Raw genomic sequence first — 56,449 nt, 5'->3', positions numbered from 1 at the left:
CAGATAGCCCTTGAACATGGAGGCGTTGAGGCCGAGCACGCCGCGCGGCATGGTGTCTTCGGCGTACTGATATTCGAGGTCCACGGCCTTGAGGAACAACTCCTTGATCTCGGCCTTGAACTGCGGTGTCCACAGCATCGGGTTCTCGAGCTTGATCGCGTTGATCAGGTCGATGCCGAAGTTGCAGTGCATGGACTCGTCGCGCAGGATGTACTGGTACTGCTCGGCGGCGCCGGTCATCTTGTTCTGGCGGCCCAGCGCGAGGATCTGCGTGAAGCCGACATAGAAGAACAGGCCTTCCATCAGGCACGCAAACACGATCAGCGACTTGAGCAGGGTCTGGTCGTTCTCGGGCGTACCGGTCTTGAAGTTGGGGTCCATGATCGCGTCGATGAACGGGATCAGGAACTCGTCCTTGTTGCGGATCGACGAAACCTCGTGGTACGCGTTGAAGATCTCGCCTTCGTCCAGGCCCAGGCTCTCCACGATGTACTGGTAGGCGTGCGTGTGGATGGCTTCTTCAAACGCCTGGCGCAACAGGAACTGGCGGCACTCGGGCGCCGTGATGTGGCGGTAGGTGCCCAGTGTGATGTTGTTGGCGGCGAGCGAGTCGGCGGTGACAAAGAAGCCGAGGTTGCGCTTGACGATGCGGCGCTCGTCTTCTGTCAGGCCGTTCGGATCTTTCCAGAGCGCGATGTCGCGGCTCATGTTCACTTCCTGCGGCATCCAGTGGTTGGCGCAGGTGGCGAGGTACTTTTCCCAGGCCCACTTGTACTTGAACGGCACCAGCTGGTTGACGTCGGTCTGGCCGTTGATGATGCGCTTGTCGGCGACGTTCACGCGGCGCTGCTCGCTGCTGTGTGCGGCTGAGGAAGAAGCGGGGGAGGACACTGCAGCTTGCGCACCCGATGAGGTGGGTGGCAATGTTTGAAGAGCGGGCTTCGAGGAGGGAGTGACTTGTTCGTCCCAGGTCAGCATGGTGGTGTCCAATTCAGCGGATTATCGAAGTGTCGGCATGAAATGCAAAGGACTCATGCGCGCGATGAATGTTTTGTGTTGCGGTGTCGCATCGAAAAAGTGCACGGTGCGACACCTTCATCACGCGCATGAGCGCAGGCATCACTGGCAGGCTTCGCAGCCCGGGTCGTCGATCGCGCAGAACTTGATGTCGGTTGCGGGTTCGGCGGCCATCGTGGCCGCAGGTGCGGCGCTCATCGCAGGCTCGACACCATGGGCCGACACCGCGTTGAGCTGGCCGGTGCGCCCGGTGGATTTTTCAGCGTGCGTGGCCGAGGTGGTGCGCAGGTAGTAGGTGGTCTTGAGACCGCGCAGCCAGGCGAGCTTGTAGGTCTCGTCGAGCTTCTTGCCCGAGGCGCCGGCCATGTAGATGTTCAGGCTCTGCGCCTGGTCGATCCACTTCTGGCGGCGCGCAGCGGCTTCCACCAGCCACATCGGCTCCACTTCGAACGCGGTGGCGTAGAGCGCCTTCACGTCCTGCGGCACGCGGTCGATGGGGCGCAGCGAACCGTCGAAGTGCTTGAGGTCCATCACCATCACGTCGTCCCACAGACCGAGGCGCTTGAGGTCCTTGACCAGGTAGCCGTTGATGACGGTGAACTCACCCGACAGGTTGGACTTGACCGAGAGGTTGCCGAAGCAGGGTTCGATCGAGGCGTCGACGCCGATGATGTTGGAGATGGTGGCGGTGGGCGCGATGGCCACGCAGTTGGAGTTGCGCATGCCGTCCTGCGCGATCTTGTTGCGCAGCGCGTCCCAGTCCAGGTTGGCCGAGCGGTCCACGTCCACATAGCCGCCGCGCTCGCGCGCCAGCAGGTCCAGCGTGTCGGGTGGCAGGATGCCCTGGTCCCACAGCGAGCCGCGGTAGCTGCTGTAGCGGCCGCGCTCGCGCGCCAGTTCGGTCGAGGCCCAGTAGGCGTAGTAGCAGATCGCTTCCATCGAGCGGTCGGCAAACTCCACCGCCTCGTTGGAGGCGTAGGGGATGCGCAGTTCGTACAGCGCGTCCTGGAAGCCCATCAGGCCCAGGCCGACCGGGCGGTGGCGCAGGTTGGAGTCGCGCGCCTTCTTGACCGCGTAGTAGTTGATGTCGATCACGTTGTCGAGCATGCGCATCGCCGTGTTGATCGTCTTTTGCAGCTTGGCGTGGTCGAGCTGGCCGTTGCTGAGGTGGCGGTGCAGGTTGACCGAGCCCAGGTTGCAGACCGCGGTTTCGGTGTCGCTGGTGTTGAGCGTGATCTCGGTGCAGAGGTTGGAGCTGTGCACCACGCCGGCGTGCTGCTGCGGGCTGCGCACGTTGCAGGCGTCCTTGTAGGTGATCCAGGGGTGGCCGGTCTCGAACAGCATCGAGAGCATCTTGCGCCACAGGTCGGTGGCCGAGACCTTCTTGTACGGCTTGATCTCGCCGCGGGCCGCCTTCTCCTCGTAGGCCAGGTAGGCCTTCTCGAAGTCGGTGCCGAACAGGTCGTGAAGGTCGGGCACGTTGTTGGGCGAGAACAGGCTCCACTCGCCTTTTTCGATCACGCGTTTCATGAACAGGTCGGGAATCCAGTTCGCCGTGTTCATGTCGTGGGTGCGGCGGCGGTCGTCGCCGGTGTTCTTGCGCAGCTCCAGGAATTCTTCAATGTCCAGGTGCCAGGTTTCCAGGTAGGTGCAGACCGCGCCCTTGCGCTTGCCACCCTGGTTCACCGCGACGGCGGTGTCGTTGACGACTTTCAGGAAGGGCACCACGCCCTGCGACTCGCCGTTCGTGCCCTTGATGTGGGCGCCCAGGGCGCGCACGCGGGTCCAGTCGTTGCCCAGTCCACCGGCGAACTTGGACAGCAGCGCGTTTTCCTTGATCGACTCGTAGATGCCGTCGAGGTCGTCGGGCACGGTGGTCAGGTAGCAGCTGGAGAGCTGCGAGCGCAGCGTGCCGGCGTTGAACAGGGTGGGCGTGGACGACATGAAGTCGAACGAGGACAGCACCTCGTAGAACTCGATGGCACGGGCCTCGCGGTCGATCTCGTTGAGCGCCAGACCCATGGCCACGCGCATGAAGAAAGTCTGCGGCAGCTCGATGCGGCTCTTGCGCACGTGCAGGAAGTAGCGGTCGTACAGGGTCTGCAGGCCCAGGTAGTCGAACTGCAGGTCGCGTTCGGGCTTGAGCGCGGCGCCTAGGCGGGTCAAGTCGAACTGCAGCAGCTTCTCGTCCAGCAGCTCGTTCTGAACGCCCTTCTTGATGGCCTGCGGGAAGTAGTCGGCGTAGCGTTCGCCCATCTGTGCGGCCGGCACCTCTTCGCCCAGCACTTCCTTGACCACGGTGTGCAGCAGCAGGCGCGCGGTGGCGTAGGTGTAGTCCGGGTCTTTTTCGATCAGGGTGCGCGCGGCCAGGATGGCGGCCTTGAAAACCTCCTCGATCGGCACGCCGTCGTACAGGTTGCGTTTGGTCTCGGCGACGATGGGATCGGCCTTGACGTCCTGGCCCAGGTTGGCGCAGGCGGCCTCGATCAGGCCCTGCAGGCGCGCAATGTCCAGCGGCACCCGCTGGCCGCCGTCCATCACATGCAGCGTGGCTTCGGCAGGCTTGGCCGCCTCGGCCTGGTGGGCGCGTTCCTGCGACCGGCGTTCGCTGTACAGCACATAGGCACGGGCCACCTCGTGGTGGCCACCGCGCATCAGGCCCAGTTCGACATGGTCCTGCACGTCCTCGATGTGGAAGGTGCCGCCGCCGGGGCGCGAGCGCATCAGTGCACGCACCACCGTCTGGGTCAGCGCGTCCACGGTCTCGCGCACGCTGGCCGATGCCGCGCCCTGGGTGCCATGCACCGCCAGGAAGGCCTTCATCATGGCCACCGCGATCTTGCTCGGCTCGAACGGCACGACCGCACCGTTGCGACGGATGATCTGGTACTGGGTCAGCACGGAGGCGCCCGCGGGCTCGGCGGAAGAGCCGGTGCTGCCCGTGGGCATGTGGGGGATGTTCGGGGAGGCTGTGGGCGTGGCGGTCAGCGTGGTTCCTCTTTCGTTTGTGTTGTGGCGCCGATGGTTCGGCTGGTGCGGCGCACACTATATCTGGTGTCTGGTGGTGGTTCAAGCCACTACCGGTAGTGTTTCTATAAAAAATGCGTGCGGGTTTTCGCCTGGCAAAAAAGCCACCGGACGGGTGACGTGTTCAGGCCTGGGGTGATGCGGCGCCGGTGCGTGGCCCGGGCATGGGAACCCAACACCGACGCGCATTTCGCGCGGATTCCGTGCGGAAATCCGCGCGATTGCTGGCGATGCGCGAAGCGACGTGGACGCCGGTCAGGCGGCGGAGGCGTCCTGATCGAATGTGGCGATCACGCACTCGGGGAAGCGGTGATGACCCCAGGCCAGACAACGCTGCAGCCGTGCCCAGTCGAAGCCGGGCCCGGGGTCGAGCTTGCGACCGGGGGCGATGTGCTCGTGGCCGGCGATGTGGGCGATCGGGTAGCGGTCGGCCAGTTGCCTGCACAGGTTCGCCAGCGCCAGGTACTGCGCGTCCTCGAAGGTTTGGCCTTCGAGTCCCTCCATCTCGATGCCGATGGAGTCGTCGTTGCAGCGCTCGCGTCCGCGCCAGCACGACACGCCCGCGTGCCAGGCGCGCCGGTTCGCGTCCACGAACTGCACGACCTGCCCGTCGCGGCGCACGAAAAAGTGGGCCGAGACCTCCAGCCCCTGGATCTGCTCGAAGTAGGGGTGGGCGGACCAGTCAAGCTGGTTGGTGAACAGGTGCTCGACCTCCGGACCACCGTACTGCCCGGGCGGTAGGCTGATCGAGTGCAGGACGATGAGGTCGACGACAGCGCCCGCGGGGCGGTCGTTGGCGTTTGGCGAGACCACCTGCTGCGCGGTGCGCAGCCAGCCCCCCGACCAGTCGCCGGTGTCAGGTGGTGTTGTCGTCATCGTCGGACGGCATGGTGATGCCCAGGCGCTGGATGCGGTAGCGGATCTGTCGCAGGTTGAGCCCCAGGCGGTTGGCCGCGGCCGTGCGGTTGTAGTCGCATTCCTTGAGCGCCTTGAGCAGGACCTGTCGTTCCTGCTCGTCCAGGTAGCTCTGCAGATCGTCGGGGATGGTGTCGGGCTGGGTGGTGGGCACCTCGGCGGCCTCCACCGGTTCGCCGGATGGCCGGGTGTCCGTGAAGCTGGCGTCCACATCGTCCGGGTCCGCAAAGTCCTGCGCCTGCAACTGGGGGCCGGAGCTCAGCGCGAGCGCGCGCTGCAGCAGGTTCTCCAGCTCGCGGACGTTGCCCGGCAGTTCGCGGGCCTGCAGCCAGGCGAGGGCACCATCGGTGAGCGTTGGGATCGGCTGGCCGGTCTCGCTGCAGATGCGCTGCAGCAAGGCATCGACCAGCCCAGGCAGGTCTTCCCGCCGCTCCCGCAGCGGTGGCGTGCGCAGGCCGATCACGTTGAGCCGGTAGAACAGGTCCTGCCGGAACTCGCCGTCCCGGACCAGGGCCGCGAGGTCCTTGTGGGTGGCGCTGACCAGCCGCACGTCGACCGCTTCTTCCTGCACGCCGCCCAGCGGGCGCACGCGCCGCTCCTGGATCACGCGCAGCAGCTTGGCCTGCATGCCCAGCGGCAGGTCGCCGATTTCGTCGAGGAACAGGGTGCCGCCTCGGGCCGCCTGGAAGTAGCCTTCCCGGTCGTGGCTGGCACCGGTGTAGGCCCCCTTGCGGGCGCCGAAGAACTCGGCCTCGATCAGGTTGTCAGGGATCGCCCCGCAGTTGACGGCCACGAACGGGCCGTCTGAGCGGTGGCTGCACTCGTGCACGGCCCGCGCCACCAGTTCCTTGCCGGTGCCCGATTCGCCCAGGATCAGCACCGGCGCCATACTGGTGGCCACCTTCTCGATGCGCTGACGGATCTGCTGCATGGTCGCCGATGCGCCGACGATGCGCCGCAGCGCCTGCACGCCGGCCGGCGGCGGGGGGGCGGTGCGTGGGGTGTCGTTCACCGCGCCGCGGCGCGGCGCACCGGCCGCTGGATGGCGCTGGCTGTGCAGGGCCGCCTGCACCGCGGCGCGCAGCTGCTTGAGGTCCACCGGCTTGGTCAGGTAGTCGAAGGCGCCGCTCTTGAGCGCCTCGACCGCGTTTTCGGCCGACCCGTAGGCGGTGATCACGATGGTCTTTTCGGTGCGCTGCTGCTCGCCCAGTTCGCGCAGCAGCTCCAGACCCAGGCCATCGGGCAGGCGCATGTCGGAGATCAGCACATCAAAGCGCCGCTGGCCCAGCCATTCGCGGGCCTGGGCGAGGTCCGACGCCGACACGACCTCGTGGCCTTCGCGCAGCAGGGTGAGTTCGTACAGGGTGCGCAGGTCCGGTTCGTCGTCGACGACCAGCACACAGGCGGTGGAGGAGGCGGGCATGGTCGCTCAGAGCGTGGACAGGGACGGTGGTCCGTTGGTGGACGGACGCGAAGGTGGCGGCATCGAGTCCCCCGGGGGATAGGTCAGGCTCTGCTGGACCGGAGCGCGCGCGCCGCCTTGCAGGGTGGGGGCCAGGATGTAGAACTCGTTGCCTTCCTTCTGGTCGAGCCGGCTGCGCTGGTAGGCGATCTGCGCGCCGTAGCGCTCACACAGCTCCCGGCAGATGTACAGGCCGAGTCCGCTGGACCGGCTCTCGGACGAGAAAAAAGGTTCGAACAGGTGCTTGAGCGCGCCCGGCTCCAGCGGCGCGCTGTCGCTCCACACCGAGATGCGCACCCGGTCCGGGCCACTGGGCTGCGTGATCACCCGCACCGATGAGGGGCGCCGGCTGGCGTGGCGCAGTGCGTTGTCCAGCAGGTTGATCAACAGGCGCCGCAGGTGCTCGGGGTCGAACGCGATGTGCACGCCTGGCGCGTGGGGGTGCACACCCAGAACGCCCTGGGCCTGCGCCCCGCGGTTCCATTCATGGGTGATGTAGCGCACCGTCTGGTCCAGGGGCAGGGCGGGCGCCGTCTCGCCCTGGCTGGGCTGCGCCCGGGCCACATTGAGGATGTCGTCCACGATCTTGGCCAGGCGCTGCGCGTTCTGGTCGATCATGCGCGTCAGGCGCTTCTGCCCGGCTTCGGTCACCTCTTCGTCCAGCAGCGCATTGGCCTGCGTGATCGCCGACAACGGGTTGCGGATCTCGTGCGCCACCGCGGCCGACATGCGGCCCATGGAGGCGAGCTTTTCGGTGCGCACGCGCGCCTCGACCTCGCGCAGGTCTTCGAGAAACAGCACGCACAGCTCGGTGGGGCGCGCGCTGTGGGCGCTGGTCAGTCGCGTGCGTGCGAACAGGCGGTGGGTGGTGAGTTCGTCCAGGTCCACGCGGACCTCGGATTCGAGCTCCTGGCCCCGCAGGAAGGTCTGGTCCACCAGCCGCGCCAGCTCTTCCCAGCCGGAGCGCGCCGACAGCAGCAGCTTGGCGGCATGGGGGTAGGCCTCGCCCATGAGCATGCCCTGCGCCGCAGGATTGGCGTTGCGCACCACGCCATGGCGGTCGACCACCAGCACCCCCTCGCTCAGGCTCTCGATGATCAGTTCGTTGACCTGGGCCTGAGTGCGGGCCGCGGCCTGGCTGCTGCGGGCGCGTGCCTCCTCGCGCGCCAGCCGCTGCGCCAGCTGGCTGGCCAGGAAGGCGACCAGGAAAAAGCCGGTGCCTGTCAGCCCCGACTGCAGGAAGCGCGAGGTCGACACCTCGCTGAGCAGTGGGGCGCTGATCGCCGCTTCACCCAGCAGGAACAGCGTGACCACGGCGGCGGTGGCCAGTGCCAGCGTCATGGAGCCGAGGATGGAGGCCATCAGCACCGGCAGGGCGAACAGCGGGGTGTAGTTGATGCCGGCCTGCTCGAAGTACTGCAGCACGCTGAAGACGGTCAGGTCGACCCCGATGGTCAGCAGCCATTGAACGCCCAGGGCCTGCCCCGGGGCCGGAGGGCGGGTCGTGAACAGCACGGCCAGCGCCGCACTCAGGTGCAGCGCGCACACCGCCACCAGCCACGATGGTCCGGCGCCCGGGCTGCGCAGCAGAAACACCTGCAGCGCCAGCAGCACGAAGGCGATGAGTACCCGGGCCCGCATGAACGCGCGCCACAGGCGCACATAGGCCCGCACCTGGTGGTGACGGTCCTGCGTGCTGCTGCCGGCCTCCAGCGTGGAAAACCAGGACGGGGCGAAATGGGAAGGCGGTTCCTTGGGCATGTCAGAGCGGGGCCGCGTGCCGCGCATTACCGCACCGAGGCTTCGTGCTGGCGGCGGTGTTCTGCGCAGCAGTACCGGCCCCGGTTGCCTTGCACCACTTCCGCTTCGGGCACATGGGTACCGCACTGGGCGCAGGCAATCATGGCCACCGGACCGCGCGGCGCCTTGGGCTTGGGCGCGTCGTCGCGTTCCTCGGTCTGGCGGTTGTTGCGCCAGATCCAGAATGCGAACAACAGCACCAGCAGGACAAGCAGGTATTTCATCGGGTCACCCCGCGCGCTGCAGCACCACTTCGAGCACGAAGCGCGAACCGGCATAACCCAGCAGCAGGAAGCCGGCCCCCAGGTACAGCATGCGGATGGCCACCCGGCCGCGCCAGCCCAGGCGCCAGCGTCCCAGCAGCAAGACACCCATGGTCAGCCAGGCCAGCACCGAGAAGGCGGTCTTGTGGTTCCACACCCAGCGCTGATTGATCAGCTCGGAGAACCACCCGCCCACCACCAGTGTGGCGGTGAGCAGCACGAAGCCTGCGGCCACGAAACGGAAGGTCAGCCGCTCCAGCGTCAGCAGCGGCATGGTGGTCTCGCTGGTGGTGCCCATGCGCATGGCCTTGTCGGCGCGCTGCATGAGCCAGGCGTGCACCACGGCGGCAGCGATCAGGCCATAGGACGCGATGCCCAGCGCCCAGTGCAGCGGCATCCAGCTCGACGGCAGGGCGTGGTACTGCGCGCCGGGAAAGAACAGCGCCAGCAGCACGGCCAGGGTGCCCAGCACCGCCAGGGTCCAGCGGGCCTTGAGCTGGGGGTACATGCGGCTCTCGATCAGGTAGACCGTGAGCACCAGCCAGGCCGTCACCGAAAGTGCAGGGGCGAACCCGAACCGCGCCGGCGTTTCCATCAGCGCCGTGCCGAGCACGAAAAGGTGCAGCACCCACGCGGTGGCGAGCACGTTGCGGGTCTGCCGTTCGCTCAGCCGGGGATGCGCCCAGGCCAGAAAGGCGTATGCCAGTGCCGCCACCGCCGACAGCAGCGCCGCAGGCGGGTTGGAGGAGAGGGCTGGCAGGAAGGTCATGTCGGGGGAATGGAGGCCGGTGGCCAGTGGGCGGGCGGCTAAAATCGCCACTGGAGTTTAAAGCGTCTTGGCCGTGCGAACCGCCGGTTCCGCCACGCGACCGGGCCCTGGCGTCCCTCCGCCACCACCCCCACTTCCTCACCGCACCATGGCCTCAGCCCTTTCCGACCGCCTGTCACGCATCGTCAAGGAGATGCGGGGGCAGGCCCGCATCACCGAGAGCAACGTCACCGACATGCTGCGCGAGGTGCGCATGGCCCTGCTGGAGGCCGACGTGGCGCTGCCGGTGGTGCGCGACTTCATCGCCCGGGTGAAAGAGAAGGCGCTGGGCCAGGACGTGGTGGGTTCGCTCACCCCAGGGCAGGTGCTGGTCAGTGTGGTCAACCGCGAGCTGGCGGCCACCATGGGCAACGGCGTGTCGGACATCAACCTGGCCGCCCAGCCGCCCGCGGTGATCCTCATGGCCGGCCTGCAGGGCGCGGGCAAGACGACGACCACGGCGAAGCTGGCCAAGCACCTGATCGAAAAGCGCAAGAAGAAGGTGCTGACGGTGTCGGGCGACGTCTACCGCCCGGCCGCAATCGAGCAGCTCAAGACGGTGACGGCGCAGGCCGGGGCCGAGTGGTTTCCCAGCTCTCCTGACCAGAAGCCCCTGGACATCGCCCGCGCCGCGCTGGACTACGCGAAGAAGCACTACGTCGATGTGCTGTTGGTCGACACCGCCGGCCGCCTGGCCATCGACGAAGCGCTGATGCGCGAGATCCAGGAACTGCACGGTGCGCTCAACCCCGTCGAAACCCTGTTCGTGGTGGACGCCATGCAGGGCCAGGACGCGGTCAACACCGCCAAGGCCTTCAAGGAAGCGCTGCCGCTGACCGGCATCATCCTGACCAAGATGGACGGCGACTCGCGCGGCGGTGCCGCGCTGTCGGTGCGCCAGGTCACGGGCGCGCCGATCAAGTTCGCCGGCGTGAGCGAGAAGATCGACGGTCTGGAGGTGTTTGACGCCGAGCGCCACGCCGGCCGCATCCTGGGCATGGGCGACATCGTGGCCCTGGTCGAGCAGGTCACCGCCGGCGTGGACATGGCGGCGGCGCAGAAGCTGGCGGCCAAGGTCAAGAGCGGCGGCGATTTCGACCTCAACGACTTCCTCGACCAGCTGCGCCAGATGAAGCAGATGGGCGGCCTGTCCAGCCTGATGGACAAGCTGCCCGGCAACCTGGCCGCGAAGGCCAGCGAGGCCGACCTGAGCCGCGCCGAGAAAGACATCAAGCGCAAGGAGGGCATCATCTGCAGCATGACGCCCAAGGAGCGCAGCAAGCCAGACCTCATCAAGGCCACGCGCAAGCGCCGCATCGCTGCCGGTGCCGGTGTGCACGTCCAGGAAGTCAACCGCCTGCTCAAGGAGTTCGAGCAGATGCAGGGGATGATGAAAAAGATGAAGGGCGGCGGTCTGATGAAGATGATGAAGCGCATGGGCGGCATGAAGGGCATGCCCAAGCTGCCCGGCATGGGTTGACCGAAGTCAAGCGGATCACGCGCTCCCCCGCCCATACTCGCGTCCCATGTGGACGGCCCTGAACCTGTCGATGGCGGTGCTTTGTATGGCGGTGGCCCTGTGGCTGCGGCCCTGGCGCATGCTGCGCGGCCCCTTGTTCACGCCCGCGCTGGCGTCCCTGGCCCTTCTCCCCTGGTTGTGGCTGCTGCCGCAGAAGATGCCTCAGGGCCTGCAGGTGCAGCTCTCGGGCGCCTGCCTGCTGGTGCTGATGCTCGGCTGGCCGCTGGCGGTGCTGGTGCTGGCGGGTATCGCGGCGGTGGTCTGGGGCGTGGGCCAGGCCGCGCCAGAGGCTGCGCTGCAGCAGTGGGTGTGGATCGGGCTGGTGCCGGCCACGCTGGCACTGGGCATCGGCGCAGTCATACGGCGCTGGCTGCCCCCTAATCTGTTTGTGTACACCCTGGGCCGTGCGTTCCTGGGCACGGCCGCGGCGGTGTTCCTTTCCGGTCTGCTGCTGGAGGGCCTCCAGTGGCTGGCCGGCGAGCCCGCCCGTGACCTGTCCCTGGTCGCGCGCTGGCTGATGGCCTGGGGAGATGCCTTTCTGACGGGCATGTTCGGTGCCATCTTCGTGGCCTTCGTGCCGCAGTGGCTGGCGACCTGGTCGGACCAGCGCTACCTCCAGCCGCCCAAGCCATGAAAAAAGCCGCCCGGGTGGGGCGGCTTGGTGGTGCTCGCAGGCGTGTGGTTTACGCGGCCTTCAGCGCCAGGCGGCTGGCGTGGCGCCAGGCGCGGCGCAGCACGGCGGGCGACCACGACTCTTCGGGGATCAGCAGCGCGCCGCGGTTGCGCACCCAGGTGCCCAGACCCACGTGTCCGGTCAGCACCGTCACGGGCACCGACAGCAGCAGCGGCAGGGCCACCGGCAGCAGCCAGGGCAGGGCGTCGGGGTTGATCAGGCTGGCCAGCGCCAGCAGGGAGGCCACGACCAGCGACACCGGTGCCAGGCGCGCCAGCGCATCGCCCCAGGCCACGCCCACGGCTTCCCGCGGCGGCGACTTCCATTCCAGCTTGATGCCGGTGATGGCGACCACCACGAAGATGGAGTGGCCCACCATGCGGATGGGGGCCAGCAGCACCGCCATCACGCTTTCCAGCACGGCGCTGCCAAGCAGCAGGCCGGTGCCGCCGTAGCTGCGCTGCTCGCCCTTGAGCAGCACCGCCAGCACGCCCAGCACGCGGGGCAGGAACAGCAGGCACAGGGTCCAGGCCCAGAGGCCGCCGGCCTTGCCGGGCATTGCCTGCCAGGCGTCGGGCAGGCTGGGGCCGGAGACCAGCATGGCCATGCCCAGCAGCAGGAAGGCCAGCCACATCGGGGCCGAGAGGTAGGACATGGTGCCGATGGCGAACATGGCGCGGTGCACGCGGTGCAGGCCGGGTTCGGCGATCAGGCGCGCGTTCTGCAGGTTGCCCTGGCACCAGCGGCGGTCGCGCTGCAGCTCGGACAGCAGGTCCGGCGGCTGCTGCTCGTAGCTGCCGGTGAGGTCGGAGACCAGCCAGACGTGGTAGCCGGCGCGGCGCATCAGGGCGGCCTCGACGAAGTCGTGGCTCATGATGCCGCCGGACATGCCACCCGTGCCCTTGATGGGCGCCAGCGCGCAGTGCTGCATGAAGGGCTCGACGCGGATGATGGCGTTGTGGCCCCAGTAGTGCGACTCGCCGAGCTGCCAGAACTGCATGCCGAGGGTGAACAGGCGGCCGGTCACGCGGCTGGCGAATTGCTGGGCGCGGGCGTGCAGCGTCTGGTGGCCGATGGCCTGGGTGGCGGTCTGGATGATGCCGGCGTCGGGATGGGCTTCCATCAGCTTGACCAGCGAGGTCAGGCAGCTGCCGCTCATCACGCTGTCGGCGTCCAGCACCACCATGTAGCGGTAGTCCTTGCCCCAGCGGCGGCAGAAGTCGGCCACGTTGCCGGCCTTGCGGTGGGTGCGGCGCTTGCGCAGGCGGTAGTAGACCTCCACGGCCGGCTGGCCGGGCTGCGACACCAGGGCGGCGCGCAGCTGTTCCCAGGCTTCGCGTTCGGCGGCGATGGTCGAGGCGTCGTTGCTGTCGGACAGCACGAAGACGTCGAACTGGCGCGCGTGGCCGGTGGACGCCAGCGACTCGCAGGTGGCGCGCAGGCCGGCGAACACCGTGGCCACGTCCTCGTTGCAGATCGGCATGATGATGCCGGTGCGTGCCTCGGGGTTCATGGCGTGGTCGCGCACCGAGGCGGCCGAGATCGAATGCCGGTCGCCGAACAGCATCACCCAGGCGCCCATCAGCGCGGTGACGAAACCGGTCACCACCCAGACTGAGAGCACCACGAACAGCACGCTGTACAGGCCCTGCAGCCAGGGCGTGCTGCCCGGGGGGTGGGCGGCGCTGAACAGCACCGCGGCCAGCACCGTGCTCACCACGGTGAGCAGCAGGAAGGCCAGGCGGCGGCGTTCGGCGGCGCGCTGCCACTCGGCCATGGGCACGACGGTGCGGGGCTCGCGGGGCGGCAGCAGGCGGCTGGCCGTGGCCAGCACGCCGGAACCGAGGCTGTTCCAGAAGCCGCGCCAGGGGCGCGGCGCCATGGACCCGCGGTTGAGCGGTGGCGCAGTCACCGCATTGGGGTGGCGCTCCTCGCGCAGCAGGCTGCGGACGTGCAGGGGCGTGCTCACTCGGGCAAGACGGCGTGTGTCCATGTTTCGCTCAGGGTGTTGTTCTGGTGTTGGAGGAAGACGCGCAGCTCGACCGGACGGGCCGGATCGAGCCGCTCGACGCGCAGGGTGACGCGCCAGCCGCGCTGGGTGGGGTTGGGGTAGGCCAGGGCTTCGACGATGCGGCCGTTGGCGTCGGTGCTGGCAACGGCACGCACGGCGGCGTCGGCCGGCAGGGCCTCCAGCACCGGGCCGGCGAAGTCGAGCACGAACTGGGGCTGGCGCTGCTGCTCGCTGGCGCTCAGCTTGGTGTAGCCGTAGCCGCGGCGCGACTGCACCACCCAGGCGCCGGGCGGGGTCTGCTGGGCCTCGCCCTGCCAGGACAGCTCGTAGGCGAAGTCCAGCGGCTGGCCGGGCGCCGGCAGCGTGGCCGGCACCCAGTAGGCGACGATGTTGTCGTGGGTCTCGTCGGGCGTGCGCAGCTGCACCAGCTCGACCCGGCCGGCGCCCCAGTCGCCCAGCGGGCGCACCCAGGCGCTGGGCCGGCGCTCGTAGCGGGCCTCGATGTCCTCGTAGCTGGTGAAGCGCCGGTCGCGCTGCATCAGGCCGAAACCGCGCGGCTGGCGCATGGTGAAGCTGCTGACCGAGATCTGGCCCGGGTTCTGCAGCGGGCGCCACAGCCACTCGCCGTCGCCGGTGTTCATCATCAGGCCGTCGGAGTCGTGCACCTCGGGGCGGAAGTCGTTCGCGTTGGGCTGGTTCTCGCCGTGCAGGAACATGCTGGTCAGCGGCGCCAGGCCCAGGGTGTTCACCGGACCTGCGCCCACGCGCAGGAACAGCCGGGACGTGACGGTCATGGTGGTGCTGGCGCCAGGACGGATCACGAAACGGTAGGCACCGCTGGCGCGCGGGGAATCGAGCAAGGCCAGCACGGTGACCTCGGTCGCGCCGGGCGCCGGGCGCTGCAGCCAGAAGTCGGTGAAGCGCGGGAACTCCTCGCCCTGGCCGCCCACTGTGTCGATGGCCAGGCCGCGCGCCGACAGGCCGTACTGCTGGCCGGCGCCGAGCGCGCGGAAGTAGCTGGCGCCCAGGAACACCACCAGCTCGTCCTTGTAGGCGGGGTTGTTCAGCGGGTAGTGCAGGCGGAAGCCCGCGTGCCCGAGGTCGCCCCAGGCCGTCGGGTCGACCGTGTTGCGGCCCATGTTGTAGTCCGCGCTGCGGTAGGGCAGGTCGGCCACGCCCTCGGGCGCGAGTTCGTGCAGGCGCACGGCCTGCTTCTGGTAGAGGCCCAGGTGGAAGAACTGGGCTTCGAACGGCAGGGACTGGTCGCGCCAGAGCGAGCGCTCGGTGCGGAAGCGGATGTCCCGCATCTGGTCGTAGTCTAGCGCGGCCAGGTCCGCGGGCAGCTTGTCGCCAACCGGTTGAAACGGTGCCTGCGCACGCTGGCGGGCGAGTTCGCCCAGGGCGTTCCAGTCCATCGCCTGAACCGCGCTGCAGCCCGCGGCCAGCCATGCAAACAGCAGCGCGCCCAGGCCCCGCCGGAGCGCGCGCGAAGAAGAAATACGGGAAGAGATTGACCAAGGCATGCCCTTTAAGGGCAAACCCTATGCCAGGTCGAAAATTTCCAATCGAATCAACGACTTGTGATGAAAGGCAGGAAAAACCACCGATTTCGGCCAGGAAAAGGGGCGCGCACAGGCCCTTTTTGTCGCTGTTCGGCGACAGTGCCAGCCGCGGGCAAAAAAAAACCGTTGTGAATCAACGGTTTTGGCTTGTCACAAAGCAGCGACAGGGTCTGTGCCGTCGCCGCTGTCGGCGTCGCTCTTGAACAGCCCGGGGGTCAGGGCGTGCTTCTGCAGCAGGCGGTAGAACTCGGTGCGGTTGCGCTGCGCCAGCATGGCTGCGTCGGCCACGTTGCCGTCGGTCATCTTCAGCAGGCCCACCAGGTACTCGCGCTCGAAGCGCTGGCGCGCTTCGGCGAAGCTCAGCACCTCCACCGAGGGCGTGCGCAGCGCGCGCTGCACCAGGGCCAGCGAGACCAGCGGCGTGGTGGAGAGCGCGCAGACCTGTTCGACCACGTTGTAGAGCTGGCGCACATTGCCCGGCCAGCTGGCCATGGTCAGCGCCTTGAGCGCCTCGGGCGCGAAGCCCGAGCTGCGCTTGCCGTACTTCGCCGCCAGCTGCGCCAGGAAGTGGTTGGCCAGCAGGGGAATGTCCTCGCGCCGCTCGGCAAGGGTGGGCAGGTGCAGCGTGACCACGTTGAGGCGGTAGTACAGGTCTTCGCGGAACTGGCCCTGGGCCATGGCGGTTTCGAGGTCGCGGTGGGTGGCCGAGATGATGCGCACGTCCACCGGGATCGACTGGCTGGAGCCGAGCGGACGCACCGCCTTCTCCTGCAGCACGCGCAGCAGCTTGACCTGCAGCGCCGGGGGCATGTCGCCGATCTCGTCGAGCAGCAGGGTGCCGCCGTCGGCGGCCTGGAACAGGCCCTTGTGGTTGGCGTGGGCGTCGGTGAAGGCGCCCTTCATGTGGCCGAACAGTTCCGATTCCAGCAAGGCCTCGGGAATCGCCCCGCAGTTCACCGCCACGAAGGGGCGCTTGCCGCGGCGGCTGGCGCGGTGGATGGCGCGCGCCATCAGCTCCTTGCCGGTGCCGCTGTCGCCGCGCAGCAGCACGCTGGCGTCGCCCTGCGCCACCAGGCGGGCTTCGGCCAGCAGGTCGGCCATGCGGCTGGAGCGACTGACGATCTCGGCGCGCCAGGTCTCGTCGGCCGGGCTGGCCGGCAGGGTGGGCGCGCTCAGGGCCAGGGCCTGGGCGATGCGCTCCAGCAGCTCCTTGGCCTCGTAGGGCTTGGTCAGGTAGGTGAACACGCCGCGCCGCGTGGCCTCCACTGCGTCGGGGATGGTGCCGTGGGCGGTCAGAAGGATCACCGGCAGCGAGGGGTGGCGGTTGCGGATCTCGTCGAACAGCGCCAGCCCGTCCTTGCCCGGTAGGCGCACATCGGAGAGCACGAGCTGGGGGCGGTCGATGTCGAGCTGGCTGAGCGCCGCTTCGGCGGACCCGACCGCGGTGACCTGGTAGCCGGCCGCGCCCAGCCGCATGGACAGCAGCCGCAGCATGTCGGCGTCGTCGTCGACGACCAGCAGGCGGGCGCGGACCGGGCTGGTGGTCATGGCAGCAGACGGTTGCCGCCGGGCGCGGGCGCGCGCGGGGTGAGGCTGCGCTCGATGGCGCGCATAGCTTCGAGCCGGTCGTTGAGCACGTCGATGCGGCGCTGCGATTCGCGCAACTGCTGCGCCAGCCGGTCGGCCTGGTCTTCCAGCCGCCGCGCCTCGTGCAGCCGCCCGGCCAGCAGCCGCGCCAGAGGGCGCAGCTCGATGGCTTCGGGCGCATTGCTGGCCGCCACGCGCTGCAGCAGGCCGAGCGCGCGTGCGGTGTCGACGGGCACGTGGGTCTGCGACAGCACCAGGGCCAGCTGCATCTGCCGTTCGGCCGAGGAGCCGGGCTCCCCGATCAGGGCCTGTTCAGCCGCCAGTTCGCCGGGGCCCAAGGTGCGCAGGCGGTCGGCGTAGAGCAGCGCCGCCGCGAGCGGCGAGGTGGTGGCCGGCGGCGTGGCAGGCGCAGTGCCGCGGGAAGCGGCCGCTGGCTCGGGGGGCGGCGGTGGCGGGATGAGCGGCTGCGTGCCCTGGTCGGGCGCCGCGCCGCTGGGCAGTGGCGGCGGCGGGGGCAGATCGGCCGGAGCGCCGGGCGGGGTGTTGCAGGCGGCGAGCACCAGGGCCAGGCCAAGCACCGGCAGGGCCCGGAGGGATGTGGCGGTGCGGCGCAGGCGCGGGGGCCGGAGGTCAGGATGCATGGGGAAGTTCGATGCGGAAGTGGGCGCCGGGGCCGTCCGGCAGGAGCTCGATGCGGCCCCCGTGGGCCAGAATGTACTCGTGCACGATGGACAGGCCGATGCCCGTGCCCTTGACCGCGTCGGTGGGCTGTCGCTCGCCCCGGTAGAAGGGTTCGAAGATGCGGCCGCGGTCGTCGGGCGCCACCCCCGGGCCCTGGTCCTGCACGTCGATCTGCACCCGGCCGGCCGTTGTGGCCAGCGCCACGCGGATCTGCCCGCCAAAGGGCGAGAAGCGGATCGCGTTGGACAACAGGTTGCCGATGGCCGAGGCCATCTTGTCGCGGTCGACCGGCAGAAGAACGTCGGGTCCTTCGACCTGCACATCGAGCTGGTGCGACTGCCAGCGCAGGCGCTGGGCCTCGACCTGGCTTTCCACCAGCGCGCGCATGTCGGTGGGCTCGCGGCGCAACTGGCGCGCCTCGAAGGCAGCGGCGTTGAAGCGCAGCAGCGCCTCGATCTGCTGCTGCAGCGCCTGGGTGTTGCCCTGCAGGATGCGCACCACCTCGGCCTGGTCGGGGTTGAGCGAGCCGGCCACGCCGTCGCCCAGCACGGCAACGCCTTCGTGCAGCGAGGCCAGCGGCGTCTTGAGTTCGTGAGAGATGTGGCGCAGGAAGCGCGCCTTGTCGGCGTCCAGCTCGGTCAGCCGCAGCCGCAGCCATTCCAGCTGCTGGCCCACGCTGCGGATGTCGGGCGGGCCGGGCACCTCGATCGGCACGTCCAGCCGGTTCTCGCCCAGGCCGACGATGGCTTTCTCCAGCCGCCGCAGCGGGCGCGCCAGCCAGATGCCGAAACCGAAGGCCATCGCCACCGCCAGCGCGATCGAGCCACCCACCTGCAGCGCCAGCTGCTGGCGGTTGCGCTCGAAGCGCGTCTGCAGCGCGGCGTTGCGGCCACCGATGATGGCCTGAACCTGCTGGGCGATGGCGGCGCTGTGGCCATCCAGCTCGCGGAAGGCGCGGGCCACCTCCCGCTCGCGGTCCAGCGCGGTTTCGGGTGTCCCGTCCAGCAGGGCCGTGATGTCATCGAGCTGCTGGCGCCAGCTGCGCACCAGGTCGGGCGAGACCTCGTTGTCCTGCAGCCGCACCAGGATATCGCGCGCTTGGGCCGAGGCCTCATCGAAGCGCTGGCGCAGCTGCGCGTCGCGCAGCACCAGCGACTGGCGCGCCGAACGCTCCATGGCCACGCTGCGTTCCGACAGCGACTGCGCCGCAGTGGAGAGTTCGATGGCCTGCGTCGCACCGTCGCGGCCCTGCGCCATCAGGCTTTCCAGCGTGAACAGCGCACGCAAGGCGCTGGTCCCCAGCAGGGCGCCGATGAGCAGGAACGCCAGCAGCAGCAGCTGCGGGAACGAGAAGCGCAGCCACTTCATGGGCTCAGGCAGGCTCGCGCAGCAAGACTTCGCCGCGCAGGGAGTGCGGCAGCGCCTGCGTGATCTTCACGTCGATCATCTGGCCGATCAGACGGGCGCTGTTCGGACCGCCGTCGAAATTGACGATGCGGTTGCACTCGGTGCGGCCCATCAGCTCGGCGGCGTTCTTGCGCGACGGGCCTTCGACCAGGATGCGCTGCACCGTGCCTTCGCGGCTGGCGCTGATGCGGCGCACGTTCTCCTCTATGGTGGCCTGCAGGTGCTGCAGGCGCTGGAGCTTGACCTCGTGCGGCGTGTCGTCGGGCAGGTTGGCCGCCGGCGTGCCGGGACGCGGGCTGAAGATGAACGAGAAGCTGCTGTCGTAGCCGACGTCGGTGATCAGCTTCATCATTTTCTGGAAGTCTTCCTCGGTCTCGCCCGGGAAGCCGACGATGAAGTCGCTGCTCATGGACAGGTCGGGCCGGATGGCGCGCAGCTTGCGGATCGTGCTCTTGTATTCCATGGCGGTGTAGCCGCGCTTCATGGCCATCAGGATGCGGTCCGAGCCGTGCTGCACTGGCAGGTGCAGGTGGCTCACCAGCTTGGGCACCTTGGCGTAGGTGTCGATCAGGCGCTGGGTGAACTCGTTGGGGTGGCTGGTGGTGTAGCGGATGCGCTCGATGCCGGGGATCTCGGCCACGTATTCGATCAGCATCGCAAAGTCGGCGATCTCGTCGGTGTCGCCCATCTTTCCGCGGTAGGCGTTGACGTTCTGGCCCAGCAGTGTCACTTCCTTGACGCCCTGGTCGGCCAGGCCGGCGACCTCGACCAGCACGTCCTCGAACGGGCGGCTGACCTCTTCACCGCGGGTGTAGGGCACCACGCAGTAGCTGCAGTACTTGCTGCAGCCTTCCATGATCGACACGAAGGCCGAGGCGCCTTCGACGCGCGCGGGCGGCAGGTGGTCGAACTTCTCGATTTCGGGGAAGCTGATGTCCACCTGCGGCTGGTTCAGCCGGTCGCGCGCCTTGAGCATCTCGGGCAGGCGGTGCAGGGTCTGCGGGCCGAACACCACGTCCACGAAAGGCGCGCGCTTGATGATCTCGGCGCCTTCCTGGCTGGCCACGCAGCCGCCCACGCCGATCAGCACGCCCTTCTTCTTGAGGTGCTTGACGCGGCCGAGGTCGCTGAAGACCTTCTCTTGCGCCTTCTCGCGCACCGAGCAGGTGTTGAACAGGATCAGGTCCGCCTCTTCGGGGTCCTGGGTTTTCTCGAAGCCCTCGGCGGCGCCGAGCACGTCGGCCATCTTGTCCGAGTCGTACTCGTTCATCTGGCAGCCGAAGGTTTTGATAAAGACTTTTTTAGACATTGGATTCACCCCCTGCGCCGCTGACGCGGCTTCCCCCTGGAAGGGGGACCACGCCTGTGGCCCGGCGGAGCCGGTTCCACGGCGTGTGCTGGACGGGGGCCTGCAGTGGTGGGGTTGGAGGGGTTACTGGCCGGCGCGCTTGCGCTTCTCGGCCGCTTCGGCTTCGGTCAGGATCCAGACGTCGTGGACCATGCCGTGGGGCTCGACGGTGTAGTTCACCAGCAGCTCCTTGCCGACGATGGCCCCGGAGAGCACGAGCAGGTTGTCGGGGCCCTTGATGCGGGCGCCCGGCGAGAGCTGGGCAGCCTTGCCGTCCATGGTGATGACCGGCGGCTGGGTCACGACCAGGGTGCCGCGCAGGGCGCTGGCGGGGAAGTTGCGCGGGGCGTTCTGCGCCTGCGCCAGGGAGGTCAGCGCACACAGCCCGGCGCCGGCCAGGGCCAGGGCGGTGCGTCGTGTGGCGAGGGAAAGGCAGCGGTTCATGGTGTAGATCCAGAGGCTGAAAGGAGCGTTGCGGCGGTCGCCGTCGCGGGGCACCGATTGTCTCACGCGACCGCGCCGACAACCCGGCACCACCGCGGGTCTTGGCCGGCCACGGATACTGCGGCCTCCTGTCACACCGACCGCCATGAGCTACCGCATCGTCTGGTTCAAGCGCGACCTGCGCCTGCACGACCACGCCCCGCTGGCCGAGGCGGCGCGCGCCGGGCCGGTGCTGTGCCTGTACGTGGTCGAGCCCGGTCTGTGGGCGCAGCCCGATGCCTCGGCCCGGCAGTGGGGCTTTGTGCGCGAGAGCCTGCGCGAGCTGCGCCGCGCGCTGGCCGAGCGGGGCGCACGCCTCCATGTCGTGGTGGGGGATGTGGTGGCGGTGCTCGACCGGCTGCACGCGCTGCAACCCTTCGAAGCGCTGCACGCCCACGAAGAGACGGGCAACGGCTGGACCTATGAGCGCGACCGCGCCGTGGCCCGCTGGTGCCGCGCGCACGGGGTGGCCTGGCGGGAATGGCCGCAGAACGGCGTGGTGCGCGGCCTGCGCGAGCGCGACGGCTGGCAGGCGCGTCGCGACGCCTTCATGGCAGCGCCGCCCGTCGAACCACCGGCGAGCTGGGTCAACGTCGATCTGCTCTGGAGCGAGCCGCCGCCGCGCGACGCGCTCGCAGCTGTGCTGACCGATGCCGATGCGCCGCAGCGCCAGAGCGGTGGCCGCACCGAGGGCCTGTTGGCGCTGCAGCGCTTTCTGGCCGAGGGTGGGGCCGACTACCGGCGCGGCATGTCCTCACCCCTGACCGCGCCCCAGGCCTGCTCGCGCCTCTCGCCCCGCCTGGCCTGGGGCTGCCTGAGCGTGCGCGAGGTGGACCAGGCCACGCAGGCGGTGCTAGCCGCAGCGCCGCTGGACCGCACGCAGCGCCAGGGCCTGCAGGCCTTCCGCAGCCGCCTGGCCTGGCACTGCCACTTCATGCAGAAGCTCGAATCCGAACCCGAGCTGGAGTGGCGCAACCTGCACCGCGGCTACGACGGTCTGCGCGAAGCCGAGTGGTCCGACGAGCGCTTTGCCGCGCTGGTGCAGGGCCGCACCGGTTGGCCGCTGGTGGACGCCTGCGTGGCCATGCTGCGCGAGACCGGCTGGCTGAACTTCCGCATGCGCGCCATGCTGGTCTCGGTCGCGGCCTACCCGCTGTGGCTGCACTGGCGCACCGTGGGCCACTGGCTGGCGCGCCAGTTCGTCGACTACGAACCTGGCATCCACTGGAGCCAGCTGCAGATGCAGAGCGGCACCACCGGCATCAACACCACCCGCGTCTACAACCCGCTCAAGCAGGCGCGCGACCAGGACCCGCAGGGCGTGTTCGTGCGCCGCTGGCTGCCGGCCATGCGGGCGGTGCCCGACGCCTGGCTGTTCGAGCCCTGGCGCATGCCGCCCGAGGCGCAGGCGCGCTGCGGCGTGGTCGTGGGACGTGACATTTCCGTGCCGTTGGTGGATCTGGACACCGCCCTGCGCGACGCGAAGACCCGGGTGCACGCCCTGCGCGCCCGGCCCGAGGTGCAGGCCGGCGAGGCCGAGGTGGTCGAGCGCCACGCCTCGCGCGCCGGTCGGCGGGAGGCGCCTTCGCGCCGGCGCAGCGCGGCCGAGTTGTTGCAGCAGGAGCTGTTCTGATGCGGGGTGTGCTGATCCTCTGGTTGCGCAACGACCTGCGCCTGCACGACCATCCAGCTCTTCAGCATGCCGTCGAACGCTGCCGGCGCGACGGGCTGGCGCTGCTGCCGGTGGCCTGGCACGGGCCGTCGGCGCCGGTGGAGACGCGCTGGGGCTTCGAGCGCGCCGGCCCGCACCGCCAGGCGTTCCGGCAACAGGCGCTGGCCGGCCTGGCCCGCGGCCTGCAGGCGCTGAGCAGTGGGCTGGTCGTGCTCGTCGGCGCGAGCCCGCAACCGCTGGCCGATCTGGCGCGGCGCGTGGGGGCGGTGGCGCTGGTGGGCGAGGCCCTCCACGCCCCCGAAGAGCAGGCCGAGGCGGCCGCCCTGCGGGCGCGGGGCCTGGCGGTGGACCTGGTGGAGCAGGGTGGCCAGTTCGATGCGGCCCAGCTGCCGTGGGCACCCGAGGCCGTGCCCCATGTGTTCACCGCGTTCCGTCAGGGCGTGGATCGTCTGGGCCTGCAGCCTGCGGCGCCGCTGCCCGTGCCGGCGGCGCTGCCGCCCTGGCCCGAGACAATGCCGCCGCCACCGCTGCCCGCGTTGGTGGAGGCGCTGCCGCTCGGTGCCACCGACGAGCGCTCGTCCTTTCCCTACGGCCTGCCGACCTGGCGGGGCGACGAGGCGGCGGCGCTGACCCACCTGCAGCGCTACCTGCGCGGTGGTCTTCCCCACACCTACAAGACCACGCGCAACGCGCTCACCGGCCGCGACTTCGCCAGCCACTGGTCGCCCTGGCTGGCCTGTGGCGCGCTGTCGGTGCGGCGGGTGGTGGCCGAGCTCAAGGCCTTCGAGGCCGAACGCGGTGCGAGCGACGGCAGCTACTGGCTGTGGTTCGAACTGCTCTGGCGCGAACACTTCCGCTGGATGCTGCGCCGCCACGGTGCGGCGCTGTTCCGGCCGCAAGGGCTGCTGCCTTCAGCATCGCGCGTGGCGCACGACGCCGAGGCCTTTGCCTGCTGGTGCGAGGGCCGCACCGGTCTCGACCTGGTGGATGCGGGGATGCGCGAGTTGCGCCACACCGGTTATCTGTCCAACCGCCTGCGGCAGATCGTGGCCAGCGCGCTGATCCACGAATGCCGGGGCGACTGGCGCGCGGGCGCAGCCTGGTTCGAACACTGCCTGCTCGACTTCGACGTGCACAGCAACCAGGGCAACTGGGCCTACATCGCCGGCGTCGGCACCGACCCGCGCGGCGGCCGCCATTTCAACCTGGACAAGCAGGTCCGCGAATACGACGCCGACGGAAGCTACCGCCGCCGGTGGCTCGGCGACGGTGTCTGACTCACTTCCAGCGCACGGGCTCGATGTGCACGCTGCCCAGGTTGCTGGAGAGCGTGAGCGCGCCGTCCTGCACCGTGGCCTGCAGCTGCATGCTGCGCTCGGCCATGGCCGCCAGCGCGGGTGCCACCTCGGTGGGCAGGCGCCAGACCTGCAGCTTGTCCATGCGCGTGAGCTTGTTTTCGATGCCCTTCCACCACACGTCGGCGGCCGAGCTGAAGGCGTAGACGAATACCGCGTCGGCCTGGCTGCAGGCCTTGGACAGGGGCTTGTCCTCGGGCTGGCCGACCTCGATCCAGACCCGCTTGCGGCCGGTGAAGTCGGTCAGCGAGGCGTCCGGATCGTCCGGGTCCGACAGGCCGGCGCCGAAGGCCAGGATACCGTCCCCGCCGCAGGTGTCCTGCAGCTCGTGCGCCTGCAGCGCCATGGCCACCAGGCGGACCATCATGCGCTCGTCGGTCTCGCTGGGATGGCGGGCCAGGGTGAGGGCATGGTCGGCGTAGTAGCCGTGGTCGATGTCGGCGATCTGCAGATTCGCCTTGAAGATGGTGGACTTGATGGCCATGGGCGCTCCGGTGTCGCAAGAGAAGCCGGGCAAGAAAAAACCCCTGAAAACAGCGTCTTCAGGGGTTTCTTGTCTGGTGGCGATAGGTGGACTTGAACCACCGACATCAGCATTATGAATGCTGCGCTCTAACCAACTGAGCTATATCGCCGAAGCCCAGCATTATAAGCCCATTTTTTCGAAGCGCTCAAGCCCCCTTGCGCGACAACGGGGCCAGTTCTTCGCGGATCAGCCGGCCGATCAGCTTGTCCAGGGTGGCCACCGAGTAGTTTTTCACGTCGTGCACCGTTTCGCGGCCCGGCCCGCTGGCGGGGTCGTCGGCCCGGTCGTAGGTCAGGAACACGAAGCGGCCGCCGGTGTACTGGGCGATCTGGCGCTGGATGAACTCGCCCTGCGGGTCCAGGCCGCTGGCGCCGACGCTGAACAGCTTGATGCCTTTGCCCAGCGCCACCTGCATCGCCGCGTCGTAGCGCGGCCGGTCGGGCCCGAGCTTGGGCGGCGCGTCGGCCAGCAGCACCACCATGCGGGTGGCGCCGTCGCCGCGCCAGCTCAGGCGGTGCACCGTCTCGTGCAGCGCCTCGCTCATGGCCTCGGGGGTGTCGCCGCCGCCGTCGGCCTGCAGCTGGTTGAGCACTTTCTGGAAGGCGCCGAGGTCGTCGGTGAAGTCGTGGCTGCGAAGCACGAAGGGGTCGGTGGTGTCGCGGTAGGCCACCAGGCCAAAACACAGGTCGGGGCGGCTGGGCAGGCGAGCAGCGTCGGCGGCGATGCTGTGCAGGCTGCTCTTGAGCTTATGGATCTCGTCGGCCATCGAGCCGGTGGCGTCGATCAGGAACACCAGGTCCAGGCGCGCGCGCTGGGGCGCGACGGAACCATCCAGTTGCAGCTCCAGAGCGTCCTTCTGGCCGCGGCGCAGCAGGCCCTGGGCGGTCTGCCCGCCGTGGGTGGCGGTCACCTCGTACAGCGTCGATGCACCGGCGTCGAAAGACCGGGGGTGCAGCCAGACGCGGCCCGCGCTGTCTGTGCGCGCCCGCAGCAGCGCGCCCTGTGGCGAACGCACCTGCACCTGCGCGTCGGGCACGCCGCGGCCGGCGCGGTCCCGCACCGTGAGCAGGTGGCGCTCGCTGATGTCGCGCGCCTGGTGGGGCACATTCGTGCGGGCGCGGAAGGCGAGGTACTCGGCGAAGTCGGCGTTGTCGTCGACCATGCCGGCGGTCACGACAGCAGCACGGTCGGGGCGCGCGCCGCCGGGCGAGGGGGCCGGCGCGACCGCCATCGCTTCGGGCGCGGCTTCCATCGCCATGGCGGCGGGTGACGCGGCCTTGGCCACCGCATCGCGAGTGGTGACCTCCGCGCGGGAGCGGGGCAGGGTTTTGCTGTAGCGCACCGCAGGTTCGGCGATCTCGGGCCGGCCGGCCACCTCATGGGTGCGCATCGGGCGCTTGCAGTGGGTGGCGCCGGGCGGCGCGAACTCGGGCTGGGCGGACACCGCAGCGGCCGGGGCCACCGCCGCTGTGGGCTGAGCGGTGACGGGCATGCCGGAGAGCAGCAACTGGCCGCCGAGCAGGGCGGTCAGCAGGCGGGACAGCCGGGGATTCGAAAGAGGCATCGTGAACTCCGTGGGGGTTGGTGATGCCACTGAAACGAACCGGCGGACCGGACGGGGTTAAACCCCGCGAAAAAAATCAGAGCGGCAGGCGGTACTCGCCGGTGTCGCCGAGGACGGTGCTCTTCTCGCGCAGAACGATGGTCAGTTCGCGGGCCTGTGCGTCGTAGGCAAACGGTTGGCGAGTGAACACGTCGCGCATCTCGGGCGGAGCATTCGCCACAAACGCTGCAAGTCCCTGACTGGTAAGCCCTCGGCGTCGGGCCTCCAGTGTCAGCCGTGTGGCAGCAGCCAGGTTGCGGACATCGGCAATGCGGACGCCGTAGCGTTCGTAGGCACTGGCTTCGACATCCATGTTGTCCAGGAAGTAGCGGCCGAAGGGATTGGGTAGAGCTCCGTAGCACACGATGGCTGCCGTACCCAGCGACGCGCAGGGGCTCGCATCAGGCATTTGCGTTGTTGCCGACTGAGCCATTGAAGCCCCTTGGGAGGCCGTGAGCATTCGTTGGCGTGCGACTCCAAACTGGATCGCCAAGCGGTTGAGGGTGTCCTCCCGATGCGTCAATCGAAGGGGGGCGGTTGTGAACCAGCCGAGAACACCAGGACGATCCCACTGCTTGCGCAATTCCTCGAAATCGAACGAAGAGGCATACGTTGCCCACTCCGCGTCCATGGCTTTGGCGCCCCTGGAGGGCATGCCGTCCATCGCGTCCAGCACTTGCTGCAGCCGCTGGGCGCTGGCTTCGTCCGGTGCCGGGGATTGCGCCAAGACGAGTTGCAGAGCGAGTAGGTTCTTGCTCAGCCCGTTTACGGAGAGCATGGCTTCGATCAAGGTGTCGTCGGCCGACTGCAGGTTGTCCCCGATGGCGTCCTCAAACGCCGACACCGCGTCATCGATCCGCCCTTGTCGCCACAGGGCCAGGGCGTGCGCGCTCTGCCACAGGTTCAACATCAGCAATGGGCGTAGCGGAGGCGATAGGTCCAGAGGGCGGTACCCAAAGATGCGCGGGCCAGCGGCCGCAATCTCCTTCGTCCTTGAGAGAAGTGTCTGGTCGGGAACGGCTTGCGCGAGTGTCAGCCACTCCCGCTCCGTCCAGCCAGGCGACACCTTGGCCTGATCCAGTGCAGGGGGCAGGGAAAGCAGGGTTTTCCCCTGGTTGCAGCGTTCCACACCCTTTTGTTTCTCAGCCTCTTGATCTTTCCGGAGCTGGAGAAAAGGATGGATGCATCGGCCGTACTGCACGGGGCCCAGCGCCGCAGGTGCGAACAAGCCTTCCACCCGGTACGCGTTGTCGGTCGACGTCGGCAGCGCCTTGGCGAGTGCCTCGTAGTCCTGCGCCTGCGGCGACAGTGGAGGCGACACCAACCAGTACACGGTATGCAGCAGCGCGAACACGCCTGCGAGTGACAACGCCAGCAGCGCCGTCGCCCATACCACCATCAGTCCCGCCAACCACATACCGGTCGTCTCAGAGGCTTGTTCGATCTGCGTTGATCAGCCGTGCTTGAACACCGCCTTGCGCTTGTTCACGAACGCGTCCATGCCTTCCTTCTGGTCTTCGGTGGCGAACAGGGCGTGGAACATGCGGCGTTCGAACATCACGCCATCGGCCAGGCCGCCTTCGAAGGCGCGGTTGACGCATTCCTTGGCCGCCATCACGCTGGGCAGCGAGAACTCGCAGATCTGCAGCGCGGCGCCCAGGGCTTCGTCCATCAACTTGTCCAGCGGCACCACGCGGCTGACCAGGCCGGCGCGCTCGGCCTCGGTGGCGTCCATCATGCGGCCCGTGAGGGCCATGTCCATGGCCTTGGCCTTGCCCACCGCGCGCGGCAGGCGCTGCGTGCCGCCGGCGCCGGGGATGATGCCCAGCTTGATCTCGGGCTGGCCGAACTTGGCGTTATCGGCGGCGATGATGAAGTCGCACATCATGGCCAGCTCGCAGCCGCCGCCCAGGGCGAAGCCGCTGACGGCCGCGATGACCGGCTTGCGCACGCTGCGGATGGTTTCCCAGTTGCGGGTGATGTAGTCGCCCTTGTAGACGTCGGCGAAGCTGTACTTGGCCATCGCGCCGATGTCGGCACCGGCGGCAAACGCCTTCTCGCTGCCGGTCACGATCATGCAGCCGATGCCGTCGTCGGCGTCGAAGGCCTTGAGTGCGGCGCCCAGTTCGTTCATCAGCTGGTCGTTCAGGGCGTTGAGCTGCTTGGGCCGGTTGAGCGTCACGATGCCGACACGGCCCTCGGTGCGCACGGTGATCAGTTCGGGGGTGGCGTTTTCGCTCATGGTGTGTCCTCGGGTGATGGGGGATGATTGACGTGAACGTCAACTATAGCCGCCCCGTTTCCGGGGGCGACACCCAAGGGAAAACATTAACCAACCGATTGGTCGGTTAATGACAGAATGGCCCGTTCAAGAACGACAGGAGACAGCTTTTCATGAGTTCCGCCCCAGAAGACAGCCGCGTTCTCTATATAGAACATGGCGCCGTGGCGCAGGTCACGCTCAACCGGCCCGACGCCCTCAACAGCTTCACGCGCCAGATGCACCGCGACCTGTGGGCCGCGCTGGACCGGGCCGAAGCCAACCCGGCGGTGCGGGCGCTGGTGATCACCGGCGCCGGCCGCGGCTTCTGTGCCGGTGCCGACCTGTCGGAGTTCGACTTCGAGCCCGGGCCGGATCTGGTGCAGCGCGCCGACCCTGGCCCGGTGATCGACCAGGCCTTCAACCCGACGGCGCGGCGCATCCAGTCGCTGCGCATGCCGGTGATCGCGGCGGTCAACGGCGTGGCGGCCGGCGCGGGCGCCTCACTGGCCATGACCTGCGACATCGCCATCGCGGCGCCCGGAGCGAGCTTCATCCAGGCTTTCAGCAAGATCGGCCTGATCCCCGACGCCGGCGGCAGCTGGTTCCTGGTGGAGCGACTGGGCCTGGCGCGCGCCATGGCGCTGGCGATGACGGGCGACAAGCTGCCCGCCGCGCAGGCCAAGGAATGGGGAATGATCTGGGACGTGCAGGACGACCCGCTGGCTGCCGCGCTGGCGCTGGCCAGGCGTCTGGCGGCCATGCCTACCAAGGCCCTGGTCGCCACCCGCGCGCTGCTGCGCGACGCGTCCACCCGCACGCTCGATGAGCAGCTGGACGCCGAGCGCGACACGCAGTCGGCCTTGGGCAAGACGCACGATTACATCGAAGGCGTGATGGCGTTCCGTCAGAAGCGCGCGCCGCAGTTCAAGGGGGAATGAGGATGACGCCGCAAGAACGCGCGACCAAGGTGGGCGAAACCATGTTTGCGGTGGATGTCGCGAGCAAGGACACCATGGGCATGGAGCTGCTGACGGTGGAGCCGGGCCGGGCCGTGATCCGCATGGCCGTCCAGCCGCTGCATCTGAACGGCCACCAGATCTGCCACGGTGGCTTCATCTTCACCCTGGCCGATTCCACCTTTGCCTTCGCCTGCAACAGCCACAACAAGAACGCGGTGGCGGCCGGCTGCAGCATCGAGTTCCTCAAACCAGCGCACGCCGGCGATGTGCTGACCTGCGAGGGTGTGGAGCAGACCCTGCAGGGCCGGCACGGCATCTACGACATGAAGGTCACCAACCAGAAGGGCGAGGTGGTGGCCATGTTCCGCGGCAAGAGTGCGGTCATCCCCGGCCAGGTGTTTCCTGAGGAGGCAGGTGCATGAACCACTTTCCGCTCGAACCGATCGAGAAGGCCAGTGTCGACGAGCTGCGCGCGCTGCAGCTCAAGCGTCTGCAAGCCACGCTGCGCCACGCGTACCAGAACTCGCCGGTGTACCGCCGCAAGTTCGACGAGGCCGGCGTGCACCCGGACGATTGCAAAAGCCTGAGCGACCTCGCCAAGTTTCCGTTCACCACGAAGAAGGACCTGCGCGACAGCTACCCCTTCGGCATGTTCGCGGTGCCGCGGGAGAAGTGCGCTCGCATCCACGCCAGCAGCGGCACCACCGGCAAGCCGACCGTGGTCGGCTACACGCTCAAGGACATCGACACCTGGGCCACGGTGGTGGCGCGCAGCATCCGCGCCAGCGGCGCGCGGCCCGGCGACATGGTGCACGTGAGCTACGGCTACGGACTGTTCACCGGCGGCCTGGGCGCGCACTACGGCGCCGAAAAACTCGGCCTGACCGTGGTGCCCTTCGGCGGCGGCCAGACCGAGCGCCAGGTGCAGCTGATCCAGGACTTCCGGCCCGACATCATCATGGTCACGCCCAGCTACATGCTGGCGATTGCCGACGAGTTCCAGCGGCAAGGGCTGGACCCGCGCGAGAGCAGCCTGCGCATCGGCATCTTCGGCGCCGAGCCTTGGACCAACGACATGCGCGTGGCCATAGAAGCGCGCATGAACATCGACGCGGTGGACATCTATGGCCTGTCCGAGGTGATGGGGCCGGGCGTGGCCAACGAGTGCGTCGAGACCAAGGACGGCCCGACCATCTGGGAAGACCACTTCTACCCCGAGATCATCCACCCCGAAACAGGCGAGCCGGTGGCCGACGGCGAGATGGGCGAGCTGGTCTTCACCAGCCTCACCAAGGAAGCGCTGCCCATCATCCGCTACCGCACGCGCGACCTCACGCGGCTGCTGCCCGGGACGGCACGCACCATGCGCCGCATGGAAAAGATCGCCGGCCGCAGCGACGACATGATGATCGTGCGCGGCGTCAACGTGTTCCCGACCCAGATCGAGGAGCTGATCCTCAAGCGCCCCGAACTGACCGCGCACTACCAGTGCGTGCTCACGCGCGAGAACCACATGGACTGCCTGACGGTGGCGGTGGAGACCCGGCCGGGCCTGTCACCGGACAGCATCGAGGCGCGTGCCGCGGCCGAGATGCTGCGCCACGAGATCAAGGTCTACATCGGCTCCAGCGTCGAGGTGTCGCTGCAGCCCGAAGGTGGCGTGGAGCGCAGCCAGGGCAAGGCCAAGCGGGTGGTCGACCGGCGACCCAGGTGATGTTTGCGGCGTACCTGTGAGATTTGTCAGCTTTCCGTAAGTAATTCTTTGGGCTACAGGTTAAACCCCGCTATCCGATTGGGAGCACGGTGGCTACAGTGTTTGCCATCTGTTGGGGTTTCATGGACAAGAACACTCTGCTCGTCAAGACCGATAAAGGCCGGGATGCGATGGCTCGCCGGGCGCCGGAGCTCGTGCCTCGCCTGCGGTCCATGCTGATCCTCGTGGACGGCAAGCGCAACGCCGCCGAACTCGACAAGCTCGGGGCGGGTCTGGGTGGCGGTGCCGCCTTGCTGGAGCAGCTGCTGGCCCAGGGCTGGATCGCGCCCCACGATCCCAACGGTCCCCCGTTTCAGAACACGGCGCCGCTGGCCGACGGACAGGTGCCCGTGGCACCGGCGCCGGCCTCTGCCGAGGCCGGCTTTCCTCCGGCCCCGCCGTCAGCACCTGTCGCTGCCCCGCCGTCTGCGGCGCCGGTGCTGCCCTTTGCCGACGCCCGCCGTCTGGTGGTCCGCTTCATCAACGACGCCGCCGGCCCCATGGGCGAGCTGACGGCGATCAAGGTCGAGTCCTGCAAGACGGCGACCGAGCTGCAGACCCTGCTGCCCCGCGTGCGCGAAGCGCTGCAGAACTACCGGGGTGCGGCCACGGTGCAGCGTTTCGACCAGGAGGTCGTGCCGCAACTGCCCCGCCACTGAGGCGGCCGCCGGGCGCTGCTCAGCCGGTGGTGCTGCGGGTCAGCCAGTCACCCAGGCGGACGGCGTCCTCGACCGTCAGCCGCACCGCGGTGTCGTCGGCGGGCCAGGTCAGCGGGCAGCGCAGCAGCCGCCCGTCGCGCGAGACCAGGGCTGTGAGAGCGCTGCGCGTGCCGCGCAGGGCCGCCACCTCGTCGAGCTTGCGCACGCGCCAGGCCTCGGCCGGCTGGCCGCGCCGCGCGGGGGCGAACTCCACGCCCAGCCACTCGTCGCCCGCCGCCAGACCGGCTGCCTCGCCGGCACCGCCGCGCAGCACGTTCTTGACCGTCAGGCCGCCACTGTCGGCCGCGACGCGCAGCCCCAGCGACTGCGCCAGCGGCGCCTTGTCGCGGTGCACCTTGGCGCCAGCCGCCGCCAGCAGGTCCAGCACCGGCAGGTCGGCCGTGCCGTGCACCCACTGGACCAGTTCGGCGGCGAAGCTGCGCTTGCCCTGCTGGCGCAACACCGTGGACAGGTCGGACTCGCGCATCGGCCCGCCCTGCGTGCGATGCCAGAGCGCACGCATCACCTCGTCCAGCGAACCGCGGCCCTCGGCGCGCAGCGTCAGGTCCAGACACATCGCCACCAGGGCGCCCTTGGTGTAGTAGCTGATGGTGGCGTTGGGCGTGTTCTCGCCCACTCGGTAGTAGCGCGTCCAGGCGTCGAAGCTGGCCTGGGCCACGCTCTGCACGCGCTGGCCCGGGCTCTGCTGCACCTGGTTGATGGTCTTGGTCACCAGCTGCAGGTAGGTGGCGTCGTCGATCAGACCGGCGCGGCGCAGGAACAGGTCGTCGTAGTAGCTGGTGAAGCCTTCGAAGAACCACAGCAGCTCGGTGTGGTTCTCGCGCGTGTAGTCGTAGCGCTTGAACTCGGCCGGCCGCAGGCGCTTGACGTTCCAGGTGTGGAAGTACTCGTGGCTGATCAGGCCCAGCAGCGTGGTGTAGCCGTCGGTGGCCTTGAGGGCGGCGGGCTTGTCGTCTTTGGCTCGGATCTTGGGCAGGTCGGTGCGCTGGGCGATGAGCGCGGTCGAATTGCGGTGCTCCAGCCCGCCATAGCCTTCGCCGCTGGCGTGCAGCATGAAGACGTAGCGCTCGTAGGGCGGCTGGCCGTCACCGTGCCAGAAGCGGATCTGCGCCTCGCAGATGCGGCGTGTGTCGTCCAGCAGGCGCTGGCCGTCGAACCAGCCGCCCGCGCCGCTGACCACGAAGCGGTGCGGCACGCCGCAGGCGCTGAACTCGCCGCTCCAGAAGGTGCTCATTTCCACCGGGCAGTCGGCAAGTTCGTCGTAGTTCTGGGCCAGGTAGTGGCCGAAGCCTTGTCCGTCGACCTTCAGCGGCGTCAGGCCGATGGCCACCTGCCAGCCGGCGGGCGCATCACCTGGCTGGATCTCGATGGCGTGCGGCTCGTCCTCGCGGCCGGCCACCATCAGGCACAGGCTGGTGGCGTTGAAGAAGCCGCGCGTGGCGTCCAGGAAGGCGGTGCGCACCGAGGCGTCGTAGGCGTAGACCTCCCAGCGCAGGCTGAGCGGGCGCTGGCCGTCGTTGTCCACCTGCCAGCGGTGCTTGTCGAGCTGTTTCACCGCCAGCGCCTCGCTGCCCTGGCGGGCACTCAGGTGCTGCAGGTGCTGCGAGAACTCGCGCACCAGGTAGCTGCCCGGAATCCAGACCGGCAGTGCGAGCTTCTGCGACTTGGCCGGGCGGGTGATGTCGAGGGTGACCGCGAACAGGTGGGCGCGGTGGCTCAGCGGCTCGACGCGGTAGTGCAGGGCAGGGGTCGTGGGTTTGTTGCGGCTCACAGGGCTCCCGCGCCGATGAAGCAGCTCAGCGCTGCGATGGAAGAAAGGCGGAAGCGCAGCGTGAGCCAGGCCTCCAGGCCGGCGCGGCGGTAGAGCGTGCGGTCGGCCAGGTAGCAGATGATGAGCATGAAGCCCAGCCAGGCCAGGCCCGCGAAGGCGGGCATCAGCAGCCCTGGCCAGGCCAGCAGCGAGGGCACGATGCCCCAGAGGAAGTGGTTGCGCTGGTGGTGCGGGGCGTGCGGCAGCCCGCGTTCATGGCGGCCGCCGAGCCAGCCAAGGCCCCAGTGGATGCCGCCCAGGAACGAGATGATCAGCGCCGCGTACCCGGTCATGGCGATGGCCACCCAGGGCTGCAGGGCCACGTCCACCAGCCACAGCAGCGCCGCCAGCATGACGAAGGGGATCAGGCCGGCCTGGCCCAGGGTGCGGGCCAGCGCCGCGTCGTCGGGGTCGTGCAAAGGCAGGGTCATCGGCGAGGCAGCGTCTTTTTGAGTGCGTTTTACTTGGCTTCGGCCAGCAGCTTCTCGACGCGGTCGGCGCCGATGGCCCCCGGCACGCGGGCGCCGTTGGCAAAGATCAGGGTCGGTGTGCCGGTGATGCGGTTCTTCTTGCCGAACTCCAGGTTGCGGGCCAGGGCTGCGGTGTCGCAGTTGGCGGGTGCCGGCGTCACGTCGCGCGTCATCCAGTCGAGGAAGGCCTTGCCCTTGTCCTTGGCGCACCAGATGTTGCGCGACTTGTCGGCCGAATCCTGGCTCAGGATCGGGTAGAGGAAGACGTGCACGGTGACGTTGTCGATCTTGGTCAGGTCGCGCTCGAAGCGCTTGCAGTAGCCACAGTTCGGGTCTTCGAACACGGCCACCTTGCGCTTGCCGTTGCCGCGCACGATGGTGAACGCGTCCTTGATCGGCAGATCCTTGAAGTCGATCTCGGTCAGCTTGGCCTGGCGCTTCTCGGTCAGGTCCTCCTGGGCGCGCACGTCGATCAGGTTGCCCTGGATCAGGAAGTTGCCCTGGGCGTCGGTGTAGAAGATCTCGCTCTGGTTGACGCGCACCTCGTACAGGCCTTCCATCGGGGTCTTGCTGATCTCCTCGATCGGAGGCAGCTTGGGCGGCCGCTCGGCCAGGTTCTTGCGGATGGTGGCTTCCTGCGCGAAAGCGCCCAGGCTGGCGACGGCCAGGGCGAGCGCAATGGCGGAAGTGGTGAAGAATTTCATGGGTTCGCCTGTGGCGTGAAGGTTGATCGGAGACCGACGGCAGTTCAGGCCGTCTGGCCCATGGCCTTGCGGGCCAGCCAGTGTTTCAGCGGTCCGAGACGGTCGACGCCGCTCATGCCCCAGTTGCGCAGCGCCTGCACGCGGGTGTCGGTCTGGCCGAACAGCCCGAACAGGCCATCGGTCAGCCAGCCCATGGCGCCTACCTCGGCCTGCCGCGCGCGCTCGTAGCGGCGCAGCAGCTTGAGGTCGCCCAGTTCGCGCCAGAACTCGCGTTCGTGGACCACGCGCGCCAGTTCCACAGCGTCGGCCAGGCCGACATTCAGACCCTGACCGGCCAGCGGGTGCATGGCGTGGGCCGCGTCACCGGCCAGCGCCACACTGCCCTGGGCCGTCTGCGAGATCCAGCGCCGGGCCCTTGAGAGCTCCAGTGGCCAGGCCTGGGCCGGGCCTTGCAGTTGCATGCCGCCCAGCGATGAACCACAACGTTCCTGCACCGCCTGCGCCAGCGCCTGGGGATCGGCGGCCAACCATTCTTCGGATTGCTGAGCAGGGACAGACCAGACCAGCGCCACGGAGTTCCCCTGCGCGCCATCCAGCGGCAGCAGGGCGAGGATTTCTCCACGGGCGAACCACTGGCGCGCAACGCCGCCATGGGGCTGTTCGGTGGTCAGGCGGGCCGCCACCGCCTTGTGCGGGTAGGGTCGGACGTCGAACTCCAGCCCAAGCTCGTCGCGGGTGGCGCTGCGTTTGCCCTCGCAGACCACGGTCAGCGCGGCCGGCACGGGTTCGTTCACGCGCTCGATGCCGCCCTGGAAGCCGATGGCGTCGGCCAAGCGCTTTTCCAGCGCCGGCACGTCCACGATCCAGGTCAGGGCCGGGACGCCCTGGTCGGCGGCCGAGAAGTGCAAATCGCCACCATCGTCGCCGTGCACCTCCATGCGGGTGACCGGCGTCACCGCCGCGGGCGCCGCGCCGCTGTCTTCGGGCCAGGCCCGCAGCGACTGCAGCAGCGCGCGGGCCGTGGTGTTGAGCGCGTAGGCCCGCACATCGGGCGCGGCGGCCGGCGAACGCGGCGCCGAGACCAGCGCCACCTTCAGGCGCTCGCGCGCCAGCAGCAGGGCCAGGGTCTGCCCGACCACGCCGGCGCCACGGATGCACACATCAAAACGCCGCGGGGCGGCCGGAGACGGGGAGGGGAGAGCCATCCGGGGATTCTAGGAGCAGGCCACAATCCGGGCATGAACACCCTCACCGAGTCCCCTGTGGCCGCCGCCGATGTCCAGGCCCGCGTCGCCCAGCTCTGGATCTACCCCGTCAAATCCTGCGCCGGCGTGCCGCTTGAGCAGGCGGTGCTCACACCAACCGGCCTCGAATGGGACCGCACCTGGATGGTGGTGGATGCGCAGGGTGAGTTCGTGACCCAGCGCGAGCTGCCGCGCATGGCGCTGATCCAGCCCGCCTTCAAGCTCGACCAGCTGGTGCTGCGCGCGCCGGGCATGTTGGCGCTGCACCTGTCGCTGGATGGCGTGGAGTCGCCGCGCCGCGTGCGCGTCTGGGACGACGAGGTCGAGGCCTGGGACATGGGCGACCTGGCGGCGCAGTGGTTCTCCGACTTTCTCGGGCCGGACGCGCCCGAGGGCCTGAAAAAGCTGCGCCTGGTGCGCTTCGACCCCGAGGTGAAGCGCCTCTGCAGCCTGAAATGGACCGGTGGCCGCGAGTCGGTGACGCAGTTCGCCGACGGCTTCGGCGTGCTGGTGGCGAGCACGGCCTCGCTGGACGGGCTGAACGCGCGGCTGGCGGCCGCGGGCGAAGCGCCGGTGGACCTGCGGCGCTTCCGGCCGAACATCGTGCTGTCCGACGTGGAGCCGCACGACGAGGACCGCATCGCCGGCTGGCGCGTGCAGACCGAGGGCGGCGTGGCCGCGCTGGAGAACGTCAAGCCCTGCGCGCGCTGCCCGATCCCGAACATCGATCCGGCCACCGCTACCTCGACCCCCGCGGTCAGCGACGCCCTGCAGGCCTACCGGCAGGACCCGCGCCTGAACGGCGCCATCACCTTCGGCATGAACGCCATCGTGCTGGCGGGGGATGGGCTGGTGCTGAAGGTCGGGCAGGCCGTGGGCGCCGACTGGGCGTTCGACTGAACCCTGTCCTCAGGCTGACCGGTCGTCGGGCCAGCACAGTGCAATGCCCTGCGCAGCCAGGACATCAAGATCCTGCGGGCGGTCGACATCGGTGATGTAGGCCCGCTGGTCCGTCGCCCAGCGGTGCACCCGGTCCGGGTGGCGGGCCGCCCACTGCTGGCCCGACAGGTCAGGACCGCCCGACAGCAGATCGCGACAGACCGATGCGTCCAGCAGCACCGGGTTGCCTGGCTGCCCGTCCACCCAGGGGCGCACGAAGCCGGTGCCGGCGGGGCGCTGCTGCCAGGCGGCGACGAGGGCGGCGATTTCGGCTGGCCCGATCAGCGGCAGGTCGGCCAGCGAGACCAGCACCGCATCCAGCCCCGCGGGCAGCGCGGTCAGGCCCTGGTGCAGCGACTGGCTCTGCGGCGCCTCCGGGTCTGGGTTGACCACACGTTCCACCGGCAGTCCGTCCAGCGCGGCGGCCACCTGGTCGCGGTAGTGGCCCAGCACCACCACGACCGGGGCCAGGCCCGCGCCCAGCAGCGCCTGCACCTGCCGCCGCACGATGGCCTGGCCACCGTGCTCCAGCAGGCACTTGGGACGGTGGCCCATGCGCGAGGCCGACCCGGCCGCCAGCAGCACGGCGCCGATACGCGGCGTCGGTGGGTGGTGTGGCAAGGGGGGCGTCGCAGGGATGGCCATGGGCGGCCAGATTAACCGTTTCAGGCCCGTCGCTTACACTTTCGGGTTGATTTTTCGAGGTATTCCATGAGTCTCCAATGCGGCATCGTCGGCCTGCCCAACGTCGGCAAGTCCACTCTTTTCAACGCCCTGACCAAGGCCGGCATCGCCGCTGAAAACTACCCCTTCTGCACCATCGAGCCCAACACCGGCGTGGTGGAAGTGCCCGATCCGCGCCTGGCCCAGCTGTCCGAGATCGTCAAGCCCGAGCGCGTGGTGCCCGCCATCGTGGAGTTCGTCGACATCGCCGGCCTGGTGGCCGGTGCCAGCACCGGTGAAGGCCTGGGCAACAAGTTCCTGGCCCACATCCGCGAGACCGACGCCATCGTCAACGTGGTGCGCTGCTTCGAAGACCCGAACGTGATCCACGTCGCCAACAAGGTCGACCCGATCGCCGACATCGAGGTGATCCAGACCGAGCTGTGCCTGGCCGACCTGGCCTCGGTGGAAAAAGCCATCCACCGTGTGAGCAAAGTGGCGCGTGCGGGCGACAAGGAAGCGATCAAGCAGCTGGCCATCCTGGAGAAGTGCCAGACCGCGCTCAACGACACCCAGCCGGTGCGCACCATCGACTTCAGCAAGGAAGAGCGAGCCCAGCTCAAGCAGTTCTTCCTGATCACCGCCAAGCCGGCCATGTTCGTGGCCAACGTGTCGGAAGATGGTTTCGAGAACAACCCCTTCCTGGACCGCCTCAAGGCCTTCGCCGAGAAGCAGAACGCGCCCGTGGTCGCCATCTGCGCCAAGATCGAGGCCGAACTCTCCGAGATGGACGATGCCGACCGGCTCGAATTCCTCAAGGAGCTGGGCCAGGACGAGCCGGGCCTGAACCGCCTGATCCGCGCCGCCTACAAGCTGCTGGGCCTGCAGACCTACTTCACCGCCGGTGTGAAGGAAGTGCGCGCCTGGACCATCCACGTCGGCGACACCGGCCCGCAGGCGGCCGGCGTGATCCACACCGACTTTGAGAAGGGCTACATCCGCGCCCAGACCATCGCGTTCGATGACTTCATCCAGTTCAAGGGCGAACAGGGTGCCAAGGACGCCGGCAAGATGCGCGCTGAAGGCAAGGACTACGTCGTCAAGGACGGCGACGTGATGAACTTCCTGTTCTCGTCCTGAACGCCATGTCCAACACCGGCCGGCCCGAACCGCAGCGCCTGGCCAAACGCCTGGCCGCACAGCTGCCCTGCTCGCGCAGCGACGCCGAACGCTACATCGCCAGGGGCTGGGTGCGGGTCGATGGCAAGGTCGTCGAGGAGCCCATGGAGCGGGTGCGCGACGAACAGGTCGTCACCCTGGACCCGAAGGCGAGGCTCGAATCGCTGGCCTCGGTGACGCTGATCTGGCACAAGCCGGCCGGGCATGTTCTGCCCGACGCACCGTTTCTCCCCGATGACGTGGCGGCGCGCTGGTTCGCGCCCGACCAGCGCTTTCCTGGTGACCGCTCGGGCGTGCGCCCGCTCAAGGCGCACCGGCACAAGCTGCTGGCAGTGGCTCCGCTGGGCGAGCTGGCCAGCGGCCTGATGGTGTTCACACAGAACCCCGGTGTGGCGCGCAAGATGACCGAAGACGCCACCCAGCTGGAGCACGAATGGCTGGCCGAGGTGGCGGCCGATCCGGCGCTGGAAGACGAGGAGCGGCGCGATGAGGTGCTCCGCTCACTGGGCAAGCCCGCGTTCTTCGATGGATGGGCGGTGCCGACGGCGCGCGCCAGCTGGCAGAGCGAGCTTCGGCTGCGGCTGGCGATCAAGGGCAACCGTCCCGGCCAGGTGGCGCACCTGTGCGAGCGTGCCGGGCTGCAGCTCACCAGTCTGCGGCGTTTGCGGCTGGGACGCATCGCCCTGGCCGGGCTGCCGGTGGGGCAATGGCGCTACCTGATGCCTTACGAGCGCTTCTGAGCCTTCGAGGCCCAGATGCTCAGGCCCATGGCCAGCAGCATCAGCGCCAGCCCGACCCAGTGCAGCCGCAGCATGTGGCCTTGCGCGATCAGCGCGCCACCCAGCGCGGCACCCAGTCCCTGACCGGCGTACATGGCCGAGGTGTTGAGCGCCACGGATGCCGGCGCCAGCACCGGTGAGAGCTGCACCAGGCGCGCCTGCTGGGCCGAGTTGCCGGCGAAGCAGCCGAGTGCCCAGGGCACCATCACCAGCGCCTGTGCGACCAGCCCCGCCTCGCCGGCGGGCCAGAGCGCGAGGCTGATGGCCATCAGCGAGAGCGCGACCAGGGTGGCCGATGGAGCACCCAGCCGGTCGACCCAGCGCGTGAGCAGGACGTTGCCGGCCAGGCCGAAGGCACCGAACCAGAGGAACAGCAGCGACAGCGTGGTCGCGCCGGCCGCGAGGGTCTGCTGCAGGTAGGGTGCGAAATAGGAGAACAGGGTGAACTGGCCGAAGGCGGACAGCAGGGTGACACCCAGCGCCAGCATCAGCGGCGCCGACCCCAGCGTCTGGCCCCAGGCGGCCCGCGACAGGGCCGCCGGCCGCACGCCGTCGGGCATGGCGCGCCAGACCCAGCTGGCGCTGGCGACGGCCAGCACCGCGACCATGGCAAATGCCCAGCGCCAGCCCAGCACGCCGCCGATCCACGCCGACAACGGCATGCCCAGCACCGAGGCCACCGACCAGCCCAGGAACACGAACGAGATGGCACGCCCGCGCTGCGCCTCGGGCACCAGCAGGCCGATGCAGGCGGCTGCCTGCGGGGTGAAGACGGCCGGCGCTACCACGGCCAGCACGCGCAGTGGCAGCAGGCCCAGGTAGCTGGGTGCGAGGGCACACAGTCCCATCAGCAGCGCGTACCAGAGCAGGGTCAGGGTGAGCAGGCGGCGCCGGTCCCAGCCGGCGACCAGGGTGGCGAACAGCGGTGCGCCCAGGCCCATCATGATGGCCGCGGCGGTGATCAGCTGGCCGGCCTGCGGAATCGACACGTTCAGCGACTGGCTGATGTCGGGCAGGGTGCCGGGCACGGCCATCACGCCGGTACCGATCACGAAGTTGCCGGTCATCAGCGCCCAGAGGGCGGACGACGGGCGCGCACGGTGAGGCGGGGTGGACATCGGTGCAGTATCGCGGGCGCCTGGGGCGACCGGTCAGAACGAGAGTCCCCCCGGGAACACCCACAGCAGCAAGGCCGTGAGCACGATGTAGCGCAGCAGCTTGCCCACTGCCATCCACGCCACGCAGGGCCAGAACGGAAAGCGCAGCCAGCCCGCCACCGCACACAGCGGGTCGCCGATCACCGGCAGCCAGGCCATCACGCAGGCCTTGGGGCCGAAGCGCTGCAGCCAGTCCAGCGCGTGCAGTTCGGTGGATTTGTGACGGGCGCGGTCGACCACCCGGTGCGCGCCGGCGCCGATGAACCAGTTGAGCGCACCGCCCGCGGTGTTGCCGACGGTGGCCACCGCGATGGCGGGCCAGAACAGTTCGGGGTTGAGCTTGAGCAGACCGAACAGGGCGGCCTCCGAGCCGACCGGCAGCAGCGTGGCCGACACGAAGGACACCACCAGGAGGGCGCCCAGGCCGGCCTCCGGCATGGCCAGCCAGTGCAACAGGGAACTCAGCCAGTCGGGCATGTGCGGGGTGTGGGTATCAAGGTGCAACCGGTGGTCGGGATATCGTCTGCTGAAAAAACAGGCAGATACAATGCGCATCCCTTTCGCGCGGGCGACGCCGCCTTCGCCGCGACACCCACCCTCCAGACCATTCTCCCATCGCCATGCAACTGGGTCCGTACACCCTGCCGAATGCCCTGTTCGTTGCGCCCATGGCGGGGGTGACGGACCGGCCGTTCCGCAAGCTGTGCAAGCGACTGGGCGCGGGGTATGCGGTCAGCGAGATGGTCACCAGCCGGCCCGATCTGCAGGACAGCCTCAAGACCTCGCGCCGCGCCGACCACAGCGGCGAGCCCGGCCCCATCGCGGTGCAGATCGCCGGCACCGACGCGCAGATGATGGCCGATGCCGCGCGCTACAACATCGACCGCGGCGCGCAGATCATCGACATCAACATGGGCTGCCCGGCCAAAAAGGTCTGCAACAAGTGGGCCGGTTCGGCCCTGATGCAGGACGAGGCGCTGGCGCTGCAGATCGTCGAGGCGGTGGTCGACGCGGCAGCGCCGCACGGCGTGCCGGTCACGCTCAAGATGCGCACCGGCTGGTGCGCCGACGTGAAGAACGCGCCCGTGATCGCGAAGGCCGCCGAAGCCGCCGGCGTGCAGATGCTGACGGTGCACGGCCGCACGCGCGAGCAGGGCTACAAGGGCTTCGCCGAGCACTACACCGTGGCAGCGATCAAGCGCGCCGTGCGCATTCCCGTGGTCGCCAACGGCGACATCGACAGCCCGCACAAGGCGGCCGAGGTGCTGCGCCAGACGGGTGCCGACGCGATCATGATCGGCCGCGCGGCACAAGGCCGGCCCTGGATCTTCCGCGAGATTGCGCACTTCCTGTCGACCGGCCAAGAGCTGCCGGCGCCCGACCTGATGGAAGTCAAGGCCTGGCTGCTCGATCACCTGGAAGATCACTACAGCCTGTACGGTGAATACACCGGCGTGCGCAGCGCGCGCAAGCACCTGGGCTGGTACGCCCAGGCACTGCCCCTGCCCGCGGGCAAGGCCGCAACGTTCCGCCAGCGCGTCAATGCGCTCACGACCGCGCAGGCGCAGCTGGACTGCGTGCGCGACAGCCTCGACGCCTGGGCCGCGGCCGGCCAGCAAGAAGACAACCACACCCGAGAAGACTGGAAACTGGCAGCATGAGCAACCACAACCTGCACGACTGTGTGCGTGCCAGCATCGAAAGCTATTTCCGCGACCTCGACGGCACCGACCCGGCCGGCCTGCACGACATGCTGGTCAAGGCGGTGGAGAAGCCCCTGCTCGAAGTCGTGATGCAGCAGTCGCAGAACAACCAGTCGCGCGCCGCGCAATGGCTGGGGCTGAACCGCAACACGCTGCGCAAGAAGCTGCTCGAACACAAGCTCATTGACTGAGCCATTTGGCCACCGGCACCCGAATTTCAAACCTCCCCAGAGCACATCCCATGCGCGCACTTCTCTCCGTCTCCGACAAGACCGGTATCGTCGAATTCGCCCAGGCCCTGCACGGCCTCGGTGTGAAACTCCTCTCTACCGGCGGCACCGCCAAGCTGCTGGCCGACAAGGGCCTGCCGGTCACCGAAGTGGCCGAGGTCACCAACTTCCCCGAGATGCTGGACGGCCGCGTCAAGACCCTGCACCCCAAGGTGCACGGCGGCCTGCTGGCCCGTCGCGAACTGCCCGATCACATGGCCGCGCTGAAGGAACACGGCATCGACACCATCGACCTGCTGGTGGTGAACCTCTACCCGTTCGAGGCCACGGTGGCCAAGGCCGGCTGTACGCTGGCCGACGCGATCGAGAACATCGACATCGGTGGTCCGGCCATGGTGCGCAGCGCCGCCAAGAACTGGAAGGACGTGGGCGTGGTCACCGACGCCGGCCAGTACGAGGCCGTGATCGGTGAGTTGAAGGCCAACGGCAAGCTGAGCGACCAGCTGCGTTTCGCACTGTCGGTCGCCGCCTTCAACCGCATCGCCCTGTACGACGGCGCGATCAGCGATTACCTGTCGTCCGTCAGCTTCGAGGCCGAGAAGCTGTCCGAAACCTATGTGCCTCAGCGTGCGCTGTTCCCAGGTCAGAGCAACGGCATCTTCACCAAAGTCCAGGACCTGCGCTACGGCGAGAACAGCCACCAGCAGGCCGCGCTGTACCGCGACCTGTACCCGGCCCCCGGCTCGCTGGTCACCGGCGTGCAGCTGCAGGGCAAGGAGCTGAGCTACAACAACATCGCCGATGCCGACGCGGCCTGGGAATGCGTCAAGAGCTTCGAGGCCCCGGCCTGCGTGATCGTCAAGCACGCCAACCCTTGCGGCGTGGCCGTGGGCAAGGATGCGCACGAGGCCTATGCCAAGGCCTTCCAGACCGACCCGACCAGCGCCTTCGGCGGCATCATCGCGTTCAACCGCACGGTGGACAAGGCCGCCGCCGAGGCCGTGGTCAAGCAGTTTGTCGAGGTGCTGATGGCGCCCGACTTCACGGCTGAAGCACTCGAAGTTTTCAAGCCCAAGGTCAATGTGCGCCTGATGAAGATCGCGCTGCCGGCCGGCGGCGCCAGCGCCTGGGACCAGGGTCGCAACGCCATGGACGCCAAGCGCGTGGGTTCGGGCCTGCTGCTGCAGGCCGCCGACAACCACGAGCTGGCGCTGGCCGACCTCAAGGTGGTCACCGTCAAGCAGCCGACGCCGGAAGAACTGCAGGACCTGCTGTTCGCCTGGAAGGTGGCCAAGTACGTGAAATCCAACGCCATCGTGTTCTGCAAGAACGGCATGACCATGGGCGTGGGCGCCGGCCAGATGAGCCGCCTGGACTCGGCCCGTATCGCCAGCATCAAGGCCGAAGCGGCCAAGCTGTCGCTGCAGGGCACGGTGGTGGCGAGCGACGCCTTCTTCCCGTTCCGCGACGGTCTGGACGTGGTGGTGGACGCGGGTGCAACCTGCGTGGCCCAGCCCGGTGGCTCGATGCGCGATCAGGAAGTGATCGACGCCGCGAACGAGCGTGGTGTGGCGATGGTGTTCACGGGCGTGCGCCACTTCCGCCACTGATATGTTTTCGTTGCGCTGAAAAGGGGCTCGTTTTAGAGCCCCTTTTTTCTGGCCTGCTGTTGTGGGGGCAGGGGCTCGTGGCGCCCGTTCTCCAGCTCACGCTCGCGGGCGCCTGCCCGGGTGTGCGATCGTCACTTCGTCAATGAGAGGCTTGCGCACAGCCTCTGGGGCAACCGCGAATCGAGCCTGCGCCCGGGCACCCCAAGCCCCAGCCTAGCTGATGTGTCGGGGGGGCGAGGAGGGGAGTCCCTGTCGGTGAATCCACAAATTTGTTCAAGGTGGGTGGTGCGGGCTGGCGGGCGCAGGCTCGATTCGCGGTTGCCACAGAGCGGGCGAACCCCTCCGGTGTTGATGCGATTCGGGTGGCGCGCAGTTGAGGTCACCCGCGAGCGTGAGCCGGAGCACGCCAGCTCCACCATCCACCTTGCGCGAGGTCAACGAGCGAAACGCTACGAGCCCAAACAAAAAACGGCCGGAGGAAAACCCCCCAGCCGTTTCAATCAAGTGAGGGAAGGATCAAGCCAACTGCTTGAACACCTCACGCGCCGCCGCCACGGTGGCCGCAATGTCTTCAGCTTTGTGCGCAGCGCTCACAAAACCCGCTTCATAGAGAGCCGGCGCGATGTACACGCCACGGTCCAGCAGGCCGTGGAACAGGGTGTTGAACTTTGCGCCTTCGGTCTTCATCACCGTGGCGTAGTTCTGCGGCAGCTCGGGCATCAGGAAGAAACCGAACATGCCACCCTGGCAGTCCACACTGAACGGCACGCCTTCCGCATCGGCCGCGGCTTTCAGACCATCGACCAGCGAGCGGGTGGTGGCCGACAGGGCTTCGAAGAAACCGGGCTTCTGGATTTCTTTCAGCGTGGCCAGGCCGCAGGCCGTGGCCACCGGGTTGCCCGACAGCGTGCCGGCCTGGTAGACACCACCCAGCGGAGCGAGGTGTTCCATCACCGCGCGTTTGCCACCGAAGGCCGCCAGCGGCATGCCGCCACCGATCACCTTGCCCATCACCGTCATGTCGGGTTCGAACCCGGGGATCAGCGATGCGTAGTGGCCTTGCGCGCTGCCCAGGCCAACGCGGAATCCCGTCATCACCTCGTCGAACACGAAGAGCGCGCCATGCTGCGTGCACAGTTCGCGGATGCGCTTGACGAAGGGCACGCTGGCGCGCACGAAGTTCATGTTGCCCGCGATCGGCTCGATGATCACGCAGGCGATGTCGGCGCCGTGCTCGGCGAACGCGGCTTCGATCTGTGCCACGTTGTTGTATTCGAGGACCAGGGTGTGTTGCACCACCTCGGGCGGCACGCCGGCGCTGGTGGGGTTGCCGAAGGTGGCCAGACCGGAACCGGCCTTGACCAGCAAGGCGTCGGCGTGGCCGTGGTAGCAGCCTTCAAACTTGATGATGGTCTTGCGCCCAGTGGCGCCACGGGCCAGCCGGATGGTGCTCATGCCCGCCTCGGTGCCGGAGCTCACCAGGCGCACCATCTCCAGGCTGGGCACCAGCTTGACGATCTCTCCTGCCAGCTCGACTTCGCGCTCGGTGGGGGCGCCGAAGGAGAAGCCTTCCACGGCCGCTTTCTGCACGGCTTCGAGCACGGCTGGGTGGCCATGGCCCAGGATCATCGGGCCCCAGGAGCCGATGTAGTCGATGTACCTCTGGCCGTTGGCGTCCCAGAAATAGGCGCCCTGCGCGCGCTGCACGAAGCGCGGCGTGCCGCCGACGGCGCGGAAGGCGCGCACCGGGGAGTTCACGCCGCCGGGGATCAGTTGCTTGGCGCGTTCGAAGAGGTCAAGGTTGCGGTCGCTCATGGGTGGTTCAGTGCTTGGTGGTGTCCAGGGGAAAGTCGTCGGCGTCCAATTGGCTGTCCGGCGAAGGAGTCTCGCTGGCGGCGCCTTCGGGGGCCTCGTCGCCCTCGTCTTCATGCGCCCAGAACAGCCGGTCGGGAACGGCATGACCCATGCCGGGCTGGAACCCTGCGTCCAGACACTGGTCCAGATAGGTCAGTGCCTCGGCGCAGGCCGACTGCAGGTCGGCACCGGCGGCGATCAGGGCGCACAGCGCGGCCGACAGGGTGTCACCCGCGCCGCCGAAGGTCGCCTCGAAGCGTTCGTAGCGGGCGGTGGCCAGCACGGCTTCCGGGCTGGCCAGGTGGCTCTCAAGGTACTGGTCGGCCGCGTTGAATCCGGTCACCAGTGTGTAGGGCACGCCGTGCACCGCCGCCGCCCGGGCCACCTCGCGGGCGTTGGGAGGACGGTCGCCCTCCCACTCGGGCAGCAGCCAGCGGCAAAGGGTGCTGTGGTTGCCGACCAACACCGTGGTCTGCGGCAGCAGCAGCTCGACGCAGGCATCGAGGTAGGTCTCGATGGCGAGCTCGTCCCACCAGGACAGGTCGGGCATGTAGGTGACCACCGGGACATCGGCGTAGTCGGTGGTGATGCCGGCGATCGCGCTGAGGTTTTCCGGGTTGCCGACAAAGCCGACCTTGAAGGCCTTGACCGGCATGTCCTCCAGTGCACAGCGGGCCTGGTCGGCGACGGCCTCTTCATCGAAAGCGAAGTGGTCGTGGATCTCCGAGGTGTCCCGGACGTAGGAGCCTGTCACCACCGCCAGGACATGGGCTGATGCGCTGGACATGGCTGTCAGGTCTGCCGCCAGTCCGCCGGCTCCGCTGGGGTCGTTGGCGTTGAAAACCATGACGCATGGGAGCGAAGTCTCACCAGGCTCCACTGCGTTGGCGGACAGGGGAGGGTCGGGGTGTTGGGGCATTGTGGACGCAGCGTGTTACGCGTAAATCGGTATCAGGCGCCTTGGGGATTTCCACCAGCGCGAGCTCAGCGGCGGCCCTCCGTGGCTCGATACAATGGGCGGATTCTATGACAATGCCTTCGATGACATGACCGAAACCAAGACTTGGATGTGCCTGATTTGCGGGTGGATTTACGACGAGGCCGCAGGCTCGCCCGAGGACGGTATAGCACCAGGAACCGCATGGGCGGATGTGCCGATGAACTGGACATGCCCTGAGTGCGGTGCCCGCAAGGAAGATTTCGAGATGGTCCAGATCTGACGCGCCGGCGCCGCGGCGTATGCTGCAGCCCGGCACCCCGTCACCTTCCCTCCACACCGTACAGGAGCGACCAGCAGTGAATCCGACGCCCACATTCAAAGTTCTGGTGGTCGACGACAGCAACACCATTCGTCGCAGCGCAGAAATCTTTCTCAAGCAGGGTGGGCACGAGGTGCTGCTCGCGGAGGATGGTTTTGATGCGCTGGCCAAGATCAACGACTACCTGCCCGACATCGTGTTCTGCGACATCCTGATGCCGCGGCTGGACGGGTACCAGACCTGCGCGATCATCAAGCGCAACGCCCGATTCGCCAACATTCCGGTCGTGATGCTGTCGTCCAAGGATGGCGTGTTCGACAAGGCGCGCGGCCGCATGGTCGGCTCGCAGGAATACCTCACCAAACCATTTACCAAAGACCAGCTGCTGCAGGCCGTGCAGCAGTTTGGCGCCCAACTCACCGGAGCCGCATGATGCCGATTCAAAAGATTCTCGTTGTGGACGATTCCAAGACAGAGCTCATGGTTCTGTCCGATCTGTTGGTGAAAAATGGCTACAAGGTGCGAACCGCTGAGAATGCGGAGGAGGCCTTTCGTCGGCTCGGGGAGGAAAAGCCGGAATTGATCCTGATGGACGTGGTGATGCCCGGTCAGAATGGATTTCAGCTTACGCGGGCCATCACCCGCGACCCCCAATATTCCGATATCCCCATCATCATGTGCACCAGCAAAAACCAAGAGACGGACCGCGTCTGGGGAATGCGCCAGGGTGCACGCGATTACGTGACCAAGCCTGTCAACGCAGAAGAGCTGATCTCCAAGATCCGGGCTCTCGGTTGACGCGGCAACCGGGTGAACGACTGAACGCATGGCCAACCGTCAATCCCTCAAAGACCTTCAGGTGCGCCTCGCGGAGCGCCTGACCGCAGCCAGAACGGAGGGGGCCTCGGCATCCTGGCTTGCTTTGGAGGCCGGCGGCGGGCGTTTCCTGGTGCCGCTGGTTCAGTCGGGCGAGATTTTTCCTTGGACCAGTCTGCAGACAGTGCCGTACACCAAGCGGTGGTACGCCGGAGTGGCCAGTCTCCGGGGCGGTTTGCATGGTGTGGTTGACCTCGCGCTGTTGTCCGGACGGCTCGCAGTCGCGTCTGCCGCCAGGGTGTCTGATCGTGTGACGTCGGAGTCGCGCCTCGTGAGCCTGCATTCCGCGTTGGGTGTGAACGCCGTGCTGTGGATTGATCGCCTGCTGGGGCTGCGCAACCCCTCCATGTTCGCGGCAGTGATGGAGCGGGATGTACAGGCGCCTGCCTGGTTTGCCCGTCGGTTCACCGACAAGGATGGTCAGGAGTGGCAGGAGCTGAATCTTCAGGCGCTGTCCCATGACCCGGAGTTTCTCGCCATCGCGGCCTGATGTGCATCGCCATGCGGTGTACGGGTGGTAGGTCGTCATCAATAACGTGTGAGCGGATCCCGCTGGATCCCGTCTTTTCTGTTGGAAGGTTGTTTCATGGCCATGCTTGATCGAATCCAGGGGATGTTCCGCAAGAACGGGGCCGACGATCCCGATCTGAGCGACCTCGCCGAACAGGATGTGGCCCGCATCGCTGCCGAGCGGCTCGCTGAGTCGCGCAACGATGCAGATTTTGCGGAGAGCCGCTTGAGTACCGACAGCCCCGATCCGGCCGACCTGGAGCTTGGGGTGCTCAGCCTGCCGGTGCTTGGCCGGCGGAGTGCGGAGCAGCATCGACGCACCCTGGGCACCTTGCTGTTGTTTGCGGTGGTGCTGCTGACGGCGGTGGTGTTCTTCGTGCTGAACAAGACCGAGAAGGTGGGTCAGCAGGTGGCTGCCAGCGGCCAGGCACTCATGCAGTCGCAGCGGCTGGCCAAGAGTGTGTCCCAGGCCCTGATCGGCAACCCGGCGGCTTTCGCTGAGGTGAAGGACAGTGCCGACGTGCTGTCTCGCAACGTGCGCGGCTTCAAGCAGGGTGATGACGCCGTGGGGCTGAGCCCGCTGGGTCCCGAGTTCGAGGGGCTGCTGGGCGAGTTGCTGCCCAAGGTGGATTCCGCCGAGCGCAACGCCGGTGTGGTGCTGTCGCAGCAGAAGATCCTGACCCAGGTGGGTGATGCGCTTCGCTCCATCAACCGCCAGTCGTCCGACCTTCTGGAAATTGCTGAAACCGTGTCTTCGCTGAAGCTGCAACTTGGCGCTGCACCGACCGAGATCTCTGCCGCAGGCCAGCTGGTGATGCTGACGCAGCGCATCGGCAAATCGGCGAACGAGTTCCTGACCATGGAAGGTGTGAGCCCTGAGGCCGTGTTCCTGCTGGGCAAGGACTTGAACACCTTCAAGGAAATCGCCGAGGGCCTGCTCAATGGCAGCGCCGAGCTGCGCCTGAAGTCCACCACCGATCCTCAGATCCGCGAGCGGCTGGAAGCCTTGCTGAAGCTGTACGAGCAGACCCGTACCGACGCTGGAGCCATTCTGGGCAACCTGCAAGGTCTGGTGGCTGCTCGTGAGGCACAGGCCGGCGTGATCGGCGACAGCGAGCCGCTGCGGACGGGACTGGAAACCCTGCAGAGCCAGCTGTCTGCCGCTTCTGGTCTGGGCGGGGGGGAGTTGTTCGCGATGGTGGCGTCTGCTCTCTTTGCACTGGCTTGCGGCGCCTCACTGGCGTATGTCCAGCTGCTTGAAAGCCGCCAGCGCCAGCTGATCGCTGAAAGCCAGCGTGTGTCTGCCGAAGCGCAGCAGCAGGACGCCAAGCGCGTCAACGACGCCAACCAGGCCGCCATTCTGCGGCTGATGAACGAACTGCAGACGGTGGCCGAAGGCGATCTGACGCAGGAAGCCACGGTGACGGAAGACATCACCGGTGCCATTGCCGACTCGGTGAACTACACGGTGGAAGAGCTGCGCTCGCTGGTGGGCAACGTGCAGGCCACGGCGACCCGGGTGGCCCAGACGACGTCGGCGGTGGAAAGCACCTCGACCTAACTGCTGGCCGCGTCCACCGAACAGCTGCGCGAGATCCGCGAAACCGGCCAGTCGGTGCTGGACATGGCGCAGCGCATCAACGACGTGTCCGGGCAGGCGCAGGAATCGGCCCGTGTGGCCCGATCTTCGCTGCAAGCTGCGGAGTCCGGTCTGCAGGCTGTGCAGGACGCCATCGGCGGTATGAACGCCATCCGCGACCAGATCCAGGAAACCTCCAAGCGCATCAAGCGGCTGGGTGAGTCGTCGCAGGAGATTGGTGAAATCACCGAGCTGATTTCCGACATTACCGAACAGACCAACGTGCTGGCCCTGAATGCCGCCATCCAGGCCGCGTCGGCCGGTGAAGCCGGTCGCGGCTTCTCGGTGGTGGCGGAAGAAGTGCAGCGCCTCGCCGAACGCTCCGCGGACGCCACCCGTCAGATTGCTGCGCTGGTGAAGGCGATTCAGACCGACACGCAGGACGCGGTGGCCGCCATGGAGCGCTCCACGCAGGGTGTGGTGGAAGGGGCCAAGCTGTCCGACAACGCCGGTACCGCCCTGTCCGAGATCGACCGCGTGTCGCGCCGTCTGGCCGAGCTGATCGAGCAGATCTCCAGCGCCACGCTCCGCGAAGCCGAATCCGCCAACGAAGTGGCCGGCAACATCCAGCACATCTTCGCGGTGACCGAGCAGACCGGTGAAGGTACGCGTTCGACCGCCGCACAGGTGCGCGAACTGTCGTCCATGGCCGAGGAACTGAGGCAGTCGGTGGCCCGATTCAAGATCGCCTGATCGGCCGTCAGGCCCGACCCATCATGCTCGATACCCAAGACCACGCCCCGACCGATACGCCTCTCAACGACCTGGGGCCACTGGCCTGGGTGTTCGAGGAGTTGCGCAAGTCTCTGGAGGGTGCCAACAAGGCCATCCGGCGGTTCATCCGGGAGTCCGAGCAGGCGCGACACAGCGACCTGGAAGCGGTCGACCCCGGGTCATTGCGCGTGGCCCGGCAGCAGCTCCATCAGGCGGTGGGTGCGCTCGAGGTGGTCGGTCTCGCTGCGCCGGCACAGGTGCTGCGGGGCATGGAGGCGGCTGTCCAGCGGTTCGTGCAGCGCCCGCTCAGCTGCACCGATGAGGCTGCAGGCAAGGTCGAGCGCGCGAGCTTCGCCCTGATCGAGTACCTCGAGGCGGTGCTGAACGGCAAGCCGGTGCCGCCGGTGGCGCTGTTCAGCCAGTACCGCGAGGTCCAGGAGCTGGCCGGTGCCGAGCGTGTCCATCCGGCCGACCTGTGGTCGTTTGACCGGCGCGGTGCGGAAGCGCCGGCGCCCGCCGGTGTACCGCCGATGAAGGTGGATCAACAGGTGCGCTCGCTGTTCGACCGGCTTGTGCTGCTGGTGGTCAAGACCAACAGCCGTGCAGCCTCGACGCAACTCTCGCGCATGTGTGCCAGCCTGGCGGTTGGCGCGCAGCAAGCCCGTGCGGTCACCTTCTGGCGAACAGCCGCGGCCTACTTCGAGGGTTTGTCGCAGAACCTTCTTGCGCCGGATGTCTATGCGAAGAGGGCGGCGTCCCGAATCCTGCTGCAACTGGCTGGTCTGGTGCAGGGCGGTGCGCGCGCCGATGTGTCCGAGACGCTGCTGCACGACCTTTTGTTTTTCTGTGCCCAGGCGCGCCCTGTGCCGGGTACGCCGGCGCCCCACCTTGAAGCGGTGCGCGCTGCGTTCGGTCTGAGCGATGCCGCGCCAGTGGATTACAACCAGGCCACGCTGGGGCGTTTCGACCCCGCGTTGCTGGTGCAGGCCCGCAAGCGGATCAACGCCGGCAAGGAATCGTGGTCCCTGCTGGCAGGGGGCGACCTGAGCCGCGCGCGGTCGGTGCTCGACCAATACACCCTGATCGGCGAGTCGCTGCTCAAGCTGCATCCGGCCAGCACCGGCCTGGCCCGTTCGCTGGTCAAGGCCGCCGAGCACGTGGCGCGCTCACCCGGGAACGTCAAGCCCGAGTTGTCGATGGAGGTCGCGACCACCACCCTGTATCTGGAAGCGGCGTTCGACGACTTCGATCCCAACGACGCGTCCCTGACCGACCGCACCCAGTTGCTGGCCGATCGTCTGGAGAAGGTGCTGGCGGGTGAACCCGCCCAGCCGCTCGAGCCGTGGATGGAGCAGCTCTACCGTCGCGTCAGTGATCGCCAGACGCTGGGCAGCGTGGTCGGCGAACTCAAGGTGGCGCTGGGCGAGGCGGAGAAGTCGCTGGACCAGTTCTTCCGGGCACCGAAGGAAAAGGCTGGCCTGCACGTGGCGGTGTCCCAGCTGGTTCAGATGCGCGGTGTGCTCTCTGTGCTGGGCCTTGAACAGGCGGTGCAGACCGTCACGCGCATGCGTGCGACCGTTGAGCAGATCCTGGACACCGAAATCGACGAGGACATGGCCCGTGAGGCCGGGACCTTCCAGCAGCTGGGCAACAACCTCAGCGCCTTGAGCTTCCTCGTGGACATGCTGAACTACCAGCCAGCGCTGGCGAAAAAGCTGTTTGTGTTCGATGAAGAGGCGGGCGAGCTCCGGCCGCTCATGGGACGGATGTCACCGGAAGTGCCGGTGGCACTTCCTTCCCAGCACGCGGCCGAGGCACTGAGCCAGGACGTCTTGCGTGTGGTCGAAGGCGCGCAGAAGAACGTCGACCTGGCCGAATTGAGTGAACAGCTCGACTCGCTGGCAGACCAGGCCTCCCTGGCCGAGCAGGAGGGAGTGGCGCGCGCCGCTCGTGAAGCTGCACAAGCCGTGGTCGGCAGCGATGCAGCGGCCGGTGCCCAGGCGCTGGTGGGACTGGCCCAGTCGGGTGTGCCGGCAGCGCCTGCGGTACAGGAGGCCCCGGTCAGCACGCCGCCCGATGACGATGGCGAAGACGACCTGCGCGACATCTTCCTGGAGGAAGGTCGGGAAGTGGTGGGCAACGGACTGGCCGCGCTCAAGGCGCTGCGCCACGAACCCGGACAACTTGAGCAGCTCACGATTCTGCGCCGTGCATTCCACACCCTCAAGGGCAGCTCCCGGATGGTGGGTCTTGGTGAGTTCGGTGAAGCCGCCTGGGCGATGGAACAAGTGCTCAACTCCGTATTGGCCGAGCAGCGGCCCGCTGAACCGGCACTGCTGTCGCTGGCACAGGAGGCGATGACCGAGCTGGGCCGCTGGGTGGAGGACATTGACCAGAACCAGGACGCGCACTGGAAGGCCCAGCCCTTCCGCAACAGCGCCCAGGCCTGGCGCGATCGGCGCGAGCACCTGCCGCTGGCGGGCACGTTGCCAGAGTCGGCGGTGGACACTGTCGAGGTTGTGGAACTGTCCGAGCCGGCGGTCGAAGAACCGGTGACGTCGATCGAGGTCGAAACGGAAGACGCGCCTGTGGTGGACCTGGCAGTGCCAGAGTCCGGCGATGCCCTGGTGATGGAGTTTGATCTTCCTGAGTCTGCGCCGTCGGAGCATGCTTCACTCGCCGATCCGGTCGAGTCCGGGGCTGGGGGTGAGGGGCCGGTGCTGTCTTCGCAGACCGACTCTGAGGACGAGAACCCATCGATCTTCGACGAGATTTCGCTGGATCTGGAGGCGGAGCTTCCCCAGGCGCAGGATCTGCAGGACTCCATGCCTGCTGCGCTGTTCAATCCGGCCGAGCCCGACAGCGTGCAGGTGATGGAGTCCGAAGCAGTGGCCACGCCGGAGCCGGTGCTGGTTGAAGAACCCATCGCCTTCAGCGTCTCGGAGCCGGTCCAGGGCGAAGAGGCTCCGGCCGTTCAGGCCGTGGACGCTGCAGACGTCGGCGCGCCTTCCGATGCAGCGGCGGACGAGATGCTCGACGAGCAGACCCGCGCCATCGGGCCGCTGCGCATTGGCATCCGTCTCTACAACGTCTACCTCAACGAAGCGGACGAATGGTCGCGCCGGCTCGGCGTGGCATTGTCCGAATGGTCGCTGGAGCGGCACGAACAACTGCCCGATCAGGCCGAGGCCCTGGCACATTCGCTGGCCGGAAGCTCCGCGACGGTGGGTTTCGAGCCCCTGTCGGACATTGCAAGGGCTTTGGAGCACGCATTGGCGCTGGTCGGTTCGCACCAGCGCGCGGGCCAGCCGGCAACCGATGCACAGGCGCAGCTCTTCGTGGCCGCCGCCGAGGACATTCGCCGCCTGCTCCACCAGTTTGCGGCTGGTTTCTACAAGGAACCCAACCCCGAACTGCTGGCGGGTCTGGAGGCCTTGCTGCATCTGCCCACGCCGACCGAGTCGGACGCAATCAGCGAGTCCACGACCGATGAGGCTTCGCTGGACCTCGAACTGAACACGCAGTGGGATGCGTCCTCCATGGACGCCGACACGCCGGTCGAAGTCGTGGAGCCAGCCGCGGTGGTGGAGGCCGAGCCACTGCACGCAGAGCCGGAGGTCTTCGAGGCCGAGCCGCTCGTTCTGGCGGGCGACGACACGGTGATGTCGCCCTTGTCAGAAATGGACGGGCCCAGGGGGCCTGTCCAGGACATCGACGACGACATCGACGAGATGGACACGATCGATGTGGACCTGTTTCCGATCTTCTCCGACGAAGCGCAGGAGTTGCTGCCCCTGCTGGGTGGTGCCCTTCGCCAGTGGATCGCGCGACCGGACAACGGCAGTGCCCGTGCAGAGGTGCTTCGCAACCTGCACACGCTCAAGGGCAGCGCCCGGCTGGCTGGTGCCTTGCGCCTGGGCGAGATGGCGCACCGGATGGAAACCTCGGTCGAACGCCTGGGCTCCGACACTCCTCAGACCGGGGAACTGGAGCCCCTGCAGTCTGCTTACGACGCCCTGTGCGCCCGCTTCGACCTCCTCCGCAGCACCGACGCAACCTCTCCTGGCGTGGTGCAGACCGCGCCGGAACATGCCGCCGAGCAGCCACTGTCGGTCACGGTCGTAGACGAGATTGCGCAGGGCTCAGAGGAGGCCGTGGCCTTGCCGGAAGCCGCTGCCTCGGTGCCGGTGTCTCAAAGCACCGGCTTGAGCGGCCTGTCCCTTCAGCAGGCGCCGGTGCCGGTGCCGCAACGCGCAGGTGCTGCCGTCCGGGTCCGTCCTGAGCTGCTGGACCGGCTGATGAACCAGACCGGTGAGGTGATGATCACGCGTTCGCGCATGGAGTCCCAGCTGGTGACCTTGCGTGGCTCGCTCAAGGATCTCGCGGGCAACCTCGACCGTCTGCGCCACCAGCTGCGCGACATCGAACTGCAGGCCGAAACACAGATGCAGTCGCGTCTGGCGCAGGCGCGCGATGCCGAACTCGCGTTCGACCCGCTGGAGTTCGACCGTTTCACGCGCGTTCAGGAACTGACCCGCATGATGGCCGAGTCGGTGAACGACGTGGCCACGGTGCAGCGCAACCTGCAGCGGGCGGTCGAAGCAACCGAAGACGGGCTGGTCGCGCAGGGGCGCCAGACCCGCGAGTTGCAGCGCGACCTGCTGCGCACCCGCATGGTGGAGTTCGAAGGCATTTCCGAGCGCCTGTACCGCGTGGTGCGCCAGGCCTCCAAGGAAACCGGCAAGCAGGTGCGGCTGGACATCACGGCCGGCTACATTGAAATGGACCGTGGCGTGCTGGACCGGATGACGGCGGCGTTCGAACACCTGCTGCGCAACAGCGTCGTGCACGGCATCGAATCGCCCGAGCGCAGGCTTGAGCAGGGCAAACCTGCCGAGGGCCACATCGAGATCCGGCTGGCGCAGGAGCTCAACGACGTCTCGGTGACGTTCGAGGACGACGGCGCGGGCATCGATCTGGCGCGTCTGCGCGAAAAGGCCCTGGCCCAGGGGCTGGTGCCAGCCGACGCGGTGCTGTCCGATGACGAAGCCGCGCAGCTGATCTACACCCCCGGCCTGAGCACCGCAGCCGAGGTGTCCTCGCTCGCGGGGCGTGGTGTCGGCATGGACGTGGTCCGCAACGACGTGGTGGCGCTCGGTGGCCGCATCGAGACCCACTCGCAGGCCGGGCGGGGTGCCAGCTTCAAGCTCGTGCTGCCGCTGACCACCGCTGTCACGCAGGTGGTGATGTTGCGTGCGGGTGAACTGACAGTCGGTGTGCCGTCGACGCAGGTCGAACTGGTTCGCCGTGTCAGTGCCTCCGAGCTGGAGCAGGCATACGCCAAGAAGACGCTCACGGTGGGCGGCGAGGAGGTGCCGTTCTACTGGGCGGGTGCCTTGCTGCAGTCGACACCGAAGTCTCTGGAAACACAGACCCGCACGCTGCCGGTGGTGATCTTCCGAAGCGCGGCGCAGCGCGTGGCAATGCACGTGGACGAGGTGCTGGGCAATCAGGAAGTCGTGGTGAAGAACCTCGGTCCGCAGCTCTCGCGCCTGCCCGGCCTGGCCGGCATGTCGGTCCTGGCCTCCGGCGCGGTGGCGCTGATCTACAACCCGGTGGCGCTGGCCACGGTGTACGGTGACCAGGTGCAACCCTGGATCGAGGGCAGGCTGCACCGCGACGCGGCGTCGTCAGAT

General features: G+C 68.0%; 46 protein-coding genes, 1 tRNA gene and 1 pseudogene (2 of these 48 cut by a window edge). 20 read left to right on the top strand and 28 right to left on the bottom strand.

The window, feature by feature from the left end; translation table 11 throughout:
• The 7 genes from HFL01S_RS05935 to HFL01S_RS05905 form a co-directional block, all read right to left on the bottom strand.
• Positions 1-978, bottom strand: the 5' portion of a protein-coding gene (locus HFL01S_RS05935) for a ribonucleotide-diphosphate reductase subunit beta (RefSeq protein ID WP_066255994.1). Its footprint begins 171 nt before the window's first position; 978 of the gene's 1,149 nt are visible here — the first part of the coding sequence; the start codon lies at positions 976-978; its stop codon lies off the left edge, out of view.
• 141 nt (positions 979-1,119) lie between these two features.
• Positions 1,120-3,966, bottom strand: a complete 2,847-nt coding sequence (locus tag HFL01S_RS05930; RefSeq protein WP_066255993.1) for a ribonucleoside-diphosphate reductase subunit alpha — start codon at positions 3,964-3,966, stop codon at positions 1,120-1,122.
• A gap of 333 nt (positions 3,967-4,299) precedes the next feature.
• Positions 4,300-4,920: a 1,6-anhydro-N-acetylmuramyl-L-alanine amidase AmpD gene (gene ampD / locus HFL01S_RS05925; RefSeq protein WP_066255991.1), complete on the bottom strand. Its 621-nt coding sequence runs from the start codon at positions 4,918-4,920 to the stop codon at positions 4,300-4,302.
• Positions 4,901-6,382 carry a sigma-54-dependent transcriptional regulator gene (locus HFL01S_RS05920; protein ID WP_066255988.1) on the bottom strand — a complete coding sequence of 494 codons (1,482 nt, stop codon included), beginning with the start codon at positions 6,380-6,382 and terminating at the stop codon, positions 4,901-4,903. The genes ampD and HFL01S_RS05920 overlap by 20 nt, the downstream gene beginning before the upstream one ends.
• A gap of 6 nt (positions 6,383-6,388) precedes the next feature.
• Positions 6,389-8,182, bottom strand: a complete 1,794-nt coding sequence (locus HFL01S_RS05915) for an ATP-binding protein (RefSeq protein ID WP_066255985.1) — start codon at positions 8,180-8,182, stop codon at positions 6,389-6,391.
• A 26-nt stretch (positions 8,183-8,208) separates the two neighbouring features.
• Positions 8,209-8,445 carry a PP0621 family protein gene (locus HFL01S_RS05910; protein ID WP_066255982.1) on the bottom strand — a complete coding sequence of 79 codons (237 nt, stop codon included), beginning with the start codon at positions 8,443-8,445 and terminating at the stop codon, positions 8,209-8,211.
• Between the two features lie 4 nt (positions 8,446-8,449).
• Positions 8,450-9,253 (bottom strand): cytochrome C assembly family protein, encoded by an 804-nt coding sequence (locus HFL01S_RS05905; protein WP_066255979.1) that lies wholly within the window; start codon positions 9,251-9,253, stop codon positions 8,450-8,452.
• A 148-nt stretch (positions 9,254-9,401) separates the two neighbouring features.
• On the opposite strand from HFL01S_RS05905, the gene ffh reads away from it, so the two are divergent.
• Positions 9,402-10,772, top strand: coding sequence for a signal recognition particle protein (gene ffh / locus HFL01S_RS05900; protein ID WP_066255975.1), 1,371 nt, complete (start codon positions 9,402-9,404; stop codon positions 10,770-10,772).
• A gap of 46 nt (positions 10,773-10,818) precedes the next feature.
• A complete protein-coding gene (locus tag HFL01S_RS05895; protein WP_066255973.1) occupies positions 10,819-11,445 on the top strand; it encodes a hypothetical protein in 627 nt (208 codons plus the stop codon).
• 49 nt (positions 11,446-11,494) lie between these two features.
• Here the strand turns inward: HFL01S_RS05895 and mdoH are convergent, their stop codons facing one another.
• The 7 genes from mdoH to HFL01S_RS05860 form a co-directional block, all read right to left on the bottom strand.
• Complete coding sequence (gene mdoH, locus HFL01S_RS05890; RefSeq protein WP_066255970.1) at positions 11,495-13,477, bottom strand: glucans biosynthesis glucosyltransferase MdoH; 1,983 nt, start codon at positions 13,475-13,477, stop codon at positions 11,495-11,497.
• A complete protein-coding gene (locus HFL01S_RS05885; RefSeq protein WP_084383112.1) occupies positions 13,450-15,018 on the bottom strand; it encodes a glucan biosynthesis protein G in 1,569 nt (522 codons plus the stop codon). Before HFL01S_RS05885 ends, mdoH begins: the two co-directional genes overlap by 28 nt.
• Positions 15,019-15,207: 189 nt before the next feature.
• Positions 15,208-16,605 (bottom strand): sigma 54-interacting transcriptional regulator, encoded by a 1,398-nt coding sequence (locus tag HFL01S_RS05880; protein ID WP_066255964.1) that lies wholly within the window; start codon positions 16,603-16,605, stop codon positions 15,208-15,210.
• Positions 16,602-17,285, bottom strand: coding sequence for a hypothetical protein (locus HFL01S_RS05875; protein ID WP_084383111.1), 684 nt, complete (start codon positions 17,283-17,285; stop codon positions 16,602-16,604). The genes HFL01S_RS05880 and HFL01S_RS05875 overlap by 4 nt, the downstream gene beginning before the upstream one ends.
• Complete coding sequence (locus HFL01S_RS05870; protein ID WP_066255960.1) at positions 17,275-18,693, bottom strand: HAMP domain-containing sensor histidine kinase; 1,419 nt, start codon at positions 18,691-18,693, stop codon at positions 17,275-17,277. The genes HFL01S_RS05875 and HFL01S_RS05870 overlap by 11 nt, the downstream gene beginning before the upstream one ends.
• A gap of 4 nt (positions 18,694-18,697) precedes the next feature.
• Positions 18,698-20,041, bottom strand: coding sequence for a tRNA (N6-isopentenyl adenosine(37)-C2)-methylthiotransferase MiaB (gene miaB / locus HFL01S_RS05865; RefSeq protein ID WP_066255957.1), 1,344 nt, complete (start codon positions 20,039-20,041; stop codon positions 18,698-18,700).
• 123 nt (positions 20,042-20,164) lie between these two features.
• Positions 20,165-20,524: a hypothetical protein gene (locus HFL01S_RS05860; RefSeq protein WP_066256041.1), complete on the bottom strand. Its 360-nt coding sequence runs from the start codon at positions 20,522-20,524 to the stop codon at positions 20,165-20,167.
• Between the two features lie 145 nt (positions 20,525-20,669).
• Between HFL01S_RS05860 and HFL01S_RS05855 the strand changes: the two genes are divergently transcribed.
• Together HFL01S_RS05855 and HFL01S_RS05850 are read left to right on the top strand one after the other, a co-directional pair.
• Positions 20,670-22,196 carry an FAD-binding domain-containing protein gene (locus HFL01S_RS05855; RefSeq protein WP_066255953.1) on the top strand — a complete coding sequence of 509 codons (1,527 nt, stop codon included), beginning with the start codon at positions 20,670-20,672 and terminating at the stop codon, positions 22,194-22,196.
• The gene (locus HFL01S_RS05850; protein WP_066255951.1) at positions 22,196-23,512 is read left to right on the top strand and encodes a DASH family cryptochrome; all 1,317 of its coding nucleotides are present in this window, start codon (positions 22,196-22,198) and stop codon (positions 23,510-23,512) included. The genes HFL01S_RS05855 and HFL01S_RS05850 overlap by 1 nt, the downstream gene beginning before the upstream one ends.
• A 1-nt stretch (position 23,513) precedes the next feature.
• Here HFL01S_RS05850 and HFL01S_RS05845 read toward each other — a convergent pair whose 3' ends face one another.
• The 5 genes from HFL01S_RS05845 to HFL01S_RS05825 form a co-directional block, all read right to left on the bottom strand.
• On the bottom strand, positions 23,514-24,074 hold the full coding sequence (locus tag HFL01S_RS05845; protein WP_066255948.1) for a YaeQ family protein: 561 nt from the start codon (positions 24,072-24,074) through the stop codon (positions 23,514-23,516).
• Between the two features lie 74 nt (positions 24,075-24,148).
• A tRNA-Met gene (locus HFL01S_RS05840) sits at positions 24,149-24,225 on the bottom strand.
• A gap of 36 nt (positions 24,226-24,261) precedes the next feature.
• Entirely contained in the window at positions 24,262-25,680 is a 1,419-nt protein-coding gene (locus HFL01S_RS05835; RefSeq protein ID WP_066255944.1) for a vWA domain-containing protein, read from the bottom strand.
• A 76-nt stretch (positions 25,681-25,756) separates the two neighbouring features.
• Positions 25,757-27,136 (bottom strand): hypothetical protein, encoded by a 1,380-nt coding sequence (locus tag HFL01S_RS05830; RefSeq protein ID WP_066255942.1) that lies wholly within the window; start codon positions 27,134-27,136, stop codon positions 25,757-25,759.
• A 36-nt stretch (positions 27,137-27,172) separates the two neighbouring features.
• Positions 27,173-27,961: an enoyl-CoA hydratase gene (locus HFL01S_RS05825; RefSeq protein WP_066255939.1), complete on the bottom strand. Its 789-nt coding sequence runs from the start codon at positions 27,959-27,961 to the stop codon at positions 27,173-27,175.
• Between the two features lie 152 nt (positions 27,962-28,113).
• Here HFL01S_RS05825 and HFL01S_RS05820 point away from each other — a divergent pair, with 152 nt between their 5' ends.
• The 4 genes from HFL01S_RS05820 to HFL01S_RS05805 all read left to right on the top strand — a co-directional run bounded on the left by HFL01S_RS05820 (position 28,114) and on the right by HFL01S_RS05805 (position 31,353).
• Positions 28,114-28,920, top strand: coding sequence for an enoyl-CoA hydratase-related protein (locus tag HFL01S_RS05820; protein ID WP_066255936.1), 807 nt, complete (start codon positions 28,114-28,116; stop codon positions 28,918-28,920).
• A 2-nt stretch (positions 28,921-28,922) separates the two neighbouring features.
• The gene (paaI, locus tag HFL01S_RS05815; RefSeq protein WP_079364478.1) at positions 28,923-29,363 is read left to right on the top strand and encodes a hydroxyphenylacetyl-CoA thioesterase PaaI; all 441 of its coding nucleotides are present in this window, start codon (positions 28,923-28,925) and stop codon (positions 29,361-29,363) included.
• Entirely contained in the window at positions 29,360-30,655 is a 1,296-nt protein-coding gene (gene paaK / locus HFL01S_RS05810; RefSeq protein ID WP_066255933.1) for a phenylacetate--CoA ligase PaaK, read from the top strand. Before paaI ends, paaK begins: the two co-directional genes overlap by 4 nt.
• Before the next feature lie 122 nt (positions 30,656-30,777).
• Positions 30,778-31,353, top strand: a complete 576-nt coding sequence (locus HFL01S_RS05805; RefSeq protein ID WP_157538770.1) for a hypothetical protein — start codon at positions 30,778-30,780, stop codon at positions 31,351-31,353.
• A 19-nt stretch (positions 31,354-31,372) separates the two neighbouring features.
• On the opposite strand, the gene HFL01S_RS05800 is transcribed toward HFL01S_RS05805, so the two are convergent.
• Genes HFL01S_RS05800 through HFL01S_RS05785 form a run of 4 tightly spaced genes read right to left on the bottom strand, consistent with a single transcriptional unit; the run spans position 31,373 to position 35,602 of the window.
• Positions 31,373-33,184, bottom strand: a complete 1,812-nt coding sequence (locus tag HFL01S_RS05800) for a M61 family metallopeptidase (protein WP_066255927.1) — start codon at positions 33,182-33,184, stop codon at positions 31,373-31,375.
• Complete coding sequence (locus HFL01S_RS05795; RefSeq protein ID WP_066255924.1) at positions 33,181-33,654, bottom strand: DUF3429 domain-containing protein; 474 nt, start codon at positions 33,652-33,654, stop codon at positions 33,181-33,183. Before HFL01S_RS05795 ends, HFL01S_RS05800 begins: the two co-directional genes overlap by 4 nt.
• A gap of 29 nt (positions 33,655-33,683) precedes the next feature.
• A complete protein-coding gene (locus tag HFL01S_RS05790; protein WP_066255921.1) occupies positions 33,684-34,397 on the bottom strand; it encodes a DsbC family protein in 714 nt (237 codons plus the stop codon).
• Positions 34,398-34,441: 44 nt separating this feature from the next.
• The gene (locus HFL01S_RS05785) at positions 34,442-35,602 is read right to left on the bottom strand and encodes an FAD-dependent monooxygenase (protein WP_066255918.1); all 1,161 of its coding nucleotides are present in this window, start codon (positions 35,600-35,602) and stop codon (positions 34,442-34,444) included.
• A gap of 33 nt (positions 35,603-35,635) precedes the next feature.
• Between HFL01S_RS05785 and HFL01S_RS05780 the strand changes: the two genes are divergently transcribed.
• Positions 35,636-36,541 carry an MOSC domain-containing protein gene (locus tag HFL01S_RS05780; protein WP_066255917.1) on the top strand — a complete coding sequence of 302 codons (906 nt, stop codon included), beginning with the start codon at positions 35,636-35,638 and terminating at the stop codon, positions 36,539-36,541.
• Positions 36,542-36,550: 9 nt separating this feature from the next.
• Here HFL01S_RS05780 and HFL01S_RS05775 read toward each other — a convergent pair whose 3' ends face one another.
• A complete protein-coding gene (locus HFL01S_RS05775; RefSeq protein ID WP_066255913.1) occupies positions 36,551-37,225 on the bottom strand; it encodes a nucleotidyltransferase family protein in 675 nt (224 codons plus the stop codon).
• A gap of 66 nt (positions 37,226-37,291) precedes the next feature.
• Between HFL01S_RS05775 and ychF the strand changes: the two genes are divergently transcribed.
• Together ychF and HFL01S_RS05765 are read left to right on the top strand one after the other, a co-directional pair.
• Entirely contained in the window at positions 37,292-38,383 is a 1,092-nt protein-coding gene (ychF, locus tag HFL01S_RS05770) for a redox-regulated ATPase YchF (RefSeq protein WP_066255910.1), read from the top strand.
• 5 nt (positions 38,384-38,388) lie between these two features.
• Complete coding sequence (locus HFL01S_RS05765) at positions 38,389-39,162, top strand: RNA pseudouridine synthase (RefSeq protein WP_066255907.1); 774 nt, start codon at positions 38,389-38,391, stop codon at positions 39,160-39,162.
• On the opposite strand, the gene HFL01S_RS05760 is transcribed toward HFL01S_RS05765, so the two are convergent.
• Both HFL01S_RS05760 and HFL01S_RS05755 read right to left on the bottom strand, forming a co-directional pair.
• Positions 39,147-40,319, bottom strand: a complete 1,173-nt coding sequence (locus HFL01S_RS05760; RefSeq protein ID WP_066255904.1) for an MFS transporter — start codon at positions 40,317-40,319, stop codon at positions 39,147-39,149. The two genes, HFL01S_RS05765 and HFL01S_RS05760, sit on opposite strands and share 16 nt — an antisense overlap.
• A 33-nt stretch (positions 40,320-40,352) precedes the next feature.
• On the bottom strand, positions 40,353-40,835 hold the full coding sequence (locus HFL01S_RS05755; RefSeq protein ID WP_066255901.1) for a YqaA family protein: 483 nt from the start codon (positions 40,833-40,835) through the stop codon (positions 40,353-40,355).
• Positions 40,836-40,978: 143 nt separating this feature from the next.
• On the opposite strand from HFL01S_RS05755, the gene dusB reads away from it, so the two are divergent.
• From dusB to purH, 3 genes are read left to right on the top strand one after another with little or no spacing between them, the layout of a single operon-like run.
• Positions 40,979-42,019, top strand: coding sequence for a tRNA dihydrouridine synthase DusB (dusB, locus tag HFL01S_RS05750; RefSeq protein WP_066255898.1), 1,041 nt, complete (start codon positions 40,979-40,981; stop codon positions 42,017-42,019).
• Complete coding sequence (locus HFL01S_RS05745) at positions 42,016-42,252, top strand: helix-turn-helix domain-containing protein (RefSeq protein WP_066158749.1); 237 nt, start codon at positions 42,016-42,018, stop codon at positions 42,250-42,252. The genes dusB and HFL01S_RS05745 overlap by 4 nt, the downstream gene beginning before the upstream one ends.
• 50 nt (positions 42,253-42,302) lie before the next feature.
• Positions 42,303-43,901, top strand: coding sequence for a bifunctional phosphoribosylaminoimidazolecarboxamide formyltransferase/IMP cyclohydrolase (purH, locus tag HFL01S_RS05740; protein ID WP_066255896.1), 1,599 nt, complete (start codon positions 42,303-42,305; stop codon positions 43,899-43,901).
• 516 nt (positions 43,902-44,417) lie between these two features.
• Here the strand turns inward: purH and hemL are convergent.
• Both hemL and thiD read right to left on the bottom strand, forming a co-directional pair.
• A complete protein-coding gene (hemL, locus tag HFL01S_RS05735) occupies positions 44,418-45,716 on the bottom strand; it encodes a glutamate-1-semialdehyde 2,1-aminomutase (protein ID WP_066255892.1) in 1,299 nt (432 codons plus the stop codon).
• 7 nt (positions 45,717-45,723) lie between these two features.
• Positions 45,724-46,674, bottom strand: coding sequence for a bifunctional hydroxymethylpyrimidine kinase/phosphomethylpyrimidine kinase (thiD, locus tag HFL01S_RS05730; RefSeq protein ID WP_066255885.1), 951 nt, complete (start codon positions 46,672-46,674; stop codon positions 45,724-45,726).
• Positions 46,675-46,801: 127 nt separating this feature from the next.
• Here thiD and HFL01S_RS05725 point away from each other — a divergent pair, with 127 nt between their 5' ends.
• From HFL01S_RS05725 to HFL01S_RS05700, 6 genes and pseudogenes are all read left to right on the top strand, one after another.
• A complete protein-coding gene (locus tag HFL01S_RS05725) occupies positions 46,802-46,975 on the top strand; it encodes a rubredoxin (RefSeq protein WP_066256039.1) in 174 nt (57 codons plus the stop codon).
• A 19-nt stretch (positions 46,976-46,994) separates the two neighbouring features.
• Positions 46,995-47,447: a response regulator gene (locus HFL01S_RS05720; RefSeq protein ID WP_439648597.1), complete on the top strand. Its 453-nt coding sequence runs from the start codon at positions 46,995-46,997 to the stop codon at positions 47,445-47,447.
• A complete protein-coding gene (locus tag HFL01S_RS05715; RefSeq protein WP_066158730.1) occupies positions 47,447-47,812 on the top strand; it encodes a response regulator in 366 nt (121 codons plus the stop codon). Before HFL01S_RS05720 ends, HFL01S_RS05715 begins: the two co-directional genes overlap by 1 nt.
• A 28-nt stretch (positions 47,813-47,840) precedes the next feature.
• A complete protein-coding gene (locus tag HFL01S_RS05710) occupies positions 47,841-48,380 on the top strand; it encodes a chemotaxis protein CheW (RefSeq protein ID WP_066255878.1) in 540 nt (179 codons plus the stop codon).
• Between the two features lie 96 nt (positions 48,381-48,476).
• Positions 48,477-50,732: pseudogene (locus HFL01S_RS05705) on the top strand (methyl-accepting chemotaxis protein).
• 23 nt (positions 50,733-50,755) lie between these two features.
• Positions 50,756-56,449 carry the 5' portion of a hybrid sensor histidine kinase/response regulator gene (locus HFL01S_RS05700; RefSeq protein WP_066255875.1) on the top strand. 417 nt of this gene lie beyond the right edge of the window, so 5,694 of the gene's 6,111 nt are visible here — the first part of the coding sequence; its start codon is at positions 50,756-50,758; its stop codon lies beyond the right edge, outside the window.

Source organism: Hydrogenophaga flava NBRC 102514 (genome assembly GCF_001571145.1).
GTDB classification, from domain to species: Bacteria; Pseudomonadota; Gammaproteobacteria; order Burkholderiales; family Burkholderiaceae_C; genus Hydrogenophaga; species Hydrogenophaga flava.
Note: the sequence above shows the minus strand (reverse complement) of the source record. Positions and strands in the feature narration are given on the sequence as shown.

Excerpts from the sequence above, each read along its gene's own strand:
- HFL01S_RS05710 (WP_066255878.1), top strand. The coding sequence starts at position 47,841 with ATGGCCAACCGTCAATCCCTCAAAGACCTTCAGGTGCGCCTCGCGGAG.
- HFL01S_RS05885 (WP_084383112.1), bottom strand. The coding sequence starts at position 15,018 with ATGCCTTGGTCAATCTCTTCCCGTATTTCTTCTTCGCGCGCGCTCCGG.
- HFL01S_RS05765 (WP_066255907.1), top strand. The coding sequence starts at position 38,389 with ATGTCCAACACCGGCCGGCCCGAACCGCAGCGCCTGGCCAAACGCCTG.
- paaI (WP_079364478.1), top strand. The coding sequence starts at position 28,923 with ATGACGCCGCAAGAACGCGCGACCAAGGTGGGCGAAACCATGTTTGCG.
- HFL01S_RS05920 (WP_066255988.1), bottom strand. The coding sequence starts at position 6,382 with ATGCCCGCCTCCTCCACCGCCTGTGTGCTGGTCGTCGACGACGAACCG.
- HFL01S_RS05855 (WP_066255953.1), top strand. The coding sequence starts at position 20,670 with ATGAGCTACCGCATCGTCTGGTTCAAGCGCGACCTGCGCCTGCACGAC.
- HFL01S_RS05930 (WP_066255993.1), bottom strand. The coding sequence starts at position 3,966 with ATGCCCACGGGCAGCACCGGCTCTTCCGCCGAGCCCGCGGGCGCCTCC.
- HFL01S_RS05905 (WP_066255979.1), bottom strand. The coding sequence starts at position 9,253 with ATGACCTTCCTGCCAGCCCTCTCCTCCAACCCGCCTGCGGCGCTGCTG.
- HFL01S_RS05820 (WP_066255936.1), top strand. The coding sequence starts at position 28,114 with ATGAGTTCCGCCCCAGAAGACAGCCGCGTTCTCTATATAGAACATGGC.
- HFL01S_RS05880 (WP_066255964.1), bottom strand. The coding sequence starts at position 16,605 with ATGACCACCAGCCCGGTCCGCGCCCGCCTGCTGGTCGTCGACGACGAC.
- HFL01S_RS05715 (WP_066158730.1), top strand. The coding sequence starts at position 47,447 with ATGCCGATTCAAAAGATTCTCGTTGTGGACGATTCCAAGACAGAGCTC.
- ampD (WP_066255991.1), bottom strand. The coding sequence starts at position 4,920 with ATGACGACAACACCACCTGACACCGGCGACTGGTCGGGGGGCTGGCTG.
- HFL01S_RS05805 (WP_157538770.1), top strand. The coding sequence starts at position 30,778 with ATGGACAAGAACACTCTGCTCGTCAAGACCGATAAAGGCCGGGATGCG.
- dusB (WP_066255898.1), top strand. The coding sequence starts at position 40,979 with ATGCAACTGGGTCCGTACACCCTGCCGAATGCCCTGTTCGTTGCGCCC.
- mdoH (WP_066255970.1), bottom strand. The coding sequence starts at position 13,477 with ATGGACACACGCCGTCTTGCCCGAGTGAGCACGCCCCTGCACGTCCGC.
- HFL01S_RS05825 (WP_066255939.1), bottom strand. The coding sequence starts at position 27,961 with ATGAGCGAAAACGCCACCCCCGAACTGATCACCGTGCGCACCGAGGGC.
- HFL01S_RS05795 (WP_066255924.1), bottom strand. The coding sequence starts at position 33,654 with ATGACCCTGCCTTTGCACGACCCCGACGACGCGGCGCTGGCCCGCACC.
- HFL01S_RS05915 (WP_066255985.1), bottom strand. The coding sequence starts at position 8,182 with ATGCCCAAGGAACCGCCTTCCCATTTCGCCCCGTCCTGGTTTTCCACG.
- HFL01S_RS05860 (WP_066256041.1), bottom strand. The coding sequence starts at position 20,524 with ATGAACCGCTGCCTTTCCCTCGCCACACGACGCACCGCCCTGGCCCTG.
- HFL01S_RS05910 (WP_066255982.1), bottom strand. The coding sequence starts at position 8,445 with ATGAAATACCTGCTTGTCCTGCTGGTGCTGTTGTTCGCATTCTGGATC.
- HFL01S_RS05775 (WP_066255913.1), bottom strand. The coding sequence starts at position 37,225 with ATGGCCATCCCTGCGACGCCCCCCTTGCCACACCACCCACCGACGCCG.
- HFL01S_RS05785 (WP_066255918.1), bottom strand. The coding sequence starts at position 35,602 with ATGGCTCTCCCCTCCCCGTCTCCGGCCGCCCCGCGGCGTTTTGATGTG.
- HFL01S_RS05870 (WP_066255960.1), bottom strand. The coding sequence starts at position 18,693 with ATGAAGTGGCTGCGCTTCTCGTTCCCGCAGCTGCTGCTGCTGGCGTTC.
- HFL01S_RS05745 (WP_066158749.1), top strand. The coding sequence starts at position 42,016 with ATGAGCAACCACAACCTGCACGACTGTGTGCGTGCCAGCATCGAAAGC.
- HFL01S_RS05835 (WP_066255944.1), bottom strand. The coding sequence starts at position 25,680 with ATGCCTCTTTCGAATCCCCGGCTGTCCCGCCTGCTGACCGCCCTGCTC.
- hemL (WP_066255892.1), bottom strand. The coding sequence starts at position 45,716 with ATGAGCGACCGCAACCTTGACCTCTTCGAACGCGCCAAGCAACTGATC.
- miaB (WP_066255957.1), bottom strand. The coding sequence starts at position 20,041 with ATGTCTAAAAAAGTCTTTATCAAAACCTTCGGCTGCCAGATGAACGAG.
- ffh (WP_066255975.1), top strand. The coding sequence starts at position 9,402 with ATGGCCTCAGCCCTTTCCGACCGCCTGTCACGCATCGTCAAGGAGATG.
- HFL01S_RS05725 (WP_066256039.1), top strand. The coding sequence starts at position 46,802 with ATGACCGAAACCAAGACTTGGATGTGCCTGATTTGCGGGTGGATTTAC.
- HFL01S_RS05895 (WP_066255973.1), top strand. The coding sequence starts at position 10,819 with ATGTGGACGGCCCTGAACCTGTCGATGGCGGTGCTTTGTATGGCGGTG.
- HFL01S_RS05850 (WP_066255951.1), top strand. The coding sequence starts at position 22,196 with ATGCGGGGTGTGCTGATCCTCTGGTTGCGCAACGACCTGCGCCTGCAC.
- HFL01S_RS05720 (WP_439648597.1), top strand. The coding sequence starts at position 46,995 with ATGCTGCAGCCCGGCACCCCGTCACCTTCCCTCCACACCGTACAGGAG.
- HFL01S_RS05830 (WP_066255942.1), bottom strand. The coding sequence starts at position 27,136 with ATGTGGTTGGCGGGACTGATGGTGGTATGGGCGACGGCGCTGCTGGCG.
- HFL01S_RS05790 (WP_066255921.1), bottom strand. The coding sequence starts at position 34,397 with ATGAAATTCTTCACCACTTCCGCCATTGCGCTCGCCCTGGCCGTCGCC.
- HFL01S_RS05875 (WP_084383111.1), bottom strand. The coding sequence starts at position 17,285 with ATGCATCCTGACCTCCGGCCCCCGCGCCTGCGCCGCACCGCCACATCC.
- HFL01S_RS05760 (WP_066255904.1), bottom strand. The coding sequence starts at position 40,319 with ATGTCCACCCCGCCTCACCGTGCGCGCCCGTCGTCCGCCCTCTGGGCG.
- paaK (WP_066255933.1), top strand. The coding sequence starts at position 29,360 with ATGAACCACTTTCCGCTCGAACCGATCGAGAAGGCCAGTGTCGACGAG.
- ychF (WP_066255910.1), top strand. The coding sequence starts at position 37,292 with ATGAGTCTCCAATGCGGCATCGTCGGCCTGCCCAACGTCGGCAAGTCC.
- purH (WP_066255896.1), top strand. The coding sequence starts at position 42,303 with ATGCGCGCACTTCTCTCCGTCTCCGACAAGACCGGTATCGTCGAATTC.
- HFL01S_RS05755 (WP_066255901.1), bottom strand. The coding sequence starts at position 40,835 with ATGCCCGACTGGCTGAGTTCCCTGTTGCACTGGCTGGCCATGCCGGAG.
- HFL01S_RS05780 (WP_066255917.1), top strand. The coding sequence starts at position 35,636 with ATGAACACCCTCACCGAGTCCCCTGTGGCCGCCGCCGATGTCCAGGCC.
- thiD (WP_066255885.1), bottom strand. The coding sequence starts at position 46,674 with ATGCCCCAACACCCCGACCCTCCCCTGTCCGCCAACGCAGTGGAGCCT.
- HFL01S_RS05845 (WP_066255948.1), bottom strand. The coding sequence starts at position 24,074 with ATGGCCATCAAGTCCACCATCTTCAAGGCGAATCTGCAGATCGCCGAC.